Origin of the sequence: Micromonospora sp. H61, from assembly GCF_018070325.1 — a bacterium.
GTDB classification, from domain to species: Bacteria; Actinomycetota; Actinomycetes; order Mycobacteriales; family Micromonosporaceae; genus Micromonospora; species Micromonospora salmantinae.
The window spans coordinates 114,132-171,802 of record NZ_JAGPXY010000001.1 but is presented as its reverse complement, the minus strand read 5'-3'; the positions used below and the strand labels follow the sequence as shown (position 1 = coordinate 171,802).

Sequence of the window (57,671 nt, the reverse complement as noted above, 5' to 3'; positions counted from 1 at the left end):
GGCCAGGGCGAGCACGGACAGCACCGGCTGGTCGGCAAGGGTCTGCAACCACTGCTCCGGGACGACCACGTTGATGGTGGCTGCGGCCATCGCGCCGATGACGAGGAACCCGCCAGCGTGAGCCACATCGTGGCGTACGGCGGACCAGAACGCTTCCCCGCGTCGGAGCCCGTCAAGGTCGGGTCGGCGGGGGAGGCGGATCCAGTCGGCGCGGCCCAGGCGCAGCCAGAGCCAACCCATGACCATGGCGACGATGAGGCTGGCGACCGCGCGGGCGAGGACCATCTCAGGGTTGTTGGGAAAGGCCACGGCCGTCGCGACGAGGACGATCGGGTTGATCGCCGGCGCGGCGAGCAGGAAAGCCAGCGCCGCCGCCGGTGTGACGCCGCGGCGGATCAGGGAGCCCGCGATCGGCACGGCCCCGCACTCGCAGCCGGGGAGGATCACACCGGCGGCGCTGGCGACCGGGACCGCGAGGGCGGGGTGCTTGGGCAGAGCCCGGGCCCAGAACGAGCGGGGTACGAAGACCGCGATCGCCGCGGAGAGGAGCACTCCGAAGACGAGAAATGGTACGGCCTGCACCATCACCGAGACGAATACCGTCGTCCAGGTCGCCAGCGATGGCGCGGACAGCAGTCTCGCCAGGGGATCGCGCAGGAAGATGAGCAGCACCAGCACGGCGGCGAGGATCTCAACCGAACCGATCCGGCCGGCGAAGGGAAACCGAGACGGCTGAGCGCGGTCGTGCTGAGCGGCGTCGAGGGTTGGCGCTGTGGCGTGTGCGTCGCCGGGCGCGTCGAGGGTTGCCGGGTCATCGGCGGCTGTGCTGGCGCTCGACGAGGTGGTGGGCTCGGATGCGGCCACGCCGTCCCCTTCTCTGCTCTGGGCATGTGGATGTGACGGGCGCCAGTGCCACCTGCCGGGATCTCGCCGTCGATCCCCAGACACGGGAGGCGGGCATTCGTGGTGGCGAGGATCAGGGGATGGCAGGGCACCCGTGACCAAATCCTTCGTGGTGTTGGTAGTCGTTGTCGATAGGTGCCACGACGTTGTGATCTGTCCGTGACATCGTCGGCGTGCCCCTGCTGGTGGGGACGAGATCGGCCGCCGTGGCCGCGCCCGCTTCCCTGACCAATTCGGCCGTCGTCGCTGTCCGCGCGATCGAGGCGTCGTTAGCCGCCCACTGTCGGTCGTGGCGACTGCCTGTCGTGTCTGCCGACCGGTACCAAATTCGGTTTTCATTATCGCGCACTTGGAGCTGGCGCTCCCCGCAACGGGCTGATCCGTACTGCCTCGCGGCGGGCGAATCGGCAGGTCAGGAGCAGGCACGGCGGCGGTGGCGCCCGGCGACGCATAATGGTCCGACCGGCAGCGAGGCGACGTGTCGGAAGCGGCAGGCCGACGGCGGCCGAAATCACGGGAGGATGGCGGCCACGGTGAACCAGGCGATGCCGAATGTAACCCGGAACACCCGACAGCGGGCAGAGGTGCTGGCACTGTTGCGCGAGGTGGAGGGCTTCCACTCGGCGCAGCAACTGCATCAGATGCTGCTGGCGCGCAAGGCAGGGGTCGGCCTTACCACCGTCTATCGGACGTTGCAGCTGCTGGTAGATGCCGGCGAGATCGACTCGACTCGGCTGCCAGGCGGCGAACAACTCTTTCGCCGTTGCAGCCAGAGCAAACACCATCACCACCTGGTTTGCCGCGACTGCGGGCGCACGGTCGAGGTGGCCGGGCCGGCCGTGGAACGGTGGGCCGACCAGGTTGCCGCGCAACACGGGTTCGTCGACGTCGGTCACACCTTGGAGATCTTCGGCACCTGTGCCGAGTGCGTGCGCTGAGCGATCAACGGATCGTTTCTCTAGGCCAGGGCGAGTGCCGGTCGGTCCAGTCGACCGGCACTCCGATGGTCACGTGCCCTGCGGCCCGCGACGGGCGTACTTCTGACGGAACTTCTCGACGCGGCCTGCGGTGTCAAGCAGGCGTTGCTTGCCGGTCCAGAAGGGGTGGCTGGCAGACGAGATCTGGACGTCGATGACGGGGTAGGTGTTGCCGTCGGTCCATTCGATGCTCTGGTCGCTGGTGGCGGTGGAGCGGGTGAGGAAGGCGAAGTCGGCGCTTCTGTCGCGGTAGATGACGGGTCGGTAGTCGGGGTGGATTCCGGGCTTCATGCGGGTCGCGCTCCTTCGGTGTCGGTGTCGGCCAGTTCCTCGGTGTGGAGGGGGAAGCAGCCGGCGAACGGGTCGTGGTAGCTGCGCCAGGCTTCTTCGCCGTCGGCGAGTTCGGCGTCGGTGAGCAGGCAGTGGGCGAGGGTGCGGTGCAGCTCGACGGGGTCGACGTCGAGGCCGATGAAGACCAGGTGTTGGTGGCGGTCGCCGTAGTAGGGGTCCCATTCCAGGGCGGCGGCGAGGCGGCGTTGGTCTTCGACGTGCTCCCAGCGGTCCTCGGGCAGGCTGACCAGCCAGTGTCCGAGCGAGCCCATGGACAGACCGCCGCCGGCGAATTCCCAGGCCACCACGGTGTCGGGTTGGGTGGCCAGCCAGAGGTGACCTCGGGAGCGGACCATCTCGGCGTTGACGTCTTCGAGGACGTCGTGCAGGCGTTGCGGGTGGAACGGGCGGCGGGCGCGGAAGACGGTGGAGACCACACCGCAGTCGGATTCCGGCTCGTGTGTGCCCAGCGTGTAGCCCTGTAGGCCGCGGGCGAGCAGCCCGGGGGTCTCCGGTCGGTGCCGGTGGGTGTGGCGTAGTTGGCGGGTCAGCGTGCTGGCGTCGACGAGGTCACCGTCGACGCGGATGTGCACCGCCCAGGGCGCCATGCGCTGCAGCAGGACTGACAAGCGGCTGGTGTCGAAGGCACCTTCTCGGGACTGGCCCCAGAGCAGCAGGGTGTCGGCGTACTCGATCTGGCGGACCACGACGTCGGCGAGGGCGCGGTCGTCGTTGTCCGCGGCCTGGATGCCGAGTGCGGTGAGGTCGTCGGTGCTGGCGAGGCCGTCGAGGAGGTGTTCGGCGTCGAGGACGGTGACGTAGGAGTCGACGCGGATGAGCGCGGTGATCGGTGCGCCGTCGACGAGGCAGTGGGCGCAGGCGGCGGCGACCGCCTCCGGTTCGACCACTTCGGGCAGCATCAGCACCAGGTCGCGGCCTGGATGGCTGCGGGCGAGTCGGACGAGGGTGGGCAGCACGTCCTCGCGCAGTGTGCATGAGGCGCAGCCGTGCCTCAGGTTGACCTGCTCATCCTCGATGATGCCTGCGCCGGAGCGAACCACCCGACGCACGACGCCGTCGCGGATCCCGGTGAGGTCGTGCCGCACCAGCAGCAGTGACTCGTCGGCGGCGAGCAACGCCCGGGCGACGGCGAAGGTCGCCGCTGGCCAGAACCCGGACAGCACCGTCAACGACGGGCGGGTGTCCGCGTCCGTTCTGACGACGTGGGTCGGGGCCTGTGGTGACGACGACATCGCACTCCTCTCGAGGCTAACTGAAAACGATTGTCATTCTAAGCACACGGAGGTTGGCGAGGCGAACGGTGGTCCCGACGGGCGCGGCGGGTCCTGGCCGAGGCCGTCGGCAGCGACCCGGGGTGGGTCTGACCGAACGGGTGATGTAGAACTGAAAACCGTTGTCGTTATCGTTTGTCCTGAGCAAGGGAGCGTGCACTGTGTCCCGACGTTGTGACGTCACCGGCGCGAAGCCGAGCTTCGGCAACGCCGTGTCCCACTCCCATCGGCGCACCCGCCGCCGGTGGAACCCGAACCTGCAGAACCACCGCTACTGGCTGCCGTCGCAACGGCGATGGGTCAGCCTCACCCTGACGACGAAGGCGCTGAAGACCGTGGACCGCAAGGGCATCGAGAAGGTCGTCGCCGAGCTGCGCGCCCAGGGGGTGAAGCTCTGATGGCCCGCCAGACCGATGTGCGACCGATCGTGCGGCTGCGCAGCACCGCTGGCACCGGCTACACGTACGTCACCCGCAAGAACCGTCGCAACGACCCGGACCGGCTGGTCCTGCGCAAGTACGACCCGGTCGTCCGCCGGCACGTCGAGTTCCGCGAGGCCCGCTGATGGCCAAGAAGAGCCTGGTCAATCGGCAGGCGCGTCGCGAGGAGCTGGTGGCCCGGCACGCCGAGGGGCGGGCGGAGCTGAAGCGGCTGGTCGCCCATCCGGACACCGACCCGGAGGTACGCGCCGACGCGGTGCGCCGGCTGAGCCGGCTGCCGCGGGATTCCAGCCCGGTGCGGCTGCGCTCGCGCGACCAGATCGACGGCCGTCCGCGCGGGGTGCTCACCCGGTTCGGGTTGTCCCGGGTGAGGTTCCGCGAGCTGGCTCTGCGTGGCGAGATGCCCGGGGTGCGCAAGGCGTCCTGGTGATGTCAGCACATGTACCACCGCGCGCAGGTAGGCGCGGTGCTGAAAGGGGAGGTATGAATGCGATTCTGAGGGCTCGCGGTTTCGCGGCCCTGGTTGCCGGGGCGGTGGTGGTCGCCGGCACGGTGCTGGCGCCGACCGCTGCGTCGGCGGCCGAGAAGGTGGTGTTGTCCAAGGGGCACACCGATGCTGTCGACGTGCACTACGAGGATGGCGCGCTGTCGTTGAAGGTGCACGACGACACGGTCAGCCCTTCGGTGACGCGGGATCCGGCGGACGTGACGTTCCAGGTTCTGCCGGAGGCGGCGATGGCCGTTCCGGACGATCCGCGGTTCGCCTTCCTCGGGCCGGCGGGCAGCCAGGTCTGGTTGCTCCCGCTGACCCAGGATCCGGATCTGCTCTGGCCGGGTTGGAACACCACGACGCTCAGTTCGGGGGTGTTCGAGGGGAACACGGTGCGGCTCAGCCTGGTCGATGTGCAGGGGCCGGGCGCGGTCACGCTGTTCACGCAGGACTCGTTCGGCGGTCCGATCATCAAGTTCCGCGCCGACGACGGCCTGCCCGACGCGATCGACGTGCCGGTGCACACCCACGCGCACTCGAACTGGGCGTTCAGCGCGCTGGGTAGCTACACCCTGACGTTCCAGGCCGACGCGACGTTGACCAACGGCACGACGGTCAGCACCGGGCCGGTCGACTACTCGTTCGTCGTCGGCGAGCTGTCCGGCGGTGGGCCGGAGGTCGGTCTGTCGGTCAGCGGTATGGCCGACGAGTACCAGCCCAACGACACGGTGACGCTCAACGCGGTGCAGACGCCGCAGAGCGAGCTGGACCACTACCACTGGTTCAGCAGGTGCCCCGGCACGGACGACTGGGCCATCATCGCGGGGGAGGCGGGAGCGAGGTACTCGTTCACGGCCACCCGGGAGCTGAACGCCTGCGAGTACGTGGTCAAGTTGTACGGCGACGCCCACGAGGTGGTGGCGACCAGCGAACCGGTCGCCCTCTGGGTGGCGTTCCCGCCGGAGGAGCCGGGCACCTCGCAGACGATCACCGCGTCGATCGACGAGACGCAGGGTTCTCTGGTGATCAGCGTCAACCCGGACGACCGTGCCGTGGTGCTGCCGCCCGCGCAGCTCACCGCCGGTGGTGACCGGTGGGAGAGCAACGGTGAGCTCCGCCCGGTCACGGTGACCGACACCCGCGCCGGCCGACCGGGGTGGAGTGCGTCCGGGCAGATCCCGGCGGACTTCGCCGGGCCGGACGGTGCGACGTTCAGCTCCGGCTACCTCGGCTGGAACCCTCGGGTTGTCGCTCAGGGCTCCGGGCAGGGTGTCGTCGCTGGTCCGGAGGTCACGCCGTACGTCGTCGGGTCCGGCGGCGGTCTCGGTAACAGCGCGGTGCTGGGAGCGGCGCCGGGCGGTGCTGGGCGGGGCACCGCGCAACTGGGCGCGGGTCTGCGGCTGAGCCTGCCCACCGAGACGGCCGCGGGGACGTACTCCGCGACCCTCACCCTCACCGCGATCTGATCGCCCGAACCCGTCCGGTGGCCCGGCGCTGAACCGTGCCACCGGGCGGTCGCGGGGTGGGTGGGCCGTTGCCGCGACCCGCCCACCCCGCTTCATCCCTCGTACCCAGGAACGGAACCCATCCCCACCATGCGCCTGTTCGCCGCCATCGCCACCGGCATCGCCCTGCTCGGCGCGGCTCCGGCACCGCCCACGCCGGCGCCCCCGGCACCGCCGACGTCTGCCGCGACGTGGGGGGTGGCGCCGTCGAGTGCGAAGGGCCCGAACGGTCGGCCGGCGTTCACCTACAAGCTCGATCCCGGCGCCACGGTGACCGACTACGTCGCGGTCACCAACCACTCGGCGCGCCCGCTCACCCTGAACCTCTACGCCAGCGACGCGTTCACCACCGCGCAGGGCGGGTTCGACCTGCTGGCCGGTGGTCAGAAGCCCACCGATGTCGGCGCCTGGGTCCGCTTCACCGGTGGCACCGTGACCATCCCGTCCACGTCCCGCCTGGACATCCCGTTCACGCTTACAGTGCCCAACAACGCCACGCCCGGGGACCACGCCGGCGGGATCGTCGCCTCGCTCGCCGCCACGGCGCCGGACGCGCAGGGCAACCAGGTCGCCGTCGACCACCGCGTCGGCGCGCGGATCTACCTGCGGGTGAGCGGCGAGCTGCAACCGGCGCTGACCGTCGAGGACCTTCGGGTACGGCACACCGGCTCGCTCAACCCCCTGGCCGGTGGCAGGCTCACCGCCACCTTCACCGTCCGCAACACCGGCAACGTCCGGCTCACCGGGCAGCCCACGCTCGCCGCGGCCAGCCCATTCGGCCTCGGCCGGCAGGCGATCGACGCGCCGGCCCTGCCGGAGATCCTGCCCGGCGGCGAACTGACCACCACCGTCCGCATGACGGGCGTGCCCCCACTGTTCCGGCTGAGCGCGAGCGCCGCTGTCACGCCTGCCGCCGTGGGCGACCAGGTCCTCGATCCGCCGCCGCAGAGTGGCACGGCGCGGGCCTCCGTCTGGGCGGTGCCCTTGCCCCAACTGGTCCTGCTGGTCCTGCTCGCCTTCGTCGGCTGGGCGTTGGTCGCCGCCCGGCGGCGGCGGGCCCGACAGATCGCCCGGGCGGTAGCCGTCGCCCGGGAGGAGGGTCGCGCCGAGGCCAGCCGGCAGACCGAACGGACCTCGGACGGCCGCGAGGCCGCGGTCCCCGCCGGGCACGACGTCAATGAATGAACTACTACGAAGCCGTCTGGGGAGCAGGCAATGAGGATGAGAACCATGCGTGCCGGTGCCGCCGGTCTTGCGACAGCCGTACTGGCGTTGGCCCTTGGGGGTGCGCCGGCGGCCGCGGAACCGGCCGCGGTCAGCGCCGCCGGCGCGGACCTGGTTTCCGTCGCGCTCGACGGTGGCTCGATGTCGCTGCGGCTGCGCGACGCCGAGCAGGTGTCCCGCGACGTGGCCGGACACGACCCGGCCGAGGTGGTGCTCGGCCCGGCCGGCGGGCTCGCCGGCCGAGTGCCGGCAGGCAAGGGCTTCGCCTTCCTCGGTTCGCCGGGGCACGCCGTGTGGTCACTGTCCGCCGGCGACAGCGGGTTCCCCGCGCTGGACACCACCGGGGTACGCCCCGGCGTCGTCACCGACGACACGGTGGGTCTCACCCTGCGCACGGTCGAGGGTCCGGGAACGTTCACCGCGTACACCCTGTCCGGCCTCGGCGCGGCGACCCCGCTCTTCGGCAGCGGCCCGGGGTTGAAGCGGACGGTGCGGCTGCCGGTGGCGACGCGTACCGGCGGGGTGGTCTGGGCCTTCGACGCAGCCGGTGACTACCGGTTGACCCTGACCGGCTCGGCCACGCTGCGCTCCGGCCAGAAAATCAGCGCCGAAGCGACCTATCAGGTTCGGGTCCCCGCGATCAGTCCGGTCGAGCAGGCACCGCCACCTGCTCCGGCCAAGTCGGCGACGCGCCCCGACGGGCAGTCGGCAGCGCGCGCACTCGCCGCACCCCCGGTTGCGTCGAAGCCCGCTTCCACGCCGAAGCCCGCCGCGGCCGCACCGGCGGCCCCGAAGGCGGCGGCCACCACCGCCACGGGTGCCCGTCAGGTGATTGCCGACGGGCACGTCGACATGGGCCCCCAACTGTCCGGGGACAACTGGACGATCCGGATCAAGGACGACCGGACCAGCCCTCCGGTCTGGCGGGAAACCGCCGACGTGGTCCTCCAGGTCAAGGACAACGCGAAGATCACGGTGCCCGCCGGCGCCGACTTCCTCGGCAAGCAGGGCGACGCCGTGTGGTTGCTACCGCAGTCCCAACAGGCGGGCATCGTCTGGCCTGGCTGGAACACCCAGCACGAGTCCGTCGTCTCGGGGGTGAAGGGAAACGTCACGTGGACGCTGAAGGGCGTCAACGGGCCCGGTCGGTTCGCCCTCTTCCTGACCGGCTCGTTCGGCAAGGCCGACGTCTTGTTCGACTCCGCCAAGGCGTTCCCGCAGCAACTGAGCGTTCCGCTGAACACCCACGCGCACGGCAACTGGGCGTTCACCAAGCCCGGCCTGTACCGCCTCGCCGTGCAGATGAACGGCACCACCAGCGCCGGCAAGGCGGTCACCGACACGAAGACGCTCACCATCGCCGTCGGCGACAGCACCGACCCGAACAGCGGCTTCGGCTCTGGCGGTAGCACGGGGGATGGCGGCGACAATGACGGGGGAAACCAGGGCGGTGCTGGTCGTCTCCCGCGCACCGGTGCCGGCTGGGTGCTGATGGCCGGAGCGGTTGGCATCGTTTTCGTCGCCGTCGGGGTGCTGCTGGTGCTGCTGACCCGTCGCCGCCGCGCCGGCCTCGCGACGGCAGACGCATGAGGCCGCTGGTCGTGGCGCGGCTGCGGCAGGCGATCCTGCCGCTGGTGATCGTGGGGCTGATCGCCGGCTGCCGGTCGGAGGTGGCATTGACCGCCGACGACGACCGGGTCCAGGTCATCACGACCACCGGCATCCTGCGGGACCTGGTGAGCAACGTCGGCGGGGGGCGGGTGACCGTCACCTCCTTGGTGCCCGACAACGCCGACCCGCACAGCTACGAGCCGTCGCTGCGGGACGTCCGGGATGTCGTCTACGCCGACGTGGCGTTCAGCAACTACCTGCTCCTGGAAGAGCAGTCCGTCATCAAGGCGCTGGACGCGAACCTGCGCGACGGCGTACCGAACATCTCGCTGGCCGAGGGCGCGGTGAAATACGCCGCGGAGATCATCCCCCTGGTCGAGGACGTGTCGCTGGACACCATCTGGTTGGGCATGCGGGTACGCGGCACCGGTGTGGCCCAGGGGGCGAACCGCGCCTCCGACGTGCTGCTCACCGCGATCGCCGCGGACGGGCCGGGCCGGGTGCGGGCGTACCTGACGGAGTCGTTCGGCAATCCGTCGTTCTACGTCGACTCCGGCGACGGGTTCGACGCCGCCAACGGCTACCGGGACGACACCGCCACGCTGCCACCCGACGCCCACACCCACATGAGCTGGGCGTTCACCAAGCCCGGCGTCTACCGGCTGACCATGCGGGCGCACCTGGCGGTGACCCCCGAAACCGCGCCCGTGCCCCTGGGCGAGCAGGTGTTCACCTTCGCCGTCGGGGTGGACCCGCACTCGGTGCCAGGGATGGCGGGCGCGGAGGTGCTGAACTCCGGCCACGCCGACGTCACCGTCGACCTCGACGAGCGGCGGCTCTACCTGTTCGCCGACCCGGAGGGCAGCGGCGAAGCCAACCAGCGGGTGTACGACCCGGCCAGGACCGTGATCGAGGTGCCGAACAAGGCACTGCTGGAGGTGCCCGGTGACCGCAGGTTCCGGTTCCTCGGCCGGCCCGGCACCCAGGTCTACCAGCTTCCGCAGGCTGTGCTCGGCAAGCACGTGCACGGCGAGATCGACCCGCACCTGTGGCAGAACGTCCGCAACGCCATCTCCTATGTGGAGCTGATCCGGGACACCCTGATCGGCGTCGACCCGCGAGGAGCGACGGACTACCGCACGAACGCCTCGGCCTACATCCGGGAACTGGAGACGCTCGACACCCAGGTCCGCGACACCATCGCCCGCATCCCGCCGTCACGACGCCACCTGGTCAGCACCCACGACGCGTTCAGCTACCTGGGCCAGGCGTACGGGATCCGGATCTCCGGCTTCGTCACCCCGAACCCCGCCACCGAGCCGAGCCTCGCCGACCGCCGCCGGCTCACCGAGACGATCCGCAACCTGAAGATCCCCGCCGTCTTCCTGGAGCCCAACCTGGCGGCCCGATCCACCACCCTCACCGAGGTGGCCCGCGAGGAGGGGCTGCGGGTCTGCCCGATCTACGGCGACACCTTCGACCGGGACGTCACCACCTACCTCGACATGATGCGGTTCAACGCCGAATCGCTGCACGACTGCCTGACCACGGACAAGTGATGGAGGAGCCAGTGACGGCAGGACGGGCGCGAAGCCGCCCCCGCACGACCAGCGCCATCCTGCGATGCGCGGTGGCCACGCTCATCGTGCTGGCCACGACGCAGACCCCGGCCCGCGCCGAGGAGCCGACACCGGGCCTCAACCAGTCGATCGCCGCCGACCAACCCTTGGCCACCGGCCGGGCGGAACTCGCCACCGGGCACGTCGACCTCGGCCCCCGCTACGTCGACAACCAGTGGACGCTGCTGATCCACGACGGCACGCAGGCGCGACCGGTGTGGCGCAACCCCGACGAGGTCCTGCTCCGGGTCTCCGACGCCGCGCTGCAGACCGTTCCCGACGACCCGACGTACGCCTTCCTTGGCGTCGACGCCGGCAAGCGGGTGTACGTGGTGCCGCAGACCCAGAACCAGAACGTCGTCTGGCTCGGCTGGAACACCCAGGACCCCAGGGTGATGCAGACCATCGACCGTGGCGTCACCCTGATCCTGCTCGGCGTACGCGGACCGGGGAATCTGACGACGTATCTGCAGTCGGGCAACTTCGCCGCACCCCAACCGCTGTGGCGCTCCGCCGACTCCACAGCGCAGCCGTTCTGGGCCGAGGTCAACACCCACACCCATGCCAACTGGGTGTTCACCGCGCCCGGCGTCTACCTGGTCGCGGTGCGGGCGTCGGCCGACCTGGTCAACGGTGAGACGGTTTCGGCGACCCGTACGCTGCGCATCGCCGTGGGCGACACCACCAGCGCCGACGAGGCGTTCGCCGCCACCGCGGACCTCCCCACAGCAGCCGGGCAGGCACCAACCGGGGAGGACCGAGCCGCGGACAACGAGCCTGCCGGCAGGCCCACGCCACTGCTGCTCATCGCGCTGGCGGGCGCGGCCGCCCTGCTCGCCGTCGGACTGGTCCTCCTGCTGCTACGCGGACGCGGCGCGAAGCGCCGAGCCGAACAGGAACGTGCCGCCACGGTGTCGGAGGGCCAGCGGTGAGAGCGCTCGACATCGAAGGGTTGGACGTGGACCTCGGCGGCCGGCCGGTACTGCGGGACATCCGGCTGCACCTGGACCGGGGCGAGTTGGTCGGGCTGCTCGGGCCCAACGGCGCCGGGAAGACCACCCTGCTCCGCGCCGTCCTGGCACTGACCCGCACCCGCGGCGGCACCGTGACTGTGGAGGGTAAGCCGTCGCGTCCCGGCCGTTCCGAAATCGGATACGTTCCCCAGCGCCACGAGTTCACCTGGGATTTTCCCATCTCGGTCGAACAGGCCGTGATGAGCGGTCGGACCGGCCGCATCCGCCTGCTCCGCCGGCCTGGCGTCGCTGACTGGCGGGCAGTCGGCGACGCACTGGACCGCGTGCAGCTGACCGGGTTGCGTCGCCGGCCGGTCGGTGAGTTGTCCGGCGGGCAACGTCAACGCGTCCTGGTCGCCCGAGCCCTCGCGCTCGCGCCGCGCATCCTGCTGCTGGACGAGCCGTTCACCGGACTCGACATGCCCACGCAGGAACTACTGGGTGACCTGTTCACCAGCCTGGCGGCAGAGGATCGCGCGGTTCTGATGACCACTCACGATCTCGTCGCGGCAGTGGACTCCTGCACCCGTCTGGTCCTGCTCAACGGCCGGATCATCGCCGACGGGCAGCCGGCGGACCTGCAGGACGCCGAGTTGTGGACGAAGACCTTCGGAGTGAGTGAAACCTCCCCGCTACTGAAGCTCGTGAGGGCAACCTGATGTCGATCACCGATTTCCTCACCGACCTGCTCAACCCCGACCTCGCGTTCCTGCCCAAGGCGCTGGCGATCGCGGTCATGTCCAGCATCGTCTGCGGAGTCGTCGGCTGCTACGTCGTCCTGCGCGGCATGGCGTTCATCGGCGACGCCGTGGCGCACGCGGTCTTCCCGGGAATCGCGGTCGCCTTCGTTCTGCAGGGCAGCCTGGTGCTCGGTGGCGCCGTCGCCGGTGTCGCCACCGCCCTGCTGATCGCGATCTTCTCGCAGAACCGGCGGGTCAAGGAGGACTCGATCATCGGCGTCTTCCTGGTCGGCGCGTTCGCCCTCGGCATCGTGACCATCTCGCAGGCCCCCGGATACGCCGGGTCGCTGCAGCAGTTCCTCTTCGGCTCGATCACCGGTATCCCGGACCGGGACCTGTACGTCGTCGGGGGCACCGGCCTGGTCATCCTCGGCCTGGTGCTTGCCCTGCACAAGGAATTCGTCGCGGTCTGCCTGGACCGGGAGATGTCCCGGTCCATGGGGCTGTCGGTCTTCTGGCTCGACATCGTGCTCTACGTCCTGGTCACTCTGGCCGTGGTGATCTCCCTGCAGACCATCGGCAACATCCTCGTCCTGGCCCTGCTGATAACCCCCGCGGCGGCGGCCCGTCTGCTCACCGACCGACTCGGCGTGATGATGCTGCTCGCCCCGCTGATCGGCGGCGTTGCGGCGACCGTCGGGCTGTACCTGTCCTGGAGCTACGACACACCGGTCGGCGGCACCATCGTCCTGGTCGCCACCGCGGTCTTCCTGGCCGCCTGGCTGTTCGCCCCGCGGCACGGCCTCCTGACCCGACGGTGGCGACGCCCCGGCGGGCAGGAACTCGGCGGCGACGTGCATCCGAGCCCTCGTCCAGCCCTATCGCAAGCAAAGTAAAACGACTATCGTTTCCATTAAGCGCTGGTCCACTCGGGACCTTCGCGGGAGAGGAGTCTCTTCGTGCGCAGCACCATCCGTCATCTACTGGCGTCGGGTGTCCTGGGAGTGGCACTGGTCGCCACGGCCCTGCCCGCCCAGGCCGGCCCCACGTCTGCCGTGGTGTTCAACACCGGCCATCTCGACCTCGTCGACCTGGCCTACGAGGCCGGCACGCTGGAGGTCGGCGTCCATGACGAGGGCAACGACATCGAGTACGGCGCCGACGAGGTCAGGCTGATCGTCAAGCGCCAAGCCAAGGTCACCGTCCCCGCCGACCCCGCTTTCTCCTTCCTGGGCACCCCAGGCGTGTCCCCGGTCTGGGTCCTGCCGCAGATCGAGAACACCAACCTGATCTGGCCGGGCATCGCCGCCGAGGAGATCGACGCCGGAGTCTTCGCAGGCGACGCACTGACCCTGTCCGTGACGTCGGTTACCGGTCCCGGCCAGCTCGCGATCTACACCGAGAACGCTGTCGGCCAGCCAACCATCCTGGCCGACAGCGGCGACGGTCTGCCGGACGCCATCACGGTCACCGCCGGTGACCACACGCACGCAAACTGGGCGTTCGACGAGGCCGGCACCTACCGGGTGACAGTGCGCGCCACCGGCACCCTGGCCGCCACCGGCCAGCAGGTGACCTCCGCCCCCGCCACGCTCCGCTTCACGGTCAAGGCATGAACGCCATGCGTACCCGCAACCGGTTCTTCGCCGGCCTCATCATGACGACCGCACTCCTCGTCGGCACCGCTACGCCCGTTGCCGCGGCGCCGGTGGTGCTCTCCAGCGGTCATGTCGACGTGATCGACGTCGACTACGCCGCCGGTGCGCTCACCGTCAACGTCCTGGACGGAACCGGCACCACCAGCGTCGAACGCAACCCCGCCGACGTGCTCTTCCGGGTGCCGAACACCGGCAAAATCACAGTGCCCGGTGGCGCGGCCTGGTCCTTCCTCGGCACCGGAGGCCAAGCGTGGGTCCTGCCGCAGTCCAGCAGCGCCGGGCTGCTCTGGGCCGGGTGGAACACCACCGAGGTGCCCAGCGGCATCTTCCAGAACAACCGGGTCACCTTCAAACTCACGAGCGTCTCCGGCCCCGCGGGCTTCAGCATCTACACCGTCTCCGGTGGCACCCCCACCGTGCTGTTCGACAGCGGGAACGGCCTGCCCGACAGCCTCAACGTCACCTACAACACCCATGCCCACGCCAACTGGGGCTTCGACGCCGCCGGCACCTACGCCGTCACCTTCGAAGTCACCGGCAAACTCGCCTCCAGCGGCGCCACCGTCAGCTCAGGCGCCAAGACCTTCACCTTCGAGGTCCTTTCGTGACCCGTCCCACCGCGGTTGATCTGCCAACTCCTTGTCAGTATCCGCCCCGGTAGGACCGGGTGTGCCGTGGCGGATCCGATCGGCGCGGCGCATAGTTCTGGTCGGCGCCGCGCGCCGACAAGTGCCACCAACTCCGACCTTCGCCATTGGCGTGCGCAGGTCGAAGGCTGAACTCCGCTCCGGCAGCGCCTGCCAGGATTGTTCAGCGTGCCCCGGTGCGGCGGGGAAAGACAATGGCCTCACGCGGTGGTCGTCGATTCTGCTGGATTGTCGACGCCCATATTGACGAACATCGTCACACATGCGCAGTCGTGTATGTGGCGGCGAGGTGTTCAGTCGCGCCTCTGCCGCCTCTTGGCGGGCGTCAAAACATCGGTTACGTTGAAGCAGGCCGTCGTCACAAAGGGTTTTTCGGCGCGAGGGGTGGCGACGTCCGTGGCGCCACGACTCACCTGAGGAGTCGCATTGCCCCTTCACCTGGCTCCGCAAATCGATCCGACACTACGGTCGGCACTCGACGAAACCGTCCTGTTGACACAATTGGCCGACGCGATGGGATCCCCACTGGGCGTGGTTCTACCGCAGCAATTGGCGGAAAACGTCACCGCATTCCGTTCGGTCTTTTCCGACCACCGTCTCTCCGGTCAGATCTATTACGCGCACAAGGCCAACCGATCCAGTGCCCTGGTGCGCGAACTCGCCGCCACCGACGCGGGCATCGACGTGGCGTCACTCGCCGAGCTGCAGCACGCGGTCGGTGCCGGCTTCGTGCCGCAGCGGATCATGGCGACGGGGCCGAAGAACGAGGAGTTCCTCTGGCTGTGCGCCCGCACCGGAGTCACCGTCAGCGCTGATTCGATCGGCGAGTTGGCGGCGCTCGCCACACTGGTCAGGGATTGGTCGTTGCCGCGTGTACGGGTGATGGCGCGACTGTCGGGCTTCACTTCAACAGGCGTGCAGTTCAACAGTCGTCGTAGCCGCTTCGGGGTGTCGGCCGCTGCGGTGGGCGAGGTTCTCGACGTGATCGAGAAACACGTCGAAGCCCTGGACCTGGTCGGAGTGGCGTTTCACCTCGACACGATTGGGCTGCCGGAAAAGGCCGTCGCGTTGGAGGGCTGCCTCGGCGCCCTCGACGAGTGTCGCCGACGAGGTCTGCGGCCCTGGTCAGTGGACATCGGCGGTGGGTTCGGCGTGAACTACCTGGCTGACGGGGCGCAGTGGGAGCAGTACACCTCCGCCCTCACCGAGGCGGTGCTCGGCAGGCGGGCGCCACTGACCTGGAACGGGCACGGTTACGGGCTGCGCGCCGAGGGCGGCCACGTCCGCGGTTCGCTGAACCTGTATCCCGCTCACCGGCCCGTCTCCGGACCCGCGTACCTCGATCGGCTGCTCGGAACAGCCGCGCCCGAGCAACGTCGCCCACTCGGGACACTGCTGTTGGACAACATGTACGACCTACTCGTCGAGCCGGGTCGGGCCCTGCTCGACCAGTGCGGCCTGGTCCTGGCCAGCGTTCTCGAAGTCCGCGACGAGGCCAACGGCGACACCATCGTGCGCCTGGACTGCAACGCACGCGATGTCAGCCTTGAGGAGCACGGAGTCCTGATGGACCCGGTCGTCGTGCACCGCACGACCCCGGCCGCTCCGGGACCTGCGGCGGTGTACCTGTTCGGCAACCTCTGTCTCGAAGCGGATCTCATCACCCGACGCAGGGTCTTCCTGCCGTCCCGGCCCCGCCCCGGCGACCTGCTGGCCTTCGTCAACACCGCCGGCTACCTGATGGACTTCAGCGCCACGCACGCGCTGCGTCAGCCGATCGGCCGCAAGGTCGCGCTGTACCGCGACGACGGCGGGTGGCGATGGTGCCTCGACGAGCAGTACTGGCCCGTTCACCATCGTGCGGAGGCACCATGAGGTTCGAGAGCATGACCGAGGCCATCGGCAATACCCCGCTGGTGCGCATCGACCCCGCCGTACACGGTCTGCACAACATCGACCTGTACGCCAAGATGGAGCTGCTCAACCCGTTCGGCTCGCTGAAGGACCGCGCCGCGTGGAACATGGTCCGACCTCTCCTCACCCAGGCCGTTGAGAGTGGCGACACCGTTGTCGAACTGTCGAGCGGCAACACGGCCAAGGCCCTCGCCGTCATCGCCGGGATGCACGGGCTCACCTTCAAGAGCGTCACCAACCGCATGAAGGTCGCCGAGATCAAGGACCTGCTGCTGCTGCTCGGCGCGGAGATCGACGAGCTGCCCGGGCAGGCCGAATGCCTCGACCCCACTGACACCGACGACCCGCTGACCCGGATGTACCACCGGCTCGCCGGATCGAGCGGCGGCTACCTGCACACCGACCAGTACTTCAACGAGCTCAACGTCGACGCACACCTGAACGGCACCGGCCCGGAGATCCTGAAGGACCTCGACGGCCGAGTCCCGGACTACTTCATCGCCTGCGTCGGAACGGCCGGCTCCTCCACCGGCGTGGCGGCTGTGCTGCGCCAGCACAACCCCGACGTACGCGTCGTCGGGCTGGTGGCGCACAAGTCCGACTTCATCCCGGGGATCCGCACCATCGACGAGGTGCACGAGGTCGGCCTCTTCGACCCCGACGTCTACGACACTGTGGAGACCATCACCGCTGACGACGCCATCGACGGCCTGCTGACACTCGTACGCCGATGTGGCACGCTCGCCGGGCCTACCGGCGGCGGCGCCTACCAGGGCGCCGTACGCCATCTGCGCGGCGTCGACGCGCAGCTCACCGAACGCCGCACGGCGGTCTTCATCGTCTGTGACCGCGTCGAGAGCTACATGAGCTACCTGCGGGAGCGGCGCCCCGAGCTTTTCGGTCGGCCACCGCGGCGCAACTCCGTCCGCACGGTGACCGACGCGGACGTGCGGCAGGCGGCGACAGTGGATGTGGCGGAAGCCGAGCGGTGGATCGCCGAGCGCCGAGGGCTGGTGGTGGACCTGCGCAGCCCGTTCGCGTACCAGGCGTTGCACATCGACGGCTCGATCAACATCGTCGACGAGCTCTTCGCCGAGCTGCTGCATGGCGGGCTGCCGTTCGGCCGCCGCCAGCCGGTGCTGCTGGTCTGCCCGGTGGGGGAGAAGTCCGCCCGCTACGCCGCTCTGCTGACCCGGATGGGTCATCCGGACGTACGCTCTCTCGACGGCGGGATCATTGCCTGGCGGGACGCCGGCGCCGAACTCGTGCGCGACTGACATGGACGTTCTCACCGAGCTGCGCCCGTGGCAGGAGACGTTGCGCGCTCAGTTCCCGCTCATCACCGCCAACCCCGACGTCGCGTACCTGGACAGCGCCGCCACCTCGCAGAAGCCGCAGGCGGTCCTCGACGCCGTCCTGACCTATCTGACGACGGGCAACGCCAACGCCGCCAGGGGCACCTATCCGTGGGCGAACCGGACCACCACCCGCATCGAGCAGGCCCGCGACCGGCTGCGCCGCTTCCTCGACGATCCGGCGCCGCAGCGTTCGGGTGTGCATTTCGTCAGCGGCACCACCGAGGGTCTGCGCGCCATCGCCCGCGACTGGCTCGCCCCGCAGTTGCGCGACGGCGACGAGATCATCGTGCCGTTCGCCGATCACGCCGCCAACAACGCACCCTGGCTGGAAACCGCGGAGCTGCTGCGTCACCAGGGCCGCCTGTCCGTCGCCGTACGGGCAATGCCCTACGACGCCGCCCACGACTACGACATCGACCGGCTCGCGGCGATGATCAATGTCCGTACGCGCCTGATCGCCGCGACCCACGTGCACCACGTCTACGGTAACGACATGAACGTGCACAGGCTGCGCGCGGCCGTCGGACCGGACATTCCCATCTGCCTCGACGCCGCGCAGGGCGTGGGGCACCTGCCGCTGTCCACGGCGACGACCGATGTCGACTTCGTGGTGTTCTCCGGGCACAAGGCGATGGCCCTGCCGGGCAGCGGCGCGATCTGGGCGCGCAATCAGCGTGGTCCGACGTACGCGCCGGGCGGCTGGAACGGTTCACCAAACACCAGTGGCATCATCAGCCTTGTCGCCGCATTGGACTGGCTCGACGCCGCCGGCCTGGATCGCATCGCCCGGTGGAACACCGCGCTCGGCGCGCGGCTCACCGACGGGCTGCGCACGCTGCCCAACGTTGAGGTGCTGGGCTGTCAGAGCAGCCTGGCCGCCGACACCCCGACGCAGCAGCGCCAGGGCATCGTGGCCTTTCGCCACCATCTGATCGGCTCGAACGACCTCGGGTTCATCCTGGCCGCGCATGGCCTGCTGGTCCGCGCGGACGGTCACTGCCAGGGCGACCAGGGCGAGAAGACGGCATCCGTACGGGTGAGCCTGCACGTCTACAACACCGCCGAGGAGGTGGACCGGCTTCTGTCGGTCTTGGCGGAGCTCGACCTGGATTGACCGACACGCACCGCGATATGCCGGTTCTTCGGTGTCGGATCACCTACGCTGTCGGAAATGGCTTCCGTTATCGTGTGGTCATCCTGTCCGCGCGTCGTCCCGGAGTGCACCAATGGCAACGACCGCCCGCGCGCCCGCCGCCCTGCTGGACCGCGCGCAAGCCGTCCGGTGGCGTGAGAGCTGGGCGCAGGTCATGGGGGGATTCGTGCCGCACCTCGCCAGCCTTGAGGAGACGCTGTGCAGTGTCGCCGAGGCTGTTCGTGGCCGGGCGCCCACGCGGGTGCTCGACCTGGGTGGCGGACCGGGACTGCTCGCCGAGCGGATGGCCCGGCGGTGGACCGATGCCGCGATCACCCTGATGGACATCGATCCCGTGCTGCTCGCGCTGGCGCGCGGTGCCCTGGCCGGTGAGGTGCGGACGCTGGAGGGGGACCTGTCGACCCCGCGCTGGGTGGACCGTGCGGGTGGCGGCTACGACCTGGTCACGGTGGTCATGACCCTGCACTACCTGCCACCGGCGCAGGTCCGTGCGTTCTACGCCGACGCCCGTCGCTGCCTGGCGCTCGGCGGGCTGCTCATCGTCGCGGACCTCATGCCCGACGAGGGGCTCCCGTCCCTGATGGGCGCCTTGAATCCGGCCCCGGGCGAAGCCGTCGCGGAGCTGGCCTGGGCGCGGTGGTGGAACGACATCGCAGAGATGGACCTGCTGCGCCCGCTGCTGGCGCAGCGGGCGGCGATCTTCGAGAACCGCCTGCCGGCCGAGTTCACCGCTCCGGGTTCCTGGCACACCACCGCCGCCCGCGAGGCCGGATTCGGCGAGGCCGGGATCCTCTGGCGATGTGGCAGGCACGCGGCGCTGGCGGCCATGGCCTGAGGGTCGACCGCCCGGGTCCCCGGACGCTGCGGAGACAACACATGCACGTGTGGTCATCTCGCTATTAGACGATACTTAGCGAAAACGATTACCGTTCCGCATCTCAGGAATGGAGTGTTTTCGTGAAGCATGGACAACGCACGATCATCGCCGCGGCGACCGCCGCCGCGCTTGTTCTTCTCAGTGGTTGTGGCTCGGGAGACGATGCCGCCAAGGGCGGCAGCAACGCCTCGTCCGGCACCGGGCTCGCGGTGGTCGCCACCACCCCCGAGGTGGCCGACTTCGTCCGCACCATCGGCGGCAGCGGCGTCACCGTCACACAGATCATCAAGCCGAACGTGGACCCGCACGACTACGAGCCCACCCCGGCCGACATCCAGGCGATCGGTAAGGCCGCCATCGTCGTCAAGAACGGTGTCGGCCTCGAGGAGTGGCTCGACCAGACCATCGAGTCGGCCGGCTTCAAGGGCACCGTCGTCGACTCCAGCCAGGGCGTCACGCTGCGCGAGGGTGGCCACGAGGAGGGCGAGGAAGGCCACGAAGAGGGCGAGGACGCGCACGAGGGCGAGGAGCACGACCCGCACATCTGGCACAACCCGCTGAACGCCAAGACGATGGTCGCCAACATCGAGAAGGGCCTCGCCGCGGCCGACCCCGCGCACGCGGCCGCCTTCGCGGGCAATCTGAAGACCTACACGGCCGAACTCGACAAGCTTGACGCCGACAACGAGGCCGCCTTCGCCAGGATCCCTGCCGATCAGCGCAAGCTCGTGACCAACCACGACGCCTTCGGCTACTACGTCGACCGGTACAAGCTGCAGTTCATCGGCTCGGTCATCCCCAGCCTCGACACCTCCGCCGAGCTGAGCGCGAAGCAGCTCAACGAACTCGTCGCGAAGATCAAGGCGACGGGTACGAAGGCCATCTTCGCGGAGACGTCGCTGCCGCCCAAGAGCGCCGAGGCGATCGCCAACCAGGCCGGCGTCAAGGTCATCGGCGGTGAGGACGCCCTCTACGGCGACAGCATCGGCGCCGAAGGCACCCCCCAGGGCACCTACCTCGGCGCGGAGCGGCACAACACCCAGGTCATCGTCACGGCTCTGGGCGGCTGACATGGACGATGTCGCGGTGGCCGACGCCGCCGTTCGCTTCACCGAGGTGAGCGTCGGCTACCACGGCACGCCCGTGCTCACCGACGTCAACCTCGAACTGGTCCCCGGGCAGCGCCTGGCCCTGATCGGACCGAACGGCGCCGGCAAGTCCACGCTGATCAAGTCGATCCTCGGCCTGGTGCCGGTCCTCGCCGGCACGTCCACCGTGCTCGGGCGTACGCCGGCCCAGGCCCGGGCCCGCACGGGATACGTCCCGCAGACCGACTCCCTCGACGCCGACTTCCCGGTGACCGCAGGCCAGGTCGTCATGATGGGCCGCTACCGGCGAATCGGCTGGTGGCGGCCCACCCGCAACGCCGACCGTCGAGCGGTGCACGAGGCGCTCGACCGCCTCGGCCTCGCCGATCACGCGAGGACCCACTTCGGCGTGCTCTCCGGCGGCCAACGCCAGCGGGTCCTGCTCGCCCGCGCCATCGCCGCCGAACCACGGCTGTTGCTGCTCGACGAGCCGTTCAACGGCGTCGACGCGGTGAGTCAGGAAGCCATTGTGTCCGTCCTTCGCGAACTCAGCGCGGTCGGGACCACCCTGGTGCTGAGCACCCACGACCTGACGGTCGCGCACGAACTCGCCGACGCGGTCTGCGTGCTCAACGGGCGACAGTGGGCGGTCGGCCCGCCCGACGAGACGTTGACGGCCGATACGCTGCGCCGGGCGTACGGCGGACACGCCGTCGAGCTGAGAGACGGCCGGACAGTGCTGGTGGAACCGTGATCGAGCCGTTCACCGTACCGTTCATGGGGCGCGCCCTGGCCGAGCTCGCGCTGCTCGCCCTCATCTGCGGACCGGTCAGTGTCTTCGTCTTCGCCCGCCGCCTGTCGTTCGTCTCCGACGCGCTGACGCACACAGTGTTTCCCGGCGTCGTCATCGGGTTCCTGGCCGGGGGCATCGAGGGCATCGTCGTCGGGGCGCTGGTCGCCGGCGTCGTGACCGCTGTGGTGCTGACACTGCTCAGCCGAGGCGGGGCGCTGTCCGACGACGCGTCCACCGCCGTGGTGCTCACCGCGATGTTCTCGATCGGCGTGGTGCTCGTGTCGCGGCGCTCCTCGTACACCGCGGATCTGACCTCGTTCCTCTTCGGGCGCATTCTGACGGTGACGCCGCGCCAGATCGCGGAGACCGCCGTGCTGGCGGTCGTCATCCTCGGGCTGCTGCTCTTCAGTGCCCGCGCCCTGATCTTCCGGACCTTCGACCCGGCCGGAGCGGCCGCCGCCGGCTTCCGGGTCGCCTGGCTCGATCTGTTGCTCAACATCATCGTCGCGCTCGTCGTCGTCGCCGCGGTGCGCGCCGTCGGCACCATCCTGGTGGTGGCGCTGCTCATCGTGCCGGCCGCAGCCGCCCGCATGCTCACCACACGCCTGTCGCTGATGGCGGTGATCGGCACCGTCCTCATCCTCGTCGCCGCATACGGCGGTCTGTTGGCCAGTTGGACGGCGTCAGTCGACTACGGCATCTCCCTGACCTCGGCCTCCGCCGTCGTCCTGCTGCTCGTGCTCGCCTACCTGCTGCTGCTCCCGCTGGGAGCGCTGCGGTCGAGGCACAACCGCGGGCGGATCGTCTCCGACGCAAGGAGGTCCCCGCATGAACTGGTGGGATGACGCGCTGCACCGGGCCACGGCCGAGGTGCTGCTCGCCGGCGCGCTCGCCGGACTCGTCGGCGTTCACGTCGTGCTTCGCCGGCTGTCCTTCTTCACCATGGCACTGACCCATGCGACGTTCCCCGGGGTGGTGGCCGCCTCCATCATCGGCGTCAACATCGTCATCGGCGGCGTGGTCGCGGGGGCGATCGTCGCGCTGGGCGTCGCCGCGCTCAGCCGCCACCGAAGCCAGAACACGGCTGCGGCGACCGGCGTCATGCTCTCCGGTGGCTTCGCGCTCGGCGCCGGGCTCGTCGCCACCCAGAGCGGCTTCAGCCGAGACCTGACATCGTTCCTCGTCGGATCGATCCTCACGGTCAGTCCGCAGGATCTCGTGACCACCGCGGTGGCGCTCGTCGTCGTCGCGGCCGTCCTGCTGGTCTGCGCCCGTCCACTGCGCTACACCGGCTTCGACCGGGCCGGCGCACAGGCGGCCGGCTTCGCGACCGGTGTCTGGGATGTCGTGCTGTTGCTCGTCATCCAGGTGGCGGTCGTGACGATCGTCCCGGCGATCGGCACGATCCTCGCCCTCGCCCTCATAGTGGCACCGGCGGCGGCGGCGCGCCAGTGGTCGCACCGGCTGAGCATCATCACCGCCCTGGCCGTCACGTTGGGCGCTCTCAGCGGGCTCGGCGGCCTGTACGCGTCGAGCCGCTGGGACGTCGCCGCCGGCGCGAGCATCACCCTGACCGCCACCGCGATCCTGGCCCTGTCGACAGTGCTGGCCCGGCTGGTCAGATCCCGGCCCACGGCGACCGCCCGCCTGCGGGCGTTCCCCGCATGAGCACCGCACCCCTCGACGAGACGAGGCGCGCCCTGGACCGCGCGGTGGTCGTGCTGCGCGCCATGGCGTACGAGCACCGGATCCATATTCTCGTGCTGCTGCAGGACGGCGAACAGACGCCGGCCTCGCTGGCGGAGGCGATGTCCGCGGACTCGACGCTCATTGCCCGCCACCTGCGGTATCTCAAGGAGGCCCGGTTGATCCGGCGCAAGCGTCGCGGGCGAGAGGTCACCTACACGCTGCAGGGGGAGGCCACCAGGCGACTCATCACGGAGGTGCTGCACCACGCCGAGCACTCGGCCTGAACATCGCAGGCGCACGACGGCTACTTATAGTTCAGCATCGCGTTAATTCAGTGGATGATGTACTGTCGTGTGGTGGAGACGTTGACGCACGGGCAGGTCCTGGCTCGCTTCGGTCACGCCTTGTCCGACCCGGTCCGAGCCCGGCTCCTGCTCGCGCTGCGCGAAGGCCCCGGCTATCCGGCAGACCTCGCCGACCTGCTGGGCACGAGCAGGCAGAACCTGTCCAACCACCTGGCCTGTCTGCGTGGCTGCGGCCTTGTCGTCGCCGTACCCGAGGGTCGCCGGTCGCGCTACGAACTCGCCGACGCGCGCCTCGCCCATGCCCTGGGGGATCTCCTCGGTCTCGTCCTCGCGGTCGACCCGGCCGCCTGCCCGAGCGCCGAAACCGAGGGCTGTTGCTGATGAGCCTGCCGCTCATGCCGTTGGCCGCTGGACCGCCGTCGGCGCGACGGACGGTGTTGATCCGTCGGGTACGGCTGTTCGTGGCCGTGACCATCAGCTACAACCTCATCGAGGCGACAGTGGCGATCAGCGCGGGGACGATCGCCTCGTCGACCGCGCTGATCGGCTTCGGCCTCGACTCGATCATCGAAGTCGCCTCGGCCGCCGCGGTGGCGTGGCAGTTCTCCGGCGCCAACCACGAACGCCGCGAACGCACCGCCCTGCGCATCATCGCCATCTCGTTCTTCGCCCTCGCCGGCTACGTCAGCGTCGAGTCCGTACGCGCGCTGCTCGGCACCGAGCGCCCCGAGCACTCCACGGTCGGCCTGCTGCTCGCGGCCGTGTCGCTGGCGGTCATGCCGATCCTGTCCGCCGCGCAACGGCGCGCCGGCCGCGAACTCGGCTCCGCCTCCGCGGTCGCCGACTCGAAACAGACCCTGCTGTGCACATACCTGTCCGCCGTCCTGCTCCTCGGATTGGCAGTCAACTCGCTGTTCGGCTGGTGGTGGGCCGACTCGGCCGCCGCGCTGGTCATCGCCGCAGTCGCGGTCAAGGAAGGCCGGGAAGCCTGGCGTGGCGGCACCTGCTGCGCTCCGGTCACGGTGCCGCGCGAACCCACCGGGTCCGGCTGTACTGACGGCTGCTGCACCCCGAGCAGGGCGAGGGCCCACCGGGAACGGGGAAAGGGGTCTTGAGCGTGGGCCTCGTCTACCTGGCGCCGCACCTCACGAACTGACGCAGCGCATCGAGTGTCGCCGGGGCGAGCACGTTCGAATTCGCGGGGTCGGTCAGAGCGGCGAGTAGCCGGTAGGCGGCATCGGCTTGGCGGACGACCACGGCGGCGCTGTAGGCGCGCGAGCGAGGGGGGCCGGGGTGCCGCTGCGCCCCGGCCCCTCGCTCCGATACGGAGTGGAGGGTTCTCAGCTCACCCGCAGCGTTGACCGTTGAGGTTGAAGGCGGTTGGCGCCGGATTGGTGCCGCTCCACGTGCCGTTGAAGCCAGTGCTGGTGGACGCGCCGGAGGCGAGTCTGCCGTTCCAACTCATGCTGTCGGCGGTGACGCTCGTTCCGTTCTGTTTCCAGGTGGCCGACCAGCCCTGGCCGACCTTCTGGCCGGTGGTGGGGAAGTCGAAGGCGAGTTTCCAGCCGTCGATCGCGGTGGTGCCGGTGTTCTTGATCGTCACGGTCGCGGTGAAGCCGCCCGGCCAACTGTTCGCCGTGTAGCCGACCGTGCAGCGGACGGTCGGGGCGGTGGGCGCGGTCCGTACGGTCAGGCCGGGGGAGGCCGCCGAGACGTTGCCCGCCGCGTCGCGGGCGGTCACCACGAAGGTGTACGGGGTGTCCGGTGTCAGCCCGGTCACGGTGTACGTGGTGCCGGTGGCGTTGCCCACCTTCACGGTCCCGGCGGTGTCGACCCGGTGCACGTCGTAGCCGGTGACGGCGGTGTCGTCGGTGGACGGCGTCCAGGCCAGCGAGATGCTGTCGCCGGTGATCGTGCCGGCGGTCGGCTTGCCCGGGGCGGTCGGCGCCTGGGTGTCGCCGGGCGTGGTGTCGCGCGGCAGCACCAGGTGGGTGATCGAGTTGGCCGGGAAGGTGGCAGTGAGGCCGCCGGTGGTCACCGGCTGGTCTGCCTCCCGCACGACGCCGGCGAGGTCCGCTCCGCTGTAACGGTAGACCTGAGCGGTGCTGGCGGAGGCGCCGGTGAGGGCGACCGGGCTGGTGAGGTCGTCGCCGGTCTTGTTGATGACGACCACTGTGAGGGCCTTGTCGGCGCTCCGCTCGGCGGCGTACACGGCCAGTTTGCCCTGGTCGGCGCTGGTCGCCTGGACGGAGGTCTCGCCGAACGCGCCGCCCTTGCCGTCGTAGTTGCGGTAGACGCGGAAGGCGTTGGCCACCGGCTGGTCGGCCTCGGGTGCGGTCCAGAGGGTGGCCAGGTCGAGCCCTTCGCGGCCGAAGATGCCGAGGACGTCAGCCTGGGCGAGCGCGCCGTTGAGCGACCCGTGGCCGCCCCAGTTGTACTCGGTCATCGCGACCTTCGTGCCCGGGTAGTGCTGGTCGACCAGCTCGCGTAGGCGCGGGATGTACCGGACCGGACTGTTGATCCAGCTCTCGTCCACGTAGGTCGGGTCCCAGAGTTGGCGGGTCGAGCGCAGTCGCAGCGCCTGGGTGTCGGCGTCGCCGGCCGCTTCGCCCAGTACGCCGGACTGCTGCGGGTAGAGGTGGACGTCGAAGTAGTCGAGGATGCGTGTGCCGTGCTGCTGCTCGTACTCGCGCATCCGGTCCAGGTACCACGGGCCGAGGTCCTGGCCGCCGTGCGCGGCCTTGTCCGGCGGGTTCGACCAGCAGCCGGTGCGCGAGCAGGTGTCCTGGTCGAGGCCCGAATAGAGGATCGAGTTCAGGCCCCAGCCGACGGGACCGAGCGTCTTCGCGCCGGGGTCGGCAGCCTTGATCGCGGCGGCGTACTCGTAGGTGCGGTCGCGTAGCTCGTCGTAGCCCAGCCCGGCCGGGCGGACGTCGCGGTGGGTGGAGTGCCACAGGTCCGGCTCGTTGTCCAGGTTGTAGAACTGGACCCCGCCGTCGGCGGCGGCGCCGAACTGCCCCTTGAGGTGGTTGACGAAGTCTGTGGCGTACTCCGGACCCACGGCGACGCTGGTGTCCTCCGGATCGTTGCCGGTGACAGGTGACCCGTCCGGCTTTATGCCGTTGCCGCAGTCCGGTGCCCACTGGTCGGTGGACTGCTGTGGGCCGTACTTGGCGACACTGAAGCCACACGCCCGCGACCGGTCCTTGGCGATCCAGCCGAGCAGAGGCAGTGTCATGACAGTGGCGGCGCCGTTGGCCTTGTTCTCCTGCACGAACCGGTCGGTCTCCGAGCCCTCCGGAAGGTCGGCCGGACTCGGGTTGTCGTTGGGGATGTTCTCGAAGTACCAGTCCGACGCGCGGTTGGTGGTGTCGGCTCGGAAGTTGTAGCGGGTGGTGGCGTTGCCGCCGTAGCGGTGCACCGGCAGCCGCAGGTCGCGGGCGAGAGCCTGGTCGGCGAAGTTCATGCCGTAGACGTACGGGCTGATCTGGTGCCGGGCGGCAGTGGTGTCCACGGCCAGCGCCGGGCCGGCCGCGGCCAGGGCGGGCTCCGGCAGGGCCAGACCGCCGAGGGCCGTGGCGAGCACGACCGGAAGTAGAGCTGTGGTGGGACGCACGAGCATTCCTTTCGCAGAGGAGCTCGACGATGGGAGCGCTTCCACAGCGTTGCGCTTTCCTGGCTCCGAGTCAACGCCGCAGGGTGGTCCACTGCTGGCCGACCGAATGCAAGCGTCACATATAATGACGCCCGTCAATGTGGTTGTGCCTGATGCGGTGGTGCCGGAACAGCCCGGATCGCCGCAGTGCGGAGGCAACCGCGCCGCAACGGTGCGAGCGGGAGCATCTCAGCGTCGCACGGCCGGAAAGTTCCTGCTGGCCCGGCCCCTGTGGCGGGAACCAGCCGTCTTGGAGGATGACAGTGCGCAGATTTCTCGCGGTGTTCAGCGCCGCCCTGATCCTCGGCGCCGCAGTCGGCAGCGTTCCGGCCGGCGCAGCGGGGGCCTCCCCGCCCTCGTGCCCGCGTGGCCTGCTTTTCTGTGAGGACTTCGAGCGACTGCCTCCCGGGGGGCCCAGCACGGTGAACTGGGGCGTCGACACCCGGAACGGCACGCTCACCGTCGAACGTGCCCGTCGTGGCAACCAGGTGCTGCACGTCCACACCGTCGACAACGGACGCGCCTTCCTGCGCGTCGACGACTTCGCCGCGCCGGGCAACCGCTTCTACGGCCGCATGCGCCTGCGCGTCGACGCCTTCCCCACGGCCCCGGACTGGGCGCACTTCACGCTGGTGGAAGCGACCGGCACCGGCAGCGCGGAGGTCGTCCGTCCGATCGGTGGGCAGTACGCGCCAACGGTTCCCGGAACCTTCTGGGGGGTTGGCGCCGACGGCGGTCCGACCGGCGACTGGACCAACTGGCGGGAGTCCGCCCCGGTCGTCGAGGACACCTGGCAATGCTTCGAGTGGAAGATCGACGCGGCGGACAACCGCGTCGCGGTGTGGATCGATGGCGTGGCGAACCCGGAGCTGACCGCCTCCACGAGCGACCACGGTGGCAACGATGTTCCCTTCGTCCTCCCGACGGTCGACACGGTGAAGATCGGCTGGCAGCTTTACCAGGGCGGCACGACACCGGGCGAGTTTGATCTCTGGATCGACGACATCGCCCTTTCGAGCAAGCGGCTCGGCTGCTGATCCGGGGCCAGTCCCGATGAACGTCCCTGCCGGGGGGCGGCTTTGCTGCCGCACCCCGGCGGCGGACCGGCCTCCATGGCGATCATCGATGCCTCCCGCTACGATCCGACATCGACAGACTACTGAGCGTTGATGTGTGCTGTCCGTTCGTCCTGGACGCTGGCAGTCCGGCGCCGGACGAATCTGGTGCCGGCCTGAGGATCACGCCGTCTCGACGAAGGGAACCCGGATGACGGAGAGCGCGCAGACCACCGAGAGCCGAACCGTTCCGCCGGCCCGGTCGTACCCGTTCAGTGTGCCCGACCGCCTCGTCGTCGATCCGACCTACGGCGAGCTGCGCGAGAACGAGCCGATGACCCGGGTGAAGCTCCCCTACGGCGAGGAGGCGTGGCTCGCCACCCGGTACGAGGACGTCCGTACGGTCCTCGGCGACGTGCGGTTCGGCCGCGCCCCGGCCGTCCAGCGCGACGAGCCCAGGCTCACCCCACGCCAGCAGTACAGCGGCATGCTGACCCTGGACCCGCCCGATCACACTCGGCTGCGCCGGTTGGTGGCGAAGGCGTTCACGGCACGTCGGGTAGAGGCGCTGCGACCCCGAACCCAGGAGATCGCCGACGCGCTGGTCGACGACATGGTCCGGCTCGGTCCTCCGGCCGACCTGGTGGAACACGTCGCCACGCCGCTGCCGATCCAGGTGATCTGCGAGCTGCTCGGGGTCCCGTACGCCGACCGCGACCGCTTCCACATCTGGTCCGAGGCGATCGTCTCGACCACCTCCCTGCCCATGGAGACGATCCAGGAGTACCTGAACAGTCTCTGGGGCTACATCGGTGATCTGGTCGCCGAGCGCCGCCGCGAGCCGGGGATCGACGACCTGCTCGGCGCGTTGGTGCGGGCCCGCGACGAGAATCAGGATCGGCTCAGCGAGGCCGAGCTGGTGGAGCTGGCCGGAGGGCTGCTCGCGGCCGGCCACGAGACCACGGTGACCCAGATCCCCAACTTCGTCTACGTGCTGCTGCAGAATCCGGGCCAGCTCGCTCGGCTGCGGGCCGACCCGTCGCTGGTGCCGGCCGCGGTCGAGGAACTGCTGCGGTACGTGCCGCTCGGCGTCGGCTCCTCCTTCGCCCGGTACGCCAAGGAGGACGTCGAAGTCGGCGGTGTTCTGGTCCGGGCAGGTGAGCCGGTTCTCGGCTCACTGTCATCGGCGAACCGGGACGGTACGGTCTTCGCCGACCCGGACCGGCTGGATCTCGATCGCGAGCAGAACCCGCACCTGGGCTTCGGGCACGGCGTACACCACTGCGTCGGCGCGCAGTTGGCCCGCATGGAGTTGCAGGTCGCCGTCGCCACCCTCGTGACCCGCCTGCCCGGACTGCGGCTCGCCGTACCGGAAGCCGAGCTGGAGTGGAAGCGGGGCATGTTGGTGCGGGGTCTGCTCGGCATGCCGGTGGCCTGGTGAGTACCGCCTGGCGGATCGGGGTGGACTCGAGCCGGTGCATCGGCACGAGCATCTGCGCCGGTACCGCGCCCGAGCACTTCCGCCTGGTCGGCGGCCAGTCCGCGCCGCTGGCCGACGTCGTCGCCCCGGCCGACGTCATCCTCGACGCCGCCGACTCGTGCCCGGTCGAGGCGATCACGGTCCACGACACCACCGACGACCGGCTGATCGCACCGCAGGATTGACCCGAGATCGAGCCCGGCCGTCTGCGCCCATGAGCTGGGCAGGTGCGGAAGTTTCGGCAGATCAGCGACGAGACGGTCGCTCTGCCGCGGCGGCTCTGCTGACGGCTTGCGCCAGCACTCCGATCCGGTTCGCCTTCGCCGACCAGGGCTTCGCCGCCGTCTGGTCGACTGGTGCCGCAATCTCCTCCGGACGGTGCTCGACGGCCCGCTCAATCACTGACTTGGAAAGAGGGCAGTCAGAAGCGGTTTGCGTATCTCGCGGCGGCCAGTGTGGCGAAGGCACTAAACGAGACACCGGTCGACGGACTTCTGCCGGGAGTTGGAACAAACTTCGATCAGGATCAGTCGTCTATCGGACCTATTCCGGGGACGGCTGGCCTCGTTCATCAAGCTCCGGTCATGCGAAAATTCACTCGCCGTACCGCGGATTGTCAATGAGCGACACGTTCCAATAAAAGACATACACGAGTTTCATTCGTCATGAGGTCGGCGTACGGGGGCACCGACATGTCGTGGCCACCTGACCAGGCAGTGCACCAGCGGCACGAGGATGATCATCATGACCCAAACGACAACGGCGAACAGTACCTCGACCGAACCCGCCCCCTTGCGCCATTCGATCAGCAGGCAAATTTTCTGGCTACTGCCCGTCGCCTTGGCCTCGGTCGGAATCTGCGTGTTGTTGTTTCAAAAAGAAGCGTGGGGTGCGAACGCCGCGGCCATCATCAGTGTGCCGATCAACATCGCGGCGATCGTGGTGACGATCCTGGTCGACCGGGGCGCATTCAAGACTCCCGCCCTCCGCAAACCGGGTGGCAAGTCGTGGAGGATGAAGGGCGCTGTCTACTTCACCGCGGGCACCCTCGTCCTCAGCGCCGCGTTCTGGTGGTTCCAACGGGAGCCCGATCCGTTCGACTACATGTCGGGCGAGGTCCGGATCGGTTACAACGCGTTCGAGTACGAGGGCTGGCACACCGACAAGGACGGCGGGACCGGGTTCGATGTCGCACTGGCCAACGAGATCCAGTCGCACTTCGCGGACGCCCACCTGAAGTGGGTGGACCTGGGCACCCTGGACAACCGGATCAACGCGTTACACGGGAAGTGGCGTGCCACTGACCGGAGCCCGCTCCAGGAACCCGTCAAACTCGTGATCTCCAATTTCTCGATGACACCGGAACGAGCCGAGGTGATCGACTTCGCCGGACCCTACTTCGTCGACACCCAGGGCTTCCTCAGCCGGAGCGATGCCAAGACCATCGCGGCGATCCCCCGTGGCAAGGTGTGTGCCATCAAGGGCTCGACCACCTTCAGGAGACTGGATCAGATCAACTGGAATCCGGTGCCGGCCGACTCCATCGCCGAGTGCATCAACAGATACAAGAGCGGGGAGATCGATGCCGTGTCGGGCGACCGTTCGGTCATCGCCGGATACGCCCGAGCGGTTGGCGTGAGTCCACCGATCCCGCTGGGGTACGGATCGGAGAAGTACGCCATCGGCATACCGAACAACATGCCACGGCTGTGCGGCGAACTCAGCAAGGTGATCACCGACTTCCTGGAGTACGGCTGGCAAGCCAATTTCGACACCACCCTCGGAACCCTCGGCCTGTCCGAGTCACCACCACCGCAAGCCGTCGACCCCTGCCAACCGGCAGCGCCGTGGCTGGACCGGTAGCACCGCCCTCACCGTCCCGCGATCTGCGCCGTGAGGGTGAGGGTGCTGTCCCGGAAAGACCCTGCTTCGCCACCGGCCGTACCGGCAGTGCCCGCTGCCGTTCAGCCAGACGGCAAGGCGGATCTTGGACACTGCGATGCTGTGTGCTCCTCTGATCCGCAGGATGCCAGGTAGCCCCCGGTCGCACCGGCGTCAGACAGCCGCCGTCGCCGGCTGCCGGGCGATCGGAGATGCTCATGACCACCCCGATGGGCTCGCGCCGGCACCGCCCCAGCGACGACGTCCGGCGGCTGCACACAGCGCTGCTGCGGATGCCCGCCGACATCGCCACCGACGAACTGGTCGACGCCCGGTACGGGCCGACCACCCGGCGTGGGGTGGCCGAGTTCCAACGGGCGCACGGGTTGTCGGTGACCGGCACGGTGGACGGGGCGACCCGCGACGCGGTGCAGATGGTGCTGGCCGAGCCGCCGTCCCGGTTCGTCGTGGTGGGTCGGGTGCGTTGGGTCGATGGGCAGCCGGCGAACGCTTTGACGGTCGGCGCGTTCGACCGGGACCTGCGGCACGCCGAGCAGCTCGGCGAGGCGACCACCGGAGACGACGGGCTGTATCGCGTCGACTATTCGCGGGAACGGTTCACCCGGTCCGAGAAGCAGTCCGCCGACCTGTTCGTCCGGGTGTCCGCTGGTGATCGTCTCCTGTCCGACCCGCCGCTGAGCGCGGTGCTGTTCAACGCCCCCGAGCTGGCCGTGCTCACAGTGGATCTGTCCGGTGGCGGGGACCGGGAACGCAGTGAGTACGAGCGGATCCTCGCCACGATCGTCCCGTTGCTCGGCCAGATCCCGCTGTACGAGCTGCGGCAGGACGACGAGGCCGAGGACGTGACGTTCCTGGCCGCCGAGACCGGACTGCCCGCGACGGCGCTGGCGCACTTCGGTGTGGCGCAGAAACTGGCCGCGTCCTACAAGCTGCCGGCGGTGTTCGGTTACGCGCTGTTCGCCGAGCGGACGCTGTTGACCACGAGCCGCACCGGCGCCGCGCTCGCCCGGTTCGACGTCGATCTGAACACCGAGCTGCGGCCGCTGTACTACGACATCGCCCTGCTCGACGAGCACCTGGTCCGGAACGCCGTCGCCGACGCCGTGCGCCATCGGTTCGTTCCCGAGGACCTGCTCGGCGAGCTGGACCGGATCCTCGACATGCTGGCCCGGGTACGGCCGGAGGCCAAGGAGTACGTCGCGCAGGAACGACCGAAGGTGTTGTACGGGCGGGTGGAACGGTTCCTCGCCGACGGCGCGCACGAGCGTGTCCAGAGTCTCCTTGCCGCTGACGCCGCCGGTGACCTGCCCGGGCTGATCGCCCGGCTGGCCGACGCGGCGGCATTCCCCGACCGGTCGGCCGCCGAAGCGGCCGGCGCGGCGAGCGTGCTGGCCGACGTGCTGGGCTACGACGAGACGATTGTCGACCGGGTCCGCGACCGCGAGGGGATCGAGGGGGCGGCCGACGTACGCCGGCTGGCCCGGCTGGCACCGGCGGACTGGCGGCGGGTGTTGGGGGACAGCGCCACGGATGTCCGGGTCGCCGGTCAACCGGTCCGGCCGGAGTTGATCGACCTGCACGCCGGCGCGCTGGCTCGCAAGTTGGAGAGACGCTATCCCACCACGGCCTTCACCGCCCAGCTCGAACGCGACGCGGGCGCCGCAGCCGAACGGTCCGACGGCAGCGGCGATCGGCCCGACCCCGGTCGACGGGCTGACCCCGACGAACAGCCCGGCAAGAACGAACAGCCCGGCGACGACGAGCGGGCCAGCGCCGCCGAGCGCGCCTTCGGTGGGCATCGGGACGTGGTGCTCGAACTGCTCACCGCGAATCCGGACTTCGACCTAGCGACCGGCAACGTGGAGCGGCTGCTGCGGGACCACCCGGAGCGGCTGCGGACCGGGCGGCCGGCGCTCAAGGCCGCGCAGCGGATCTTCAAGCTGGCGCCGACCTATCGGCAGACGACGGCGTTGCTGGCGGCCGAAGTGCCGTCGGCGGCCCGGATCCACGCCCTCGGCGAGACGCGGTTCGTGGCCACCGCCGTGGACACCGGCCGGTTCACCGACGAGCAGGCCCGGTCGGTGTATCGCCGGGCTGTGGACGTGCACGTGGCGAGCGGGCTGCTGGCCGGGGAACTCCAGAGCGCGGCGCGGGCGCTGCCGGTCCGGGCCCTGGGCGGCTCGGCGGCCCCGGACCTCACCCCTGTCAGCGCCGACTTTCCCAACCTGAGCAGCCTGTTCCAGCTCGCCGACTCCAGCTACTGCGAGCCGTGCCGCAGCGTGCACAGCGCCGCCGCGTACCTGGTGGACGTCCTTCAGTTCCTCGGCAACCGGCTGGTGACCGACGCCGATACACCGGGTCCGGCCACCAAGGTTGCCCGGGACGTCCTGTACGGTCGCCGGCCGGACCTCGGTGACCTGGATCTGAGCTGCGAGAACACCGACCTTCCGCTGCCCTACCTGGATCTGGTGTGCGAGCTGCTGGAGGAGGCGGTGGCACCGGACGCGGGCCTGGCGTTCGGGGGCCCGCTGAGCGGCGGCGTCGATCCGGTGGAGGCGCCGTCGGCCGGGCTGCTGAGCCTGTTGCAGGGCCAGGGATGGCCGTTCACCGACCGTTCCCTCGTGTACGAGCCGGACCTGGCCGGGGCCCGCGTGGTACGGGACGTCGGCGTGGTGGCCAAGGCGACCCCGGACGGGGCCGGCGGGTGGCTCGTGCGCCGATTGCGCCAGACCACCGGCACCGCGCTGGAGTTGGCGGCCGCGCCGCAGTACGTGAATGCCGCCGCCTACACCCTGCTGGCGGGCAGCCGGTACGCGTTCGCCCTGCCGTTCGACCTGGCCCACGAGGAGACCCGCAGCTACTTCGCCCAGTTCGACATCGCCCGGGCCGACGTGATGCGGGCGCTGCGCCGGTCGGCGGGCCCGAGCGACGAGGCCATCGCGGCGGAGGAACTGGGGATCAGCGACGCGCAGCGACAGTTGGTGGTCACCGCCGACCCGGCCGCTCAGGACGACATCTGGAACACCGCGCCGCTCGGCGCTCTGGGCGGCATGGCCCGGGTGGACAACTTCCTCGCTCGGGCGCGCCTGGACTATCGGGAGTTGACCGAGCTGCTTTCGCTGGCCTGGGTCAATCCCGGGAACGCCATGTTCGTCAAGCACCTGGACACCGGCTCCGACCTCAGCGCAAAGCGGATCCAGCAGCTCACCGACGCGCGCCTGGACCGGATGCACCGGTTCCTGCGCCTGCTGCGCGCGCCCGCCTGCACCGGTTGGACGCCGCCGTTGCTGGACCGGGCGATCCGAGCCGACGCGCTGGGCGGTGGCGCCCTGGACGACGACCTCCTGGTCGCGGTGGCGGCGCTGCACCGGCTCGCGGCGCGGCTCGGGCTGCCGTTGCCCGAGGTGGTCGACCTGTTCGCCCCGCTGGACGGGTCGCGGTACGCCGAGGTGTTCCGCAACACCGCGAACGGCCCGGTCGTCGAAGCGTTCGAACCGGCCAACGTGCTCGCCAACGAGCAGGCGGAGCTGACCACACCCGGCTCGGGCGCTCCGCTGTCGGCGCACGAGGCGTACCTGGCGACGTGCCTGGGGGCAACGACGGCGGACACCGCGCTGCTGGTGGCCGACCTTCCGGCCCCGGCGATCGTCAGCAACGTCGGCCTGCACGCGGTGTACGCCGGGACGCTGCTGGCCCGGGCGCTCGGGCTCACCGCCACCGAATACCTGATCATGAAGGATCTGATCGGGTCGGATCCGCTCACCGCACCGGCCACCGCGCTGGCCTTCGTCGAGCGGTTCGACGCCGCCCGGGCCGGCACCGGCATCCGCCCGGCGGATCTGCGGTACCTGCTCCGACACGTTGCCGACGACCTGGCCGCGCGGGACCTGCCGGACGAGACGCTGACCGCGGTGCTCACCGGGTTGCAGACCGGCTACCAGAGCGGGTACGCGGCGACCCGACCCGCTGTCGACCCGGCGGCGCCCCCCGAGGAGAACCTGCCGGGCATGCGTGCCCTGCTGGCCACCGTGCCCGGGATGACCGAGGCGGACCTGGCCGGCTTCGCGTCGATCGTGGACGGTGCTTGGACCGACGTGGTGACCACCCCGGCGCAGTTCGTCGACGCGAAGCTCGCCGCCCTGGTGGACACCACACCGATAACAGCAGCGATCGTGGCCAGCCCCACCGAGGCCCAGCAGACCACGCTGCTGCTGGCCATCACCACGGCCCTGTCCATCTCGGCGTACACCCGTACCAAGCAGGAGCTGGCGGTGGCGGCGGTGGCCGACACCTTCGGGTTCTCGCCGGACGCCGCCGCCACCGTGCTGGCCGGCGCGGAGCTGACCCGGCCGCTGCTCGCGGTGCTCACCGACGACGCGCTGGTGGACCTGGTGAACGAGCCACCGGCGCCGCCGGCGGTCACCCCGGCCGGGTTCGACGAGCAGTACCGCGCGCTGCGCCTGCTGCACGTGCTGAGCCGGCTCGTCGACCACCTGACGGTGCCCGATTCGGACCTCGGCTGGCTGCTGACGAACGCCGGGTCGCTCGGCTGGCTGGCCCCGGACCAGGTGCCCTACCAGACCGGCCGCCCGCCGGCCCCGTTGGCCGACTGGATCCGGTTGGCCGCCGGGGTCGAGCTGGCCCGCACCTACCCGCCGGTGGCGAACCCGTTGGACGCGGCCGCGCCGTGGACGGTGTCCGGGCTGTTCGACCTGGTCCTGGCGGCCGGCACCACCGCCACGCAGGTCCACACCCATCTGGCGCAGCTCGGTGGCTGGGACGCCGCGGTGCTGGCCGACCTGGACACCCACCTCGAACTGTCGGCGGTGGACCTCACCGCGTACCGGTCGCCGGCGACGATCCAGCGGTTGGTCCACGCGCTCACCCTGCTGCGCCGGCTGGGCCTGCCGGTGGCGGCGGCGGTGCCGCTGGGCCAGCCAGTCACCACGGCGGCGGGGGCGGCCACCATGCGGCAGGCCCTGAAGGCGCGCTACGCCGAGGCCGAGTGGTTCGGGGTGCTCCAAGGGGCGCAGGACCGGCTGCGGGTGGCCAAGCGGGACGCGCTGGTGGCGTACCTGTTGGCCGAGAACCCCGGGCTGCGCGACACCAACGACCTGTACGACCACTTCCTCATCGATGTCGAGATGGGCGCCTGCATGGCGACGTCGCGCATCGTGCAGGCGCACGCCACCGTTCAGTTGTTCGTGCAGCGCTGCCTGCTGGGCCTGGAGCCGGACAGCGTCGCGGCGGTCACCGAGGATCCGGGTTGGGACCAGTGGAACTGGATGGCCAACTACCGGGTGTGGGAGGCCAACCGGAAGATCTTCCTGTATCCGGAGAACTGGATCCTGCCGGAGTTGCGGGACGACAAGTCGGAGCTGTTCACCGAACTCGACGACCAGTTGCAGCAGGACGAGCTGACCGACCTGGCGGTGGAGAACGCCACCATCACGTACCTGGAGAAGCTGGACGACCTGGCGCACCTGGACGTGATGGCCTGCTACTACCAGCACGACAGGCATCTCATGCACGTGTTCGCCCGCACCCGGGGCGGCGACCCGACGGTGTACTACCACCGGCAGTTCGAGCGGGAGCGGTACTGGACGCCGTGGCGGCGGGTGCCGCTGGACATCGCTGGCGACCACCTGCTCGCCTTCGACCGCAACAGCCGGCTCACACTGGCCTGGCCGGTCTTCACGCAGGAGACGGACACGGCGCAGACCTCACAGATTCCGGACCCGGACGGCATTCCGCCGGGCGGCACGGAGACGGAGCGGCCGCGCCGACGGTGGCGGATCCAGCTGGCCATCGGCGAGCGGACGCAGGACCGCTGGCAGCCGAAGAAGATCTCCAAGGACGCGCTGTACTACCCGGCCAGCGGCTACCGGGAGGACCTTCCCGCGGCGGAAGAGTTCACCTGCTTCGCGTACGCGGCCGGCGCGGCCGGCCAGGCGATCAGCGTGCTCACCGGCACCGAGTTCGTCGGCTCGTTCGCGTTGACCGGCTGCCGAGGCTATCCGGAGCCGGTGCCGGGCGGCGGCTCCGGCAACCTGCTGCTGTCGCCGGTGTTCAAGGACACCGAGCTGCTGGCCGAACGCTTCACCGAACTGGTCTCCCGGACACAGAACGACCTGGCGATCAGCACCCCGCTGATGGGCGCGTTCCAGACGCTGGTGGCGCAGACGCCCGGCCGGTTCCGGGTGACGTACCCCATGCAGATGTCGTTGCTCGACTGGATCGTCATGCTGCTGGGGCTGGCGCAGAGCGTCCGAGGCACCCACGACCGCCGGCCGGTGCTGCCACTGGGCACCCTGATGCCGTACTTCTACGGCGACTACGACCGTGGTTACGTGATCATCCCGGGCTTCTACGACCGGCGTGCCGAGGACCCGGCGGATCGGATCGAGAAGACGTACAGCGACGTGGACGAGTTCGCCCGCGACGTGTTGGCGCTGCTCACCGAGTACCTGCGTCGATACGCCGAGGACCCGGCGCACGACCTCGCGGCCGCCGTGCAGGCGATGACCGAGGACGCCGAGTACCACCGGCTGGTCGCCGAGTTCGAGGTCTACGGCACCCTGTCGTACGGGGTGAGGTTCGCGAACTTCTACCACCCGCTGCTGTGTTTCCTGCGGGCCACTGTCTACCGCTCGGGCGTGCCGGCGATGCTGAGTCGGACCACCCAGCTCACCAACACGGGCTTCGACTTCGCTGCCACCTACCAGCCGGCGCCGGTGGTGGTGTCGCCGTACCCGGTGGAGGACCTGGACTTCGCCGCCGACGGCGCGTACGCGGGCTACAACTGGGAGCTGTTCTACCACCTCCCGTTCGACATCGCGCTGCGGCTCAACCGGGACCAGCGGTTCGCCGAGGCGCGCAACTGGTTCCACCACATCTTCAACCCGGTCGGCACCGCCGACGGCGCCTCCGCCCCGCAGAAGTACTGGGTCACCAAGCCGTTCTTCCAGACCGGAGTGCCCGAGCTGCTCAACCAGCGGATCGGCGACATTCTCACGGCGGTCGCAGCCGACCCGTCGGGGGCCAGCATCACCGACCTGAAGTTCGCAGTGGAGCAGTGGCGGGCGAAGCCGTTCAACCCGCACGTGGTGGCCCGCAGCCGGCCGGTCGCCTACCAGCTCGCCGTGGTGGTCAGCTACATCAAGAACCTGGTCGACTGGGGTGACCAGTTGTTCCGGCAGTTCACCCGGGAGTCCGTCACCCAGGCCACCCAGCTCTACATCCTGGCCGACAAACTGCTCGGGCCGAAGCCGAGCGTTGTGCCGCCGCTGGTCAGCCCGGCGCCGGCCACCGTCAACCAGCTCCAGGCCAAGGTGGACCTGTTCGGCAACGCGCTGTTGGACCTGGAGAACCTGATCCCCGACCTGGACCTGCTGCCGCACGGCGGGGCGGAACTGCCCAGCCCGCTGAGCTACTCGGCGCTGTACTTCTGCGTCCCACCCAACGAGGAGATGCTCCGGCTGTGGGACCTGATCGCCGATCGGCTGTTCAAGATCCGCAACTGCCAGAACATCGACGGCGTGGAGAGCATGCTCGCCCTGTTCTCGCCGCCGATCGACCCGGGGGCGCTGGTCCGGGCCGCCGCCGCCGGCATGTCCGTCTCGTCGTTCCTGGCCGGGCTCGGCGCACCGCTGCCGAACTACCGGTTCCGGGTGCTGGCCCAGAAGGCCACCGAACTCGTCGGGTACGTCGGTGAGCTGGGCGGCGGGCTGCTCGCGGCAATGGAGAAGCGGGACGCCGAGCAACTCGCCCGGCTGCGCGCCGGCCAGGAGATCGCCCTGCTCGACGCGGTACGGGCGGTGAAGGTCGCCACCATCGCGGAGGCCGAGGGCAACGTCGCGGCGCTGGAACTGAGTCGCAAGGTGGTGGAGGAGCGGCAACGCTACTACGCCGGCCGGCCGTACATGAACGCCTGGGAGATCACCGCCACCGCTTTGTCCGGGGTGTCGCTGCTCGGCGAGACCGCGATCGCGGTGGGCTACATCCTCTCCGGCGGGCTGAAGCTGATACCCAACTTCACCGCCGGCGGCGCCGGCTTCGGTGGCTCACCCACCGTGACCCTCACCCTCGGCGGGGACAAGGCCGGTGCCGCCGCCGACTCGGCGGTGATGACCCTGGAGGCGATCGCCCGGGCCCTGGACAAGGCCGCCGGGATGGCCGCCAACCAGGGCGGCTACCGCCGCCGGATGGACGACTGGGAACACCAGGCGGCGCTGGCCGGTCTCGAACTGACCCAGCTCGACCAGCAGCTCCTCACCGGGCGGCTGCACGTGGCCATGCTCACCGACGAGCTGGCGGCGCACGACCGGGAAGCCGACAACGCCCGGGCCACCGAGGAGTACCTGCGCGGCAAGTACACGAACACCGAGCTGTACCAGTGGATGGTGAGCCGAGCCAGCTCCGTCTACTTCGGGGCGTACCAGCTCGCCTTCGACGTGGCGAAGAAGGCCGAGCGGTGCTTCGCCCACGAGCTGGGCAGCGAGGCCACGTTCCTGCAACCCGGCTACTGGGACAGCCTGCGCAAGGGGCTGACCGTTGCGGACGCGCTGCGCCACGACCTGAAGCGGATGGAGGTGGCCTACCTCGACCGGCACAGCCGCGAACGCGAGCTGACCCGGCACGTTTCGCTCGCACAGCTCGACCCGGCGGCGTTGATCGAGCTGCGGGCCACCGGCAGTTGCGTGGTCAACGTGCCGGAGGCGCTGTTCGACCTGGACCACCCCGGGCACTACTTCCGCCGGCTCCGCACTGTCAGCCTGTCCATCCCGTGCGTGGCCGGCCCCTACACCCCGGTCACCGCGAAGCTCTCCCTGATCGGCAACCGGTACCGGACCGACACCGCGGCCCGGCAGGGCGCCACCAGCGCCAAGGACAAGTACACCGAGGTGCCCGGCGACGAGCGGTTCGCGTACAACGTGGGAGGGATCGAGTCGATCGCGACCAGCAGCGGCCTCAGCGACAGCGGCATGTTCGAGCTGAACTTCGCCGACGACCGCTACCTGCCGTTCGAGGGCAAGGGCGCGATCGGCACCTGGCGCCTGGAACTGCCGACGGCAGTTCGCCAATTCGACTACGACAGCATCAGCGACATCATCCTGCACCTGCGGTACACGGCCCGCGACGGCGGCTCGACGCTGCGCGGCCTGGTCGAGGACTCCCTGCGGGAGGCGCTCAACGAGATGCTTGTCGACGCCGGCCGGACGGGGCTGTACCAGGCATACAGCCTGCGCCACCACTTCCCGGACGAGTGGTGGCAGCTCACCCAGCAGCAGAGCACCGCGCTGACCGTCGGGCCGGAGCACCTGCCGTACCTCGCCCGCGACCACCAGCCGGTGGTGGACCAGGTGACCTGGTACGCCCGGGTGGACGGTGATCCCGGGACGTACGACCTCACGGTGGCCGCTGACCCGGTGACGTTGAACCGGGACGCCGACCTGCGGCAATGCGTGGGTCAGTCCGATCCGCTGGTTCTCGGCACCCCGGTCACGCTGGCGGCCGACCCGGACGGCCTGACCGACCTGGTCGTCCTGCTGCACTACCGGCTCGACGGCTGAGGGGGCGCGGTGACGACCAGCTACCCGGTCGGCGGCGGATCGTGGGGGCCGGGGCCCGGCTCCCGGTGGCGCGGCTCCGCCGACCCGACCGGCGCCGGTGCTCCCGGCGGAGCGGGTGGCGCATTCGGACCGGGCGGGCCGCCGACCGACGCGGCCGGCGCCGGGCCGCCGCCGGCCGGTCGGGGCGCGACCGGGCCGGGACTCGGCGGACCGGCGATCAGCCTGCCCACCGGCGGCGGCGCGATCCGGGCCATCGGCGAGACGTTCGCCGCCCACCCGGTCACCGGGACCGGCGGCATGTCCGTGCCCATCCCGGTCAGCGGCGGCCGGTCCGGGTTCCAACCCGACCTGACACTCAGCTACGACTCGGGCGCCGGGAACGGCCCGTTCGGCCTGGGCTGGCAGCTGCCCGTGCCGGCCATCAGCCGGCGCACCGACCGCGGCCTGCCCCGCTACGACGACACCGACACCTTCCTGCTGTCCGGGGAGGACGACCTGGTCCCGGTGCCCGGCGGCACTCCGGTCGCCGGTCACACTGTGCAGCGGTTCCGGCCACGGACCGAGGGGGCGTTCGCCCGCATCGAGCGGTGGACCCGGGACTCCGACGGTGACGTGCACTGGCGCACCCTGTCCGGGTCGAACCTGCTGGCCGTGTACGGCCGCGACGGCGGCTCCCGCATCGGCCTGGGCGGGCGGGTACACACCTGGCTGCTCTGCGAGACCCGCGACGATCGGGGCAACGCGGTCAGCTACACCTACAAGGCCGAGGACGCCGCCGGCCTGGACCTGGACCGGCCGCACGAACGGCACCGCACCGACCGGAGCGTCAACCGCTACCTCAAGTCGGTGCGGTACGGCAACACGGTGCCTCTGCTCGACCCCGACGGCCGACGCCCGGTGGACCTGACGCCGGCCCAGATCGCCGACGCCGGCTGGGTGTTCGAGGTGGTGCTCGACTACGGCGAGCACCACCCGGACACCCCGCTACCTGCTGACGCCGGGGAGTGGACCTGCCGGCCGGACCCCTTCTCCACCTACCGCGCGGGATTCGAGGTCCGCACCTACCGGCGGTGCCGCCGGATCCTGATGTTCCACCACTTCCCTGACGAGCCGGAGGTGGGCGCGAACTGCCTGGTCCGGGCGGTGGAGCTGGAGTACGCCAGCGGGCCGGTGCTGTCCACCCTGGTCGAGGTGACCCAGCGCGGCTACGCCCCGGCCGCCGGCGGCGGGCACACCAGCGCCGCACTGCCCCCGGTGACCTTCGGATACACACCGGCCACCATCGCGGCGACCACCCGGGAACTCGAGCGCGGCAGCCTGGAGAACCTGCCAGCCGGCGTCGACGGACGGACCGAGTTGTGGGTGGACCTGGACGGGGAAGGACTCGCCGGGGTGCTGACCGGGCACGAGGGTGCCCTCTACTACCGGCCGAACCTCGGCGCCGGCCGGATCGGCCCGGTCGCCGCGCTACCCACAGTGCCGTCGCTGACCGACCTGGCCGGCGGACGCCAGCAACTGGTCGACGTGAACGGTGACGGGCGGATCGAACTGGTCCAGCTCGGCACCGTACCGGCGGGTTTCGTCAGCCGCACCGACGACGCCGGCTGGTCCGGCTTCCAGCCGTTCACCGAGCTGCCCGCCGTCGACTGGGCCAGCCCCGACCTGCTGCTGCTGGACCTCACCGGGGACGGCCGTGCCGACCTGCTGATCGCCGGTGACACCGTGCTGGCCTGGCACGAGTCGCTGGCCGAGGCGGGGTACGGCCCGGCGCGACCCGCGCTCTGGCCCGTGGACGAGGACCGTGGGCCGCGGCTGCTGCGCTCCGACGACCGGCAGAGCATCTTCCTCGCCGACATGTCCGGCGACGGGCTCACCGACCTGGTCCGGGTCCGCGACGGTTCCGTCTGCTACTGGCCCAACGTCGGTTACGGACGATTCGGCGCCAAGGTCGAGATGGACGACGCGCCGTGGTTCACCGGGCTGGACGAGTTCGACCCGGCCCGGGTGCTCCTCACCGACGTGGACGGCACCGGCGTGATGGACCTGTGCTACCTGGGCCGGCGCGAGATCCGGCTCTGGTACAACCAGTCCGGCAACGGCTGGTCGGCCCCCGCCGAGCTGCCCGACCTGCCGCATGTCACGCCCGATTCGACGATGACAGTGACCGACCTGCTGGGCACGGGCACCGGCTGCCTGGTGTGGTCGTCGCCGCTGCCCGGCGACGCCGCCGGCCCGGTGCGCTACCTGAATCTGGCCGCCGACGGCAAGCCGCACCTGCTCACCCGGGTGGTGAACAACCTGGGCGGCGAGACCACCATCAGCTACGCCGCTTCCACCGCCTTCCAGCTGGCCGACCGGCGAGCCGGTCAGCCGTGGGTGACCGGGCTGCCGTTCCCGGTGCAGGTCGTCGAGCGGGTGGAACAGGTGGACCGGATCACCGGGACCCGGCTGGTCACCGGCTACCGCTACCACCATGGGCACTACGACGGCGTCGAGCGGGAGTTCGCCGGCTTCGGCATGGTCGAGCAGATCGACGGCGAGTCGTTCGTGGACCACGTGTTGGGCGTCGAGGCGGTCGACGGGAACCAGGACACCTCGCCCGAGCTGTTCCAGCCACCGGTCACCACGAAGACCTGGTATCACACCGGCGCCCCGGTCGACCTGTCCGCCGAGTGGTACGCCGGCCGGCACCTGCCCACCGCGGAGCTGCCGGCCGGGATCTCCGCCACCGAGCTGCGGGAGAGCCGGCGGGCGTTGCGCGGCCTGCCGCTTCGGCAGGAGGTGTACTCGTACGACGGCAGTGCCTCGCAGGAGCACCCGTACGGGGTGGTCGAGCAGACGTACCAGGTGCAACGGCTGGACGCGCGGGTGTTCGTCGCCGTCGAGCGGGAGGCGGTCAGCCTCTCCTACGACCGGCAGCCGGACGAGCCCCGGATCAGCCACCGGCTCAACCTGGTCCTCGGCCCGTACGGCACCGTCGTCCAGGCCGCCGCGGTGGTCTACGGCCGCACCACGCCAGACCCGGAGCTGCCCGCCGAGGTGACCGCCGAACAGCGACGCCGTCACGTCACGTACGGCGAGCAGTGGTACACCCCGGACATCGACGAGACGCTGCCGGTGCCGGCGTACCGGATCCGCTCCGCGTACGAGGCCCTCGGGCACGAACTGACCGGGCTGGCCCCGGCCGGTCCGCTGTTCACCCGCGCCGAACTGCTCGCCGGGTTCGCCGCGGCCACCCCGATCGGGTACGAGGTGGTGGCCGACGAGGTCAGCGCGCAGCGGCGGTTGCTGTCCCGGTCACAGGTGCGGTTCCGGGACAACGCGCTGACGCCGTTGCCGGCCGGGCAGTGGGACAGCCTGGGGCTGGGGCACCAGACGTACCAACTCGCCTTCACCCCGGCCGCGCTGGCCGCCGGCTACGGCACGGCGGTGACCGACGCGGACCTGGCTGCCGCCGGCTACGTGCACCTCGACGGCGGCCCGGACTGGTGGATCCCGTCCGGCGAGCTGCGCTATCCGGCCGATCCCGCCGCGCACTTCTACCTGTCCAACGGGGCCCGGGACGCGCTGGGCATGGCGACGGCCGTCACCTTCGACGGCTACCACCTGCTCACCGAGCGGGTGACCATCGACCAGGCGGCCTGGTCGGTCACCACCGCTGTCAACAACTACCTGGTGCTCGGCCCGAGCCTCGTCACCGACCCGAACGGGCAGCGCCGCGCGGTGCGCTACGACGAGTTGGGCCGGGTGGTGGCCTCGGCGCTACTCGGCCGGCCCGGTGCCGGGGACGGCGACACGCTCGACGATCCGACGTTGACGTTCACCTACGACCCGTTCAACTGGGTGGTCAACGGCCAGCCCGCGTACAGCCGGGGCCGGCACCGGGAACGGCACGGCCCGACCAACCCGCGCTGGCTGGAGAGCTACGAGTACAGCACCGGCACCGGTGGTGTGGCGATCACCAAGTCGCGGGTGCATCCGGGCAGGGCCCTGGAGGTGGGGGAGGACGGGGTCGCCGTCGAGGTGGACGCCGACCCGCGCTGGGTCGGCACCGGCCGCACGGTGGTCAACAACAAGGGCAACCCGGTGAAGCGGTACCAGCCCTACTTCAGCACCACCCACGAGTACGAGGACGCGGCGGCGCTGCGTGAGATCGGCGCCACCGCGATTCGCTACTACGACCCGCTGGGCCGGGCCGTGCTGACCCGGTATCCGGACGGCACCCTCAGCCGGGTCGAGTCGACGGCCTGGTCGCACCGGTTGTTCGACGCCAACGACACTGTGCTCGACAGCCAGTGGTACGCCGAGCGGGGCAGCCCCGCCGTCTCCGATCCGGAACCGGCCGACCCGGCCAGCCGCGCCGCGTGGCTCGCCGCCAAGCACGCCGACACACCCTCCGTGATCCACTTCGACAGCCTCGGCCGGGCCGTCTACACGGTGGCCGACCGGGGGGCCGGCCAGCGGTTCGGCGTACGCACCAGGGGAGACCTCACCGGACGGTCCTCGGACGGGTGCGACGCGCTGGGCCGGCACATCGCCAACGCGGCCACCGCCATGCACGGCGCGGGAGTGCGGTCGTGGAGCGCGGAGAAGGGCGAGCGGTGGGTGTTCCAGGACGTGCTCGGCGGGGTGCGCCGGATCTGGGACGAACACGGCCGGACCTTCCGCACCACGTACGACGCCCTGCACCGGCCCGTCGGCCTGTACGTCAGCGAGTCCGCCGGGCCGGAGCGCTGCGTGCAGTACGTGGTCTTCGGCGACCGGCATCCGGACGCGGCGACGCTGGGCCTGCACGGCGTGCCGTACCTGGTGTTCGACCCGGCGGGCCAGGTACGGGTGCCCGAGGTGGACTTCAAGGGCAACCCGCGCCGCGCCGAACGGAGACTCGCCACCGATCACGTCGACGGCCCGGACTGGTCACCGGTGGCCGCCGCGCCCGACCACGCCGCGCTGCTGACCGCCGCGGCGCCACTGCTGGAGAGCGAGGTCTTCGGCACCGCCGCCGAGTACGACGCGGTGAACCGCCCGACAGTGGTCACCCTGCCCGACGCCACCGAGCTACGACCGACCTACCTCGAGGGCGGCATGCTGGGCCGGCTCACCGCACGGCTGCGCGGCCAGGGCGCGGAGGTGGAGTTCCTGTCCGAGCAGGACTACGACGCGCTGGGTCGGCGGCGGTTCGCCCGGCACGGCAACGGGCTGGTCACCGAGTACTTCTACGACCCGATGACGTTCCGGTTGGAACGTCTGCTCACCGCCGGGGTTCGCGACCTGCGCTACACCTACGACCCGGTGGGCAACCTCACCCGGGTGGCCGAACCGGGCGCGCCCACCTTCTTCGGCAACGCGGCGGTGCCGGCCGCCAGCGACTACGCGTACGACCCGCTCTACCAGTTGGTCCGGGCGAGTGGGCGGGAGCTGGCCGGGGCGCCGAACGACGCGATCCGCGACCAGACCGACGTGCCGCCGGCCGGAAGCCTCACCGATGCCGGCGCGGTACGTGCCTACACCGAGGAGTACGAGTACGACCCGCTGGGCAACCTCACAGTGCTCCGGCACCGGTTCCGGACGCAGGCCGGGGTTGGCGCCGGCTGGACCCGGCACCACCGGTACGCGTACCAGGACGACCCGGCCGACGCCACGAACCGGCTGGCCGCCACGAGCCTGCCCGGCGACGCCGACGGCGGCCCCTACTCGGCCCTGTACGCGCACGACGCCGTCGGCAACCTGACCGTCATGCCGCACCTGCCGGCCCTGGAGTGGAACGTCCACGACCAGCTCCGCCGGGTCGACCTCGGCGGCGGTGGCGAAGCCCGGTTCGTCTACGCCGCGAGCGGGCAGCGGCTGCGCAAGGTCGTGGACCGGCCGGGCAGCGTCCAACTTGAATGGATCTTCCTGGGTGCGGTCACCGTGTTCCGGAGGCGCAACCGGGTCACCGGCACCCTCCAGCACGAACGGTGGACCACCACGATCGCTGACGACACCGGCCCGGTCGCCCAGGTGGACGTCAAGACCGTCGACGTCGGCGGCTTCGACCCGGCCAACCCGCTCGGCGTTCCGCTGATCCGTTACCAGCTCACCAACCACCTCGGCTCGGCCACGCTGGAGACCGACGCGGCCGGGGTGCTCATCTCCTACGAGGAGTACCACCCGTACGGCACTACCGCGTACCGGTACGGCCGGCCGGGTGCCGACCTCAGCCTGAAGCGGTACCGCTTCGGCGGGCACGAGGTGGACGACGAGACGGGCTTCTGCTACGCCGGGGCCCGGTACTACGTGCCGTGGCTGGGCAGGTGGGCGAGCAGCGATCCGGGCGGTTTCGCCGACGGAGGCAACCTGTTCCGGTACTGCCGCAACAATCCGGTGGGAATGGTCGATCCGGCCGGGTTCAAGCCGACCACTGTCAAGGGTCCGGAAACCCACGACATCTCCATCACGGAGTCCCACTTCACCGGGTCCGAGAACCCCACGGTGGAGGACTTCCGCCGCTATCTCAGCAGCCACGGCGCGACCCTCGACCCACGGATCAACAACAAGAACTCGGTCATCTACTACCAGGCCAACGTCACCCTCAACCTGGAGGGTGGCAACTGGTCCGAGCACCCTGGCGGCACCTGGGTGCTGCACGCCGTACTGCCGCCTCCGGCGCCACCGAAGCCGAAACCGGCGCCGCCTCCGCCGCCACCGGAGCCGCCACCGGCCGAGCCGCCGCCACCCGCGCCGGCCCCGCCACCCGAACCGCCGCCGGCCGCGCCGCCCGCCGACTCCGCCGGCAAGGCGCCGGCCGCACCCGGCGCCGTCGGCGGGGCCGCCGCGCACACCGCGCCCGCCGCCGAGAAGTTCATCTGGAACTTCAAGTTCAAGGGCGGCCGGGGGACGTTCCGCGGCAACATCCTCGAATGGCTGTACGGCATGCCGTGGCGCGACAACACGGCGAACTTCGACCTGGAGACCAGCACCGCGGTCAAGCAGATCAAGTCGACCGACAGGTACGGCAAGGCCGGCGACATCGCCCGGTCGGCGACCCGGGACGCGAACCGGGCGATCCAGGCCAACCCGAGCATGGCCGGCAAGCGATCCCAGGCCGTCATCATCACCGAGACCGACGCGCCGGCCAGCGCCGGAAACGCCATCCGCACGGCGACCAACCCGGGACGCGGGCGGAAGATCCCGGCCAGTGCCACGGCGCCGGAGCACGTGCGCGGACTGCCGGGCCGGACCGGCATGCTCGGCAAGGGGCTCGGTGTCGTCGGGTTCGGCCTGTCGGCGTTCGCCCTGTGGGGCGACTACCAGCACGGCGACTGGGAGATGGGCGTCGGTGACGCGCTCGGCGCTGTCGGCGGTGGCCTGGAGCTGTACGCCATCGCCGTGCCCGGTGCCACTGTCGCCACCGTCAGCGCGATGACCGCCGGACTGGTGATCGGTGGCATCGGTCTGGCCGCCGTCTCGTACGTCAGCATGAACCGGGCCGCCGAGGCCGGCGACACGCCCGGGGTGGTGGCCGGCGGCGTCGGCATCGGGGCGGGTCTGGCCATCGCCGCGGGTGCCATCGGCATCGCGGCCGGCAGCGTGGTGATCGCCCCGGTCGTGCTCGTGGTCGGCATCGTCGCCGCCGTCGGCGTGGGGATCTTCCACGCAGGCCGCTACTTCGACTGGTGGTGATCCAGGTTTCCCGGGGCCACGTCGGCGATACTGTCGGCGTGGAGTACGTGTCCAGAGTGCCGCGACCGCCGCTGGACGGGCTGATCGACGACCTTTACTACCTGGAGGGTGCGCCGCCGTACGCCCGGCTGACCCTGCCGGCAAGTCCGGCGGCGTTCCTCATCGTCAACCTCGGGGCACCGTTTCGCGTCCGTGCCGGCGCCGACATCGAGACGGCCGAGTACGCCGACGGCTGCGTGGTCACCACGCCCACCCGCGCGTTCGAGTTCGGCTACCCACTCCGGACCCGGTCCGTCGGCGTGCACTTCAAGCCGTGGGGGCTGGCGCCGTTCCTGCCGATGCCCGCAGCGGAGCTGCGTGACCGGCCGACGACGGTGGAGCAGGTGTGGGGCCGGCCCGCCACTGCAGAGCTGCGAGACCGGCTGGCCACGGCCGAGGGACCTCACGAGATGCTGACGCTGCTCGAGGAGGAGCTGATGCGACGGCTGGGCCACGCGGCCGGCCTCGGGTTGGTCCGCCATACGAGCCGCATCATCGCCGCGACCAGCGGGGCGGTGGCGATCGACGACCTGAGGCTTTCCGTCGGTGTCAGCAGCACTCACCTGGCACAGCGGTTCAAGGAGGTCATCGGCGTTACGCCGAAGCGGTTTGCCCGCACGTACCGCTTCGCCGCCACCGTGCTCTCGATCAAACCCGCCGAACCGATCGACTGGGCCGACCTCGCCGGTGGCGCCGGCTACTTCGACCAGGCCCACTTCGGCCACGAGTTCCGGGCCTTCACCGGGCTCACACCGACCCGGTACGTCGAGGTCAGGCGGCGGTTCCTGCGCGAACATCCCGGCCACGTGCTGGACGGCTGGCCGCTACCGACCGATTGATTCCTTACAAGAGCGACAGCCCACGAAACTCTAGCCTGAGGCCATCCCCAAGCAGAGGAGCGCGCCCATGGGCGAAGTAGTGATGTACGGCTCGGTGTCGGTGGACGGCTTCATCGCGGACGAGAACGACCAGCCCGGGCCGCTGTTCGACTGGTTGACCAGCGGTGACGTCCCGCTGGACGACAGTGGCGTGTTGAAGGTGTCACAAGCGTCCTACGACTACACCCGGCAGTACTGGGACCGGATCGGGGTGACGATCGCCGGCCGCCACGTCTTCGACCTCACCGACGGCTGGGACGGGAAGCCGCCGAGCGGGATCGACCATGTGGTCGTCGTGACGCACCGGCCGATGCCCGAGGGTTGGGACCCCGAGGCGCCGTTTCACTTCGTCGACGGTGTCAAGGCGGCCGTGGCCAGGGCGCAGGAGCTAGCTGGTGACCGCCTCGTCGAGGTCGCCGCCGGCGACGTCGGCGGCCAGGTGCTTGCCGCGGGCCTGGTCGACGAGGTGCGCATGGACGTCGTACCCGTCGTGTTCGGGTCCGGCAAGCGCTACTTCGGGTCGGTCCACGCGCAGCACCTGTTGGGGAATCCTGACGTGGTGATTCAGGGCAACCGGGTGCTTCACCTGCGCCATCGGGTGCGCCGTTGACCGATCCGGGCGGGCTGGCGGGTGTTGAGCAGGCCACTGTCCAGAGGGAAGCCGCTGTGACCGGGGCGGGGCTGCGCTCGCATTTCGGTGCTCGGGTTCTACTGCCAGGCCACGTCTCGATGGTCAGTTCGGTGCGCGGGGCCAGGTCAGGCTGGGCCGCTGACCAGCGGGTCGTGGACCCGGCCGAGGAACAGCGGTACGCCGGTGAACCGGTCGTGGATGACGTACAGGAATGGCCGGTTGACGAAGAACTGCGGCCCTTGCGGGATCGACGGCGGCCGGACGATGACGGCCGACGCGGCCGCGGCTTCGGTACCCTTCTCGTCCACCGCGATGAACGTCTCGTGCACCACGTCGTCGATACACAGGGCCGGTTCGGTGCTCATGCCGGTGAAATCGGCCTGTGACGTGAACGCCGTGGGCATACCGAGGCTGCTCAGTGCGGCACCCAGCTCGGCCGGCAGGCGGAACGTCCACCGGGGCAGGCGCAGTTCGACGTCGGTGATCCGGAACCCGGTCAGCAACGCGCCCAGCCAGGCCGCGTCGAGGTTCGCCTCGACCGCGGCGAGATTGTCCCGGGTCGGCATGACGATGGCCATGGCAACTCCGTCGCCGGCATAGGGCACGTCGACTGCGCGCCATCCGTCGCCCTCGAGGTAGCCCATCCTGTCGAACGGTCCGCGCATGATCGGGACGTCGGCGACGGTCCCGTCATCCCTTGTGAACGGTCCCACCGCCGTGGCGGTAGCGGTGAACGGGTACTTCCAGGCCGCTTTGAGGTAGATTGCGTTGGTCAGTATCAGGCTGGTGTTGGGGCTCACGGCGTCGGACTGCAACAGCTCCGGGATCTTCGCGTTGGTCCGATCGGACACCCATGTGTTGATTTCCTGGCGGGCCACCTCGGGCGCGCCGCGGAAGTCGACCGGTCGCGGCGTGGCGCCGTAATAGCCGGCCAGGGCGTCCCGGAACCGGGGTCGCAGACACAGATCGAGTCGTGTCCACAGCGCATTGGCAGTGGTCAGCCGAGGCTGCTTGACTCCGTCACCGTCCTGGTACCGGCCGGCGAGCGTCTGCTCGACGGTGTTGAGCCCGCTGTCGAGCGCGCCGGGGCGCGGATGCGGCGCGTGGAGCACCGTGTCCATCTCGTCCGCCGTGGTCGAGCCGGCGCCCGCCCGGGTCATCGCGAGCGCGAGCCCGACCGAGAACGGCGCGCACACCACATTGCCGCCTGCCCGGGTCGATGCCACAGTGCGGTAGAGGTCGGCCGTGAAGCCGCTAACGGCGGTGGCGGCGGCCTGCATCGTGGCCGGGTCGGGTGGTACGCGGACCGTGTCCGTCGCGGTGGACGGCGTGCCGGGCCAACGGGGATCACCTGGGGCGGCGGTAAGGGCAGCGGCCGCAAGCGGGACCGCCCGCAGGAGGGATCGACGCGAAACCATGTATCGAGGTTAGAGCAGTCCCACGGAAACTCACCAGGCACAAGCCCAAATTCATCGAAACTAAGCAATGTCTGTCACTCGTACCGGTACTTCAGCGAGTCTGCCTCGGCCTTCTCGATGTCAGCGATCGTCAGCTCGGGCATTCGTAGCTGGGCCAGCGTCACCTCGGCCGAGGTCGGCTGGGCGTCCGCCGGCAGCCACTGCTCGGGCTTCCAGGCCCCGCTGCGCAGCAGCGCCTTGGGGCAGTGCGGGTAGACCTCATCGATCCCCAGCACCAGCGCGCTGGCCGGTGGCTTGCCCACGGCGGTCAGCTGCGACAGCAGCTCGGGGCGAGTGGAGACGCAGGCCCGGCCGTTCACCCTGAGCGTCGTGGTGCGCCCTGGGATGATGAACAGCAGCCCGGCCCGCCCGGTGGCGACGACGTTCTGCAGGGTGTCCAGACGCTTGTTGCCGGTGGCGTCCGGTATTGCCACCGTCCGCGCGTCCAGGACGGCGACGAAGCCGGCGGGGCCGCCGCGCGGGGAGACGTCGCAGTTGCCCTTGGCGTCCACCGTGGCGACCAGGACCAGCGACGAGCAGCCGATCAACCGCCGGGTCTGCTCGGTGAGCTCGGTCATCTGCTTCCGCACGGCCGCGTCACTGGGGAGTTCGTAGGCCCGGCGCAGCGCCTCCTGGTCGGGCACGGCGTCGAGGCGCAGCGAGTCGAAGGCGCTGGTGGCAAGGGCTGGCGTCATGCATCGACACTAATCGACCAATCTGACCGGTCCGGCCGTCGTCGCGGCGGCGGCCTTGCCCAAATCATCTTAGTCATTAAGATAATCGCGTGAGCATATCGACGGATTTCTCGGTGGCGATCGCCGGCGCCGGCCTCTCCGGCCTCTGCCTCGCGCAGTACCTGATGCGCGCCGGCATCGACGTGCACGTCTACGAGCGGGACCCGGGCCCCTTCGTCCGGCGGCAGGGCTACCGGATCATTCTCGACCGTTACGGCATCGAGGCGCTGCGCGAGAGCCTGCCGCACTCGCTGTACAACTTGGCGCTGACCACCGGCGACGAGCCCGGCGGGCACCTACGCTTCACCGACAGCCGGCTGCGGGACGCGTTCACCATCACCTTCAAGGACGAGCCGCACGCGACCCGCCAGGTCGACCGGCTGACCCTGCGGTCGATCCTGCAGTCCGGGCTGAACGGCCGCATCCACTACGGCAAGGACGCCGTCGCGGTGGACGGCGGCGACCCGGCACGGCCGCGGCTGCTGTTCTCCGACGGCGGGTCCGCAGCGGCAACCGTCGTCGTGGGCGCGGACGGCGTCGGCTCGGCGCTGCGCGCGCAGATCATGCCGGACGCGGACCCGGCGAACACCCCGATGGCAGGCATCTACGGCCGGTCGCCCCTGCGACGCAACGGCGAGAGCGTCATCCCTGACGCGCTGCGTACCAGCGGGGTCCTGGCCATCGCCGACCGGCCGGGCCGCGCCTTCTTCTTCACCTCCATGCGGTTCGGCGAGAGCCCGCCGGAGGCGTTCGGGCGCCTGGCCCCGGGCAGCTATGCGCCCACCGGCGACGACTACGTCATGTGGGGACTGCTGCTCCGGCAGGAGGAGGTGCCAATGGGCCTCCGGGGCGACCTGCTGGCGCTGTGGAGACTGGCCTCCGGGATGAGCATGGACTTCCACCCGGTCATCCGGCGGCTGGTCGGCACGGCCGAGTTGGACGCCACGGTGCTCAACCTCTTCGCCACCGGCCAGCGCCCGCACCGGTGGGCGGTGCCCCGGGCGACGATGATGGGCGACGCCGTGCACGTCATGCCGCCGTTCGGCGCGCACGGCGGCAACACCGCGCTGCGTGACGCCGCCCTGCTCGGCCACAAGCTGGTCGAGGCCAGGGCCAGCGGCGCGCCGGTGGAGGAGGCGATCGCCAGCTACCAGGACGAGATGGTGCCCTACGCCTTCCGCGCCGTCGAGACCGCCGCCAGGCTGATGCGCCGCCTCACCGGGGGAGCGGCCGCACCCCACTGGGTGCTGACCCGCGTGCTACCTCGGCTGCACCGGGTCACCGTACCGGAGGGATGATTGCGGGCATGTCCCACGAGCCGGCCCGTGCGTCCGCGATCGCCGACCTCATGCGCGCCGGACGGGAGACGTCGCGGCTGTCCATGGTGTTCCGGTACGCCATCGCGGAGCGGCTGGGCCTCACCGTGAGCGACCTGGAATGCCTGGACTACCTCGCGGACGTCGGGTCCGCCAGCGCGGGGCAGGTCGCCGAGCGGACCAACCTCACCACCGGGGCGGTGACCAGCATGCTCCGCCGGCTCCAGCAGGCGGGCTACGTGACGGCCGAGCGCGATCCGGCGGACCGGCGGCGGGTGATCGTCGCCCTGCGGCCGGAGCGGATGGCCGAGCTGGAGCGACCGTACGAGCGGTTCGCCGAGCGGGCGGAGCAGCTCATCGAGGGCTACAGCGTCGAGGAGCTCATGCTGTTGGTCCGGCACTATGACCGCATGCAGGCGATGTACCTCGCCGAGTTGGACCACTACCGCACGCGAGCGTCGTCGAAGGCGACCAGCCGTCCCATGAACCAGGCGGGGTCGGCCAGGTGGGGATAGTCGGTGGTGGCGGGTGTGGTTCCGACCAGCGCGCCGGGAATGCGGCTGCGTAGCCAGTCCGGGTAGTCGACGCCATCGCCGCTGACTACCTCATCGACCTCAAGCTGCCGGCGAAGATGCCCACCTGCTCCGTCGAGGGAGTGACTCACGAGGACGGTCGAGCCGGGGTGGGGCGGGGCTGCTCTCGCCCCACCCCGGCAGCGGCGTCGCCGGGCACCGCCCTCGCAGTAGCGGCGATGCCGGATCGGCATGAACACCGCGACTTCGGTCTTCGACCGCATGCCACATCGCTGCCAGGGTCGAGTCCTGCCCGACCGGCGCTGTCCGGCGCCGGGCCCACGGCATCAACAAGGAGCGATCATGGTTCTTGCGACACACCGGGTGGTGACCGCGGTGGCAGCGGTGTCCCTGGCCGCGTGCGGCCCCGTCGGCGCCACCGAACAGCCGAAGCGGGACCGTGCGGTGACGGCCACCGCTTCATCCGCCGACCGGGACCACGCGTTCCGACAACTGGAGGAGCGGTTCGACGCGCGGCTGGGGGTCTACGCGATCGACACCGGCACCGGCCGGACGGTGCGGTACCGCGCCGACGAGCGGTTCGCGTACTCCTCGACGTTCAAGGCGTTGGCCGCCGCCGAGATCCTCGACGAGACCACGGACGCCGAGCTGGAGCGGGTGGTGCGGTACTCGGCGGACGACCTGGTGACCTACTCGCCGATCACGGAGCAGCACGTCGCCGAGGGCATGACGCTGCGCGCGATCGCCGACGCGGCCGTGCGGTACAGCGACAACACCGCCGGCAACCTGATGTTGCGTCACCTCGGCGGACCGCAGCGGTTCGAGAAGGAACTGCGGGAGGTCGGCGACAAGATCACCGATCCGGCGCGCTACGAGACCGAACTCAACGAGGCGCGGCCGGGTGACCGGCGGGACACCAGCACGCCACGCGCACTTGCCGAAGACCTGCGGGCGTACGCCGTCGCCGACGCCCTCGAACCAGCGGACCGCGACATCCTCACCGGTTGGCTGCGGGGCAACACCACCGGCGGCGAGCTGATCCGCGCCGGTGTGCCCGACGGCTGGGTCGTGGGGGACAAGACCGGTGCTGGCGGCTACGGAACCCGCAACGACATCGCGGTGATCTGGCCCCCGGACCGCGCGCCGATCGTCCTCGCGGTCCTGTCCAGCCGCGACCAGAAGGACGCTGACTACGACAACGCCCTGATCGCCCAGGCGACCGAGGCCGTGATCGCCGCGCTGTGACGGTGTGCCGGCCCCCGCCCGGGAGGCGTGGTACCTGCCAGCTGATCGCACCAACTGGATCGAGGTAGACCAAATCGCTCAGGAGGTGACCGACCCGGACTGGCCGCAGACCGCCGTGACGATGAGGCACCAGCGGCGCGACGGCATCAATCCGCCCGTCTACGAGAGCTTGGCAGCGGCGATGCACGGCAAGCCGCGCATCGACTTCCCGCCCGCTCCGACGGAACTCATCAGGTAAGGACGTCGGGCTGCGGCGATGGCGGATGGTGAGGCCCTGCTCGTCGGGCGGCGAGTGCGGGCTAACTCCACCAGGGCAGGGTGCCCGTTCGTAGGTGGTCGTGCAGGCTTCGGGCGACCTGAGCCATCGTCGCCTCGCTGCCCGGTTGCGCGACGGCGGGCACCCGGGAGGCGGTGAGCGCGGCGACCGCGTACGACTGCCCGTCGGTGTGCTCCACCACGCCTACCTCGTGGCGTAGGTGCAGCAGGGTGCCGGTCTTCGACGACCAGCGGGACGCGTCGGAAATGAAGTCGGGGGCGAGGCGTTGCCGGTGCAGGTTGTCGGCCATCAGGGCGCGTACCCGGGCGGCGGTGGTCCGGTGGATCGTCGAGGGCCGCCAGAGGGCGTGCAGCAGGTCGACGAAGGCCCGGGCGGACCCGGCGTTGGCGCGGGTGACGTCGAGTTGGGCGACGGGGTGGCCCTGCCCGGGGGTCGTCGCGCCGATGGCGAGGGAGTGGGCCAGGTGCGCGTGGTCGGGGCCGAGGCGTTCCGCCGGCGTGTCGGCGAGGTCGCCGACCCGGTGCCGCACGGCGATGCCGTCGATGCGTAGCCGCCGCAGCTCGGCAGTGACCGCAGCCGGCGGGATCAGGTCGAACAGGGCGTCGGCGGCGACCCCGTCGCTGACGGAGGTGCTCAGGTAGAGCAGATCGTCCACGGCGATCCGCGCGGGGTGGCGGAAGCGGCTCAGCCCGGTCGGACCGGGGGTGGTGATCAGACCGGGCGTGACGTCGACCGGCATCGCCGGGTCGAGTTCCCCGCGCACGACCCGTTCCAGAACGGCGACCGCCAGCGGCACCTTCACCAGCGACGCCGACGGGTACGGGGTGTCCGCATCGAAGCCGATCTCCGCCCCGGTGTCGAGGTCGCGGACCAGGAAGGCGCCGTGCAGGCCCGCCTCGTCGAGCAGGTCACGTGCGTTGCGTACGACGGCGATGGCGCTCATGCCGGATCTCCTATCGAACGGTCACCGGGTGCGCCACCCCCGGCCGACCCCGGGTGCCCGTCGGTGACGCCCAGGCATCGTGCGATGTCCGCGTACAGGACTGTGCGGAGCTGGTCGAGGTCCTCGCGTACGCCGGCGGCGACGTCGTAGCCCCGTAAAAGTCGAGGGCCGGCGAGACGGCACCAGTGCAGCCCGAAGTCCTCGGCCTGCTGGCGGGAGCAGAGCAGCAGGTCGGGTGAGCCGAGGGCCGCTGCCGCGGCGTCGACGAGGGACGGCGCGACCGTCACCTGGGCCGGTGCCAGTCCGGACGACTGGCCGGCGCGGGTCAGTGGGTCACGCAGGTGCGCGACGTCGTCCTCGGGCTGGATCAGGATTCGCCGGCGTGCCTGGGCGCGGGCTCGGCCGCTGCGCAGCGTCTCCAGGAACACCGTCGACGCCGGAAAGGGGGTCCGGGCGGCCAGCCCGAGCGGCACCCGCCAGGCCGCCGTCTCCTCCGGAACCGCCACGATCCCGGCGCCGACCTCCAGGGTCTGGCAGAGCCGTTCGCGCTCCTGCGGACCGGCCGGCCGTACCTCAAGGTGGATCCGCTGCCGTCGCGCCGCGACCACCAGCGCGGCGAGGCGCTGCGGCGGGCAGATCTCGGGAACGGCGATCCGCAGCGGACGCAACCGGGCCCGCTCGGCGTCGTCGGCCATGGCGTCGGCGAGGTCGACCAGGCGTCGCGCC

Annotated in this window: 44 protein-coding genes (2 of these 44 cut by a window edge); 36 read left to right on the top strand and 8 right to left on the bottom strand. The window is 70.4% G+C overall.

The features are described from left to right. Positions 1-705: the 5' portion of a permease gene (locus KBX08_RS00710; protein WP_374101923.1), read on the bottom strand. It extends 237 nt beyond the left edge of the window; 705 of the gene's 942 nt are visible here — the first part of the coding sequence; its start codon is at positions 703-705; its stop codon lies beyond the left edge, outside the window. Positions 706-1,424: 719 nt separating this feature from the next. Between KBX08_RS00710 and KBX08_RS00705 the strand changes: the two genes are divergently transcribed. After that, positions 1,425-1,841 carry a Fur family transcriptional regulator gene (locus KBX08_RS00705; RefSeq protein WP_203118058.1) on the top strand — a complete coding sequence of 139 codons (417 nt, stop codon included), beginning with the start codon at positions 1,425-1,427 and terminating at the stop codon, positions 1,839-1,841. 69 nt (positions 1,842-1,910) lie between these two features. Here the strand turns inward: KBX08_RS00705 and KBX08_RS00700 are convergent, their stop codons facing one another. Both KBX08_RS00700 and KBX08_RS00695 read right to left on the bottom strand, forming a co-directional pair. After that, positions 1,911-2,171 (bottom strand): type B 50S ribosomal protein L31, encoded by a 261-nt coding sequence (locus tag KBX08_RS00700; RefSeq protein WP_210780548.1) that lies wholly within the window; start codon positions 2,169-2,171, stop codon positions 1,911-1,913. After that, positions 2,168-3,463, bottom strand: coding sequence for a GTP-binding protein (locus KBX08_RS00695; RefSeq protein WP_210780547.1), 1,296 nt, complete (start codon positions 3,461-3,463; stop codon positions 2,168-2,170). Before KBX08_RS00695 ends, KBX08_RS00700 begins: the two co-directional genes overlap by 4 nt. Before the next feature lie 200 nt (positions 3,464-3,663). Between KBX08_RS00695 and rpmB the strand changes: the two genes are divergently transcribed. The 23 genes from rpmB to KBX08_RS00580 all read left to right on the top strand — a co-directional run bounded on the left by rpmB (position 3,664) and on the right by KBX08_RS00580 (position 24,681). Beyond that, a complete protein-coding gene (gene rpmB, locus KBX08_RS00690) occupies positions 3,664-3,900 on the top strand; it encodes a 50S ribosomal protein L28 (RefSeq protein ID WP_210780546.1) in 237 nt (78 codons plus the stop codon). Next, entirely contained in the window at positions 3,900-4,067 is a 168-nt protein-coding gene (rpmG, locus tag KBX08_RS00685; RefSeq protein ID WP_013287204.1) for a 50S ribosomal protein L33, read from the top strand. Before rpmB ends, rpmG begins: the two co-directional genes overlap by 1 nt. After that, positions 4,067-4,372, top strand: a complete 306-nt coding sequence (gene rpsN / locus KBX08_RS00680; RefSeq protein ID WP_210780545.1) for a 30S ribosomal protein S14 — start codon at positions 4,067-4,069, stop codon at positions 4,370-4,372. Before rpmG ends, rpsN begins: the two co-directional genes overlap by 1 nt. A 53-nt stretch (positions 4,373-4,425) precedes the next feature. Next, positions 4,426-5,898 (top strand): choice-of-anchor M domain-containing protein, encoded by a 1,473-nt coding sequence (locus KBX08_RS00675; protein WP_210780544.1) that lies wholly within the window; start codon positions 4,426-4,428, stop codon positions 5,896-5,898. A 129-nt stretch (positions 5,899-6,027) separates the two neighbouring features. Further along, entirely contained in the window at positions 6,028-7,122 is a 1,095-nt protein-coding gene (locus tag KBX08_RS00670) for a WxL protein peptidoglycan domain-containing protein (RefSeq protein ID WP_210780543.1), read from the top strand. A gap of 30 nt (positions 7,123-7,152) precedes the next feature. After that, complete coding sequence (locus tag KBX08_RS00665) at positions 7,153-8,751, top strand: TIGR03773 family transporter-associated surface protein (RefSeq protein ID WP_247668660.1); 1,599 nt, start codon at positions 7,153-7,155, stop codon at positions 8,749-8,751. Beyond that, entirely contained in the window at positions 8,748-10,331 is a 1,584-nt protein-coding gene (locus KBX08_RS00660) for an anchored repeat ABC transporter, substrate-binding protein (protein WP_210780542.1), read from the top strand. Before KBX08_RS00665 ends, KBX08_RS00660 begins: the two co-directional genes overlap by 4 nt. Beyond that, positions 10,331-11,323, top strand: a complete 993-nt coding sequence (locus KBX08_RS00655; RefSeq protein ID WP_210780541.1) for a choice-of-anchor M domain-containing protein — start codon at positions 10,331-10,333, stop codon at positions 11,321-11,323. Before KBX08_RS00660 ends, KBX08_RS00655 begins: the two co-directional genes overlap by 1 nt. A 26-nt stretch (positions 11,324-11,349) precedes the next feature. Continuing rightward, complete coding sequence (locus KBX08_RS00650) at positions 11,350-12,063, top strand: anchored repeat-type ABC transporter ATP-binding subunit (protein WP_372494708.1); 714 nt, start codon at positions 11,350-11,352, stop codon at positions 12,061-12,063. After that, positions 12,063-12,980 (top strand): anchored repeat-type ABC transporter permease subunit, encoded by a 918-nt coding sequence (locus KBX08_RS00645; RefSeq protein WP_210780539.1) that lies wholly within the window; start codon positions 12,063-12,065, stop codon positions 12,978-12,980. The genes KBX08_RS00650 and KBX08_RS00645 overlap by 1 nt, the downstream gene beginning before the upstream one ends. A gap of 63 nt (positions 12,981-13,043) precedes the next feature. Further along, positions 13,044-13,700 (top strand): choice-of-anchor M domain-containing protein, encoded by a 657-nt coding sequence (locus KBX08_RS00640; protein WP_210780538.1) that lies wholly within the window; start codon positions 13,044-13,046, stop codon positions 13,698-13,700. Further along, positions 13,697-14,350: a choice-of-anchor M domain-containing protein gene (locus tag KBX08_RS00635; protein ID WP_210780537.1), complete on the top strand. Its 654-nt coding sequence runs from the start codon at positions 13,697-13,699 to the stop codon at positions 14,348-14,350. The genes KBX08_RS00640 and KBX08_RS00635 overlap by 4 nt, the downstream gene beginning before the upstream one ends. A gap of 465 nt (positions 14,351-14,815) precedes the next feature. After that, positions 14,816-16,264 carry a Y4yA family PLP-dependent enzyme gene (locus KBX08_RS00630; RefSeq protein WP_247668659.1) on the top strand — a complete coding sequence of 483 codons (1,449 nt, stop codon included), beginning with the start codon at positions 14,816-14,818 and terminating at the stop codon, positions 16,262-16,264. Then, positions 16,261-17,580, top strand: coding sequence for a pyridoxal-phosphate dependent enzyme (locus KBX08_RS00625; protein WP_210780535.1), 1,320 nt, complete (start codon positions 16,261-16,263; stop codon positions 17,578-17,580). The genes KBX08_RS00630 and KBX08_RS00625 overlap by 4 nt, the downstream gene beginning before the upstream one ends. 1 nt (position 17,581) lies before the next feature. After that, complete coding sequence (locus KBX08_RS00620; protein WP_210780534.1) at positions 17,582-18,775, top strand: aminotransferase class V-fold PLP-dependent enzyme; 1,194 nt, start codon at positions 17,582-17,584, stop codon at positions 18,773-18,775. Between the two features lie 112 nt (positions 18,776-18,887). Continuing rightward, on the top strand, positions 18,888-19,649 hold the full coding sequence (locus KBX08_RS00615) for a class I SAM-dependent methyltransferase (RefSeq protein ID WP_210780533.1): 762 nt from the start codon (positions 18,888-18,890) through the stop codon (positions 19,647-19,649). 122 nt (positions 19,650-19,771) lie between these two features. Further along, the gene (locus KBX08_RS00610) at positions 19,772-20,761 is read left to right on the top strand and encodes a metal ABC transporter substrate-binding protein (RefSeq protein ID WP_210780532.1); all 990 of its coding nucleotides are present in this window, start codon (positions 19,772-19,774) and stop codon (positions 20,759-20,761) included. A 1-nt stretch (position 20,762) separates the two neighbouring features. After that, the gene (locus KBX08_RS00605; protein WP_210780531.1) at positions 20,763-21,533 is read left to right on the top strand and encodes a metal ABC transporter ATP-binding protein; all 771 of its coding nucleotides are present in this window, start codon (positions 20,763-20,765) and stop codon (positions 21,531-21,533) included. After that, a complete protein-coding gene (locus tag KBX08_RS00600; protein WP_210780530.1) occupies positions 21,530-22,417 on the top strand; it encodes a metal ABC transporter permease in 888 nt (295 codons plus the stop codon). The genes KBX08_RS00605 and KBX08_RS00600 overlap by 4 nt, the downstream gene beginning before the upstream one ends. After that, positions 22,401-23,240: a metal ABC transporter permease gene (locus KBX08_RS00595; RefSeq protein ID WP_210780529.1), complete on the top strand. Its 840-nt coding sequence runs from the start codon at positions 22,401-22,403 to the stop codon at positions 23,238-23,240. The genes KBX08_RS00600 and KBX08_RS00595 overlap by 17 nt, the downstream gene beginning before the upstream one ends. Then, positions 23,237-23,545 carry a helix-turn-helix transcriptional regulator gene (locus KBX08_RS00590; RefSeq protein ID WP_210780528.1) on the top strand — a complete coding sequence of 103 codons (309 nt, stop codon included), beginning with the start codon at positions 23,237-23,239 and terminating at the stop codon, positions 23,543-23,545. The genes KBX08_RS00595 and KBX08_RS00590 overlap by 4 nt, the downstream gene beginning before the upstream one ends. A 57-nt stretch (positions 23,546-23,602) precedes the next feature. After that, a complete protein-coding gene (locus KBX08_RS00585; protein ID WP_210780706.1) occupies positions 23,603-23,947 on the top strand; it encodes a helix-turn-helix transcriptional regulator in 345 nt (114 codons plus the stop codon). After that, positions 23,947-24,681, top strand: a complete 735-nt coding sequence (locus KBX08_RS00580) for a cation transporter (protein WP_210780527.1) — start codon at positions 23,947-23,949, stop codon at positions 24,679-24,681. The genes KBX08_RS00585 and KBX08_RS00580 overlap by 1 nt, the downstream gene beginning before the upstream one ends. 230 nt (positions 24,682-24,911) lie before the next feature. Here KBX08_RS00580 and KBX08_RS00575 read toward each other — a convergent pair whose 3' ends face one another. Further along, a complete protein-coding gene (locus KBX08_RS00575; protein ID WP_247668658.1) occupies positions 24,912-27,188 on the bottom strand; it encodes a glycoside hydrolase family 44 protein in 2,277 nt (758 codons plus the stop codon). 521 nt (positions 27,189-27,709) lie between these two features. Between KBX08_RS00575 and KBX08_RS00570 the strand changes: the two genes are divergently transcribed. The 8 genes from KBX08_RS00570 (at position 27,710) to KBX08_RS00535 (ending at position 50,419) form a co-directional block, all read left to right on the top strand. Beyond that, positions 27,710-28,258 (top strand): hypothetical protein, encoded by a 549-nt coding sequence (locus tag KBX08_RS00570; RefSeq protein ID WP_238688427.1) that lies wholly within the window; start codon positions 27,710-27,712, stop codon positions 28,256-28,258. A gap of 229 nt (positions 28,259-28,487) precedes the next feature. Then, positions 28,488-29,717: a cytochrome P450 gene (locus KBX08_RS00565; RefSeq protein WP_210780524.1), complete on the top strand. Its 1,230-nt coding sequence runs from the start codon at positions 28,488-28,490 to the stop codon at positions 29,715-29,717. Further along, on the top strand, positions 29,714-29,941 hold the full coding sequence (locus tag KBX08_RS00560) for a ferredoxin (protein WP_210780523.1): 228 nt from the start codon (positions 29,714-29,716) through the stop codon (positions 29,939-29,941). Before KBX08_RS00565 ends, KBX08_RS00560 begins: the two co-directional genes overlap by 4 nt. 550 nt (positions 29,942-30,491) lie before the next feature. Further along, positions 30,492-31,619 (top strand): transporter substrate-binding domain-containing protein, encoded by a 1,128-nt coding sequence (locus KBX08_RS00555; RefSeq protein ID WP_210780522.1) that lies wholly within the window; start codon positions 30,492-30,494, stop codon positions 31,617-31,619. Between the two features lie 236 nt (positions 31,620-31,855). Further along, positions 31,856-41,230 (top strand): neuraminidase-like domain-containing protein, encoded by a 9,375-nt coding sequence (locus tag KBX08_RS00550; RefSeq protein WP_210780521.1) that lies wholly within the window; start codon positions 31,856-31,858, stop codon positions 41,228-41,230. A 9-nt stretch (positions 41,231-41,239) separates the two neighbouring features. Continuing rightward, a complete protein-coding gene (locus KBX08_RS00545; protein WP_210780520.1) occupies positions 41,240-48,892 on the top strand; it encodes a SpvB/TcaC N-terminal domain-containing protein in 7,653 nt (2,550 codons plus the stop codon). A 38-nt stretch (positions 48,893-48,930) separates the two neighbouring features. Continuing rightward, entirely contained in the window at positions 48,931-49,770 is an 840-nt protein-coding gene (locus KBX08_RS00540) for a helix-turn-helix domain-containing protein (RefSeq protein WP_307850418.1), read from the top strand. A gap of 67 nt (positions 49,771-49,837) precedes the next feature. After that, positions 49,838-50,419: a dihydrofolate reductase family protein gene (locus KBX08_RS00535; protein WP_210780519.1), complete on the top strand. Its 582-nt coding sequence runs from the start codon at positions 49,838-49,840 to the stop codon at positions 50,417-50,419. A 146-nt stretch (positions 50,420-50,565) separates the two neighbouring features. On the opposite strand, the gene KBX08_RS00530 is transcribed toward KBX08_RS00535, so the two are convergent. Both KBX08_RS00530 and KBX08_RS00525 read right to left on the bottom strand, forming a co-directional pair. Continuing rightward, positions 50,566-51,858 carry a serpin family protein gene (locus tag KBX08_RS00530; protein WP_210780518.1) on the bottom strand — a complete coding sequence of 431 codons (1,293 nt, stop codon included), beginning with the start codon at positions 51,856-51,858 and terminating at the stop codon, positions 50,566-50,568. A gap of 74 nt (positions 51,859-51,932) precedes the next feature. Next, positions 51,933-52,592, bottom strand: coding sequence for an MSMEG_1061 family FMN-dependent PPOX-type flavoprotein (locus KBX08_RS00525; protein ID WP_210780517.1), 660 nt, complete (start codon positions 52,590-52,592; stop codon positions 51,933-51,935). Between the two features lie 89 nt (positions 52,593-52,681). On the opposite strand from KBX08_RS00525, the gene KBX08_RS34560 reads away from it, so the two are divergent. From KBX08_RS34560 to KBX08_RS00505, 4 genes are all read left to right on the top strand, one after another. After that, a complete protein-coding gene (locus KBX08_RS34560) occupies positions 52,682-53,929 on the top strand; it encodes an NAD(P)/FAD-dependent oxidoreductase (protein ID WP_210780516.1) in 1,248 nt (415 codons plus the stop codon). Positions 53,930-53,937: 8 nt separating this feature from the next. Further along, the gene (locus KBX08_RS00515) at positions 53,938-54,462 is read left to right on the top strand and encodes a MarR family transcriptional regulator (RefSeq protein ID WP_238689811.1); all 525 of its coding nucleotides are present in this window, start codon (positions 53,938-53,940) and stop codon (positions 54,460-54,462) included. A gap of 357 nt (positions 54,463-54,819) precedes the next feature. Continuing rightward, positions 54,820-55,725 carry a class A beta-lactamase gene (bla, locus tag KBX08_RS00510; RefSeq protein WP_374101922.1) on the top strand — a complete coding sequence of 302 codons (906 nt, stop codon included), beginning with the start codon at positions 54,820-54,822 and terminating at the stop codon, positions 55,723-55,725. An 85-nt stretch (positions 55,726-55,810) separates the two neighbouring features. Continuing rightward, complete coding sequence (locus KBX08_RS00505) at positions 55,811-55,963, top strand: hypothetical protein (RefSeq protein ID WP_210780513.1); 153 nt, start codon at positions 55,811-55,813, stop codon at positions 55,961-55,963. Between the two features lie 61 nt (positions 55,964-56,024). Here KBX08_RS00505 and KBX08_RS00500 read toward each other — a convergent pair whose 3' ends face one another. Continuing rightward, positions 56,025-56,945 (bottom strand): serine hydrolase, encoded by a 921-nt coding sequence (locus KBX08_RS00500; protein ID WP_210780512.1) that lies wholly within the window; start codon positions 56,943-56,945, stop codon positions 56,025-56,027. Then, positions 56,942-57,671: the 3' portion of a LysR family transcriptional regulator gene (locus tag KBX08_RS00495; protein WP_210780511.1), read on the bottom strand. Its footprint extends 203 nt past the window's final position; the window shows 730 of its 933 coding nt (coding positions 204-933); the start codon falls outside the window, past its right edge — the gene reads right to left on this strand; it ends in the stop codon at positions 56,942-56,944. The genes KBX08_RS00500 and KBX08_RS00495 overlap by 4 nt, the downstream gene beginning before the upstream one ends.

Coding starts and splice junctions, on each gene's coding strand:
- KBX08_RS00515 (WP_238689811.1), top strand. CDS start 53,938: ATGTCCCACGAGCCGGCCCGTGCGTCCGCGATCGCCGACCTCATGCGC.
- KBX08_RS00620 (WP_210780534.1), top strand. CDS start 17,582: ATGGACGTTCTCACCGAGCTGCGCCCGTGGCAGGAGACGTTGCGCGCT.
- rpmG (WP_013287204.1), top strand. CDS start 3,900: ATGGCCCGCCAGACCGATGTGCGACCGATCGTGCGGCTGCGCAGCACC.
- KBX08_RS00525 (WP_210780517.1), bottom strand. CDS start 52,592: ATGACGCCAGCCCTTGCCACCAGCGCCTTCGACTCGCTGCGCCTCGAC.
- KBX08_RS00530 (WP_210780518.1), bottom strand. CDS start 51,858: ATGGTTTCGCGTCGATCCCTCCTGCGGGCGGTCCCGCTTGCGGCCGCT.
- KBX08_RS00500 (WP_210780512.1), bottom strand. CDS start 56,945: ATGAGCGCCATCGCCGTCGTACGCAACGCACGTGACCTGCTCGACGAG.
- KBX08_RS00590 (WP_210780528.1), top strand. CDS start 23,237: ATGAGCACCGCACCCCTCGACGAGACGAGGCGCGCCCTGGACCGCGCG.
- KBX08_RS00665 (WP_247668660.1), top strand. CDS start 7,153: ATGAGGATGAGAACCATGCGTGCCGGTGCCGCCGGTCTTGCGACAGCC.
- KBX08_RS00580 (WP_210780527.1), top strand. CDS start 23,947: ATGAGCCTGCCGCTCATGCCGTTGGCCGCTGGACCGCCGTCGGCGCGA.
- KBX08_RS00700 (WP_210780548.1), bottom strand. CDS start 2,171: ATGAAGCCCGGAATCCACCCCGACTACCGACCCGTCATCTACCGCGAC.
- KBX08_RS00670 (WP_210780543.1), top strand. CDS start 6,028: ATGCGCCTGTTCGCCGCCATCGCCACCGGCATCGCCCTGCTCGGCGCG.
- KBX08_RS00575 (WP_247668658.1), bottom strand. CDS start 27,188: ATGCTCGTGCGTCCCACCACAGCTCTACTTCCGGTCGTGCTCGCCACG.
- KBX08_RS00550 (WP_210780521.1), top strand. CDS start 31,856: ATGACCACCCCGATGGGCTCGCGCCGGCACCGCCCCAGCGACGACGTC.
- KBX08_RS00705 (WP_203118058.1), top strand. CDS start 1,425: ATGGCGGCCACGGTGAACCAGGCGATGCCGAATGTAACCCGGAACACC.
- KBX08_RS00645 (WP_210780539.1), top strand. CDS start 12,063: ATGTCGATCACCGATTTCCTCACCGACCTGCTCAACCCCGACCTCGCG.
- KBX08_RS00605 (WP_210780531.1), top strand. CDS start 20,763: ATGGACGATGTCGCGGTGGCCGACGCCGCCGTTCGCTTCACCGAGGTG.
- KBX08_RS00660 (WP_210780542.1), top strand. CDS start 8,748: ATGAGGCCGCTGGTCGTGGCGCGGCTGCGGCAGGCGATCCTGCCGCTG.
- rpsN (WP_210780545.1), top strand. CDS start 4,067: ATGGCCAAGAAGAGCCTGGTCAATCGGCAGGCGCGTCGCGAGGAGCTG.
- KBX08_RS00565 (WP_210780524.1), top strand. CDS start 28,488: ATGACGGAGAGCGCGCAGACCACCGAGAGCCGAACCGTTCCGCCGGCC.
- KBX08_RS00595 (WP_210780529.1), top strand. CDS start 22,401: ATGAACTGGTGGGATGACGCGCTGCACCGGGCCACGGCCGAGGTGCTG.
- KBX08_RS00585 (WP_210780706.1), top strand. CDS start 23,603: ATGTACTGTCGTGTGGTGGAGACGTTGACGCACGGGCAGGTCCTGGCT.
- KBX08_RS00675 (WP_210780544.1), top strand. CDS start 4,426: ATGAATGCGATTCTGAGGGCTCGCGGTTTCGCGGCCCTGGTTGCCGGG.
- KBX08_RS00695 (WP_210780547.1), bottom strand. CDS start 3,463: ATGTCGTCGTCACCACAGGCCCCGACCCACGTCGTCAGAACGGACGCG.
- KBX08_RS00635 (WP_210780537.1), top strand. CDS start 13,697: ATGAACGCCATGCGTACCCGCAACCGGTTCTTCGCCGGCCTCATCATG.
- KBX08_RS00555 (WP_210780522.1), top strand. CDS start 30,492: ATGATCATCATGACCCAAACGACAACGGCGAACAGTACCTCGACCGAA.
- KBX08_RS00535 (WP_210780519.1), top strand. CDS start 49,838: ATGGGCGAAGTAGTGATGTACGGCTCGGTGTCGGTGGACGGCTTCATC.
- KBX08_RS00625 (WP_210780535.1), top strand. CDS start 16,261: ATGAGGTTCGAGAGCATGACCGAGGCCATCGGCAATACCCCGCTGGTG.
- KBX08_RS00655 (WP_210780541.1), top strand. CDS start 10,331: ATGGAGGAGCCAGTGACGGCAGGACGGGCGCGAAGCCGCCCCCGCACG.
- KBX08_RS00615 (WP_210780533.1), top strand. CDS start 18,888: ATGGCAACGACCGCCCGCGCGCCCGCCGCCCTGCTGGACCGCGCGCAA.